Source organism: Acidovorax sp. NN32 (assembly GCF_057597245.1).
Map to the genome: position 1 here is coordinate 3496361 of NZ_CP199679.1, position 57671 is coordinate 3554031.

Genomic DNA, 57671 nt, shown 5'->3' on the forward strand with positions numbered 1-57671 from the left:
GCGGCAAAACCCCGGCGTTGCATTTGCGGGCCACCGATGCCGCAGGTCTGCAGGTCTGGCCAATGGGCCTGCATGCCGTCGATCAACAGACCGGCCAGCAGGTCGCCCGATGTCTCGCCCGCCACCATGGCGACGCGGGGGGAAGCAGCCATCACCCAGCCCTCAGCGCGCTATGCCGCGCGTGGCGTCGGCCAGGAACCGCTCCATCATCGCGGCATCCTCGCTGGCCTGCGGTGCGGACTGCACCAGCTCAGCAATGGCGGCACGTGCAGCCTCCAGCGTGAGGCCCTGGCGGTAGATCAGCTTGTGCATCTGCTTGACCGCAGCAATGCGCTCGGGCGAGAAGCCGCGGCGGCGCAGCCCCACCACGTTATAGCCCCGCACGGCCAGCGGGTTGCCATCCACCAGCATGAAGGGGGGCACGTCCTGCGACACTGCGCTGGCAAAGCCCACCATGGCATGCGCCCCGACCTTGACGAACTGGTGGATGCCGGTAAGCCCGCCCACCGTCACCCAATCGCCCAGGTGGACATGGCCTGCCAGGGTGGTGTTGTTGGCCAGCGTGGTGTGGTTGCCCACATGGCAATCATGGGCGATGTGGGTGTACGCCATGATCCAGTTGTCGTCCCCCACCGTGGTGATGCCACCGGCCTGGGGCACACCGAGGTTCAGGGTGCAGAACTCGCGGATGGTGTTGCGGTCGCCGATGACCAGTTCGGTAGGCTCGCCCGCATATTTCTTGTCCTGCGGGATGGCGCCGATGGAGTTGAACTGAAAGATGCGGTTGTCGGCGCCAATCGTCGTGCGCCCGTCAATGACGCAATGTGCGCCGACCGTCGTGCCCGCACCGATCGACACATGCTCACCAATAACCGCATACGGTCCCACCGTGACCGAAGGGTCCAGGCGTGCGCCGTCCGCAACAATGGCAGTGGGATGAATATTGCTCACGATCCAACAGGCCCGGGTCGGTCAACCCACGCTGCGCATGGTGCACATGAGTTCGGCCTCGCAGGCCACCTCTTCGCCCACGCTGGCCACGCCCTTGAACTTCCAGATGCCGCCACGAACGCGATCGATGGTGATGCTCAGGATCAACTGGTCGCCGGGCTCCACCGGGCGCTTGAAACGCGCGCCATCAATGCCCACAAAGTAGTAGATATTGTTCTCATCGGGCACCTTGCCCATGGCATCAAACGCCAGCAAGCCCGCAGCCTGGGCCAGCGCCTCCAGGATCAACACACCCGGCATCACGGGACGTCCGGGGAAATGCCCCATGAAATAGGGCTCATTGAACGTCACGTTCTTGATGGCCTTGATGCGGGTGTTGCTCTCAAGCTCGATCACTTTGTCCACCAGCAGGAACGGGTAGCGGTGGGGCAGTTGCTTGAGAATTGCGTGAATATCCATCATCGAGTTGTTCTTCCGTTCATGCTGCCTTGAGAGCCTGCTCAAGCGCCTTGATGCGCTCCCGCAAGCTGTGCAGTTGTTTGAGTGTTGCAGCGTTTTTTTCCCAGCGCGCATTGTCGTCGATGGGAAACATGCCCGTGTATTGCCCAGGCCGCGTGAGCGAGCGTGTGACCACGGTAGCTGCCGAGATATGCACGTTGTCGGCCAGCTCCAGATGGCCCAGCACAATCGCCCCGCCGCCCACAGTGCAGTGCGCGCCAATGGTCGCGCTGCCAGCCACCCCCACACACCCAGCCATGGCCGAGTGCTTGCCGATGCGCACGTTGTGGCCGATCTGGATCAGGTTGTCGAGCTTGACGCCATCTTCGATGACGGTGTCCTGAAGCGCGCCCCGGTCGATGCAGGTGTTGGCGCCGATCTCGACGTCGTCTCCGATGCGCACGGCACCGAGCTGTTCGATCTTGACCCACTGCCCTTGTTCGGGCGCAAAGCCAAAACCATCCGCGCCGATCACCACACCGGCGTGCACGATGCAACGCGCGCCGATGGTGCAGCCTTCGCCCACGGTTACACGCGACTTGAGGATGGTCCCCGCGCCCACCTGCGCTCCACGCTCCACCACACACAGCGGCCCAATGGTCGCAGTGGGGTGCACCAGTGCCGTGGGATCCACCACGGCACTGGCGTGTACCCCCGCGCACTGCGCTGGCGCATTGCGTTGCCGCCACAATTGGGTGGCACGCGCGAAATACACGTAGGGGTTGTCCGCCACGATGCAGGCACCGCGCGCCAGAGCGGCATCGCGCATGGCAGGTGCCACAATGACACAGGCCGCCCGGGAGGCGGCCAGTTGCTGTTGGTAGCGGGGGTTGCTCAGGAAACTGAGATCTCCCGGCCCGGCAACCTCCAGGGGCGCGATGCGGGAGATGACGACATCCCGTGTCGCACCTCCTTCCAGCGAGCCACCGAGCGCATCAACTATGTGCCCAAGAAGCAAGCTCACGCGCCACCTGTCCAGGGCTGTGGCTTACTTGCCAGCAGAGGCATTCAGCGCCTTGATCACCTTGTCGGTGATGTCATGCTTGGGGTTGATGTAGACGGCCTCCTGGAGGATCACGTCGTACTTCTCGGCTTCAGCCACTTGCTTGACGACCTTGTTCGCACGTTCGAGCACCTGGGACAGTTCCTCGTTCTTGCGGGCGCTCAGGTCTTCCTGGAACTCGCGGCGCTTGCGCTGGAATTCACGGTCCTGGTCCACCAGCTGGCGCTGGCGGGTCGTGCGCTGGCTTTCAGCCATCGTGGGGGCTTCGCGTTCGAATTTCTCTGTGGCGGTCTTCAGGGTACTGCCCATGTCCACCAGTTCTTTCTCGCGACGGGAGAATTCCTGCTCCAGCTTGGCCTGTGCAGCCTTTGCAGTGCTGGCCTCACGGAAGATGCGGTCTGTATTGACAAAACCGGCTTTGAACGACTCTTGAGCTTGCGCAGGGGCTGCCACGGCCAGGGAGCCAAGCAGCAGAGCCAAAGAGATATGGCGAGAAATGGATTTCATTAGAAAGACGTTCCAATCTGGAATTGCAGTTTCTGGATTCTATCGCCGGCGAACTTGCGCACCGGTTGCGCAAAAGCCAGACGCAAAGGACCGAGCGGGGAAATCCAGCTCAAGCCCAGGCCCACGGAAGAACGCATGTCACTGAAGGTAACTTTTTCGTTTTCTCCGTACACATTACCCACGTCAAAGAAGGTGAATACACGCAGCGTCCGGTCGTTCCCTGCACCCGGGAACGGCGCGATCAGCTCCGCGTTCAGCGTCACCTTCTTTGGCCCCCCCAAAGAGGCCCCCGTCACGTCGCGCGGACCCAGGGTACCCTGGTCAAAGCCACGCACCGAGCCCAACCCGCCCGAATAGAAATTCTTGAACACCGGGAACGGCCGGCCATTCATGCCCTTGCCGATACCCACCTCGCCATTGAAGGCGATGGTGAAACGTTTGTTCAGCGGTACGTACTGCTGGTACTGGTAGTTGGCCCGCACATAGCGAGCATCCCCAGCCACCGACCATTCTGAATTGAGGCGCTGATAGCGGCCGGAATTCGGTGCCAGAGCGCTGTCGCGGTCGTCCCGCGACCAACCGATCGTCAGAGGAATGGAGGTGCTGCTGTAGCCAAACTGGTCGGCATAAGCCAGGTAGGTGGCGGGAATGTTCGTACCCGCCTTGATCTTGGTCTGCTCCAGCCCACCGCCAAAGAACACGGTATCGGTTTCACTGAACGGAACACCGAATCGCACCGACGTGCCGGTGGTCACCAACTCGTAGTTACCGCCCTGGTCTTCGTATGGCTTGTCCGTGCGGTAGTACACGTCCAGCGTGCGAGAAATGCCGTCGGGCGTGAAGTACGGATTGGTGGTGCTGAACACGAGCGTGCGGCGGTACTTGCTGGTGTTGACATCAATGCCCAGGTAGTTGCCAGAGCCAAAAATGTTCTCTTGCTTGATACCAAACGACAGCGACACCTTTTCGGCGCTGGAAAAACCCACCCCCATCTGCAGCGACCCGGTGGGTTTTTCTGCCACGTTGATCACCAGGTCCACCTGGTCTGGAGAGCCCGGGACCTCCTGGGTCTCCACATTGACCTCGGTGAAGAAGCCCAGGCGGTCCACGCGATCACGCGACAGGCGGATTTTTTCACCGTCGTACCAGGAGGCTTCGTACTGGCGGAACTCGCGGCGGATCACTTCGTCGCGTGTGCGGTTGTTACCGCTCACATTGATGCGGCGCACATAGGCACGGCGCGAGGGCTCCGCCTGCAGAACAAAAGCAACGCGGTTGTTTTCGCGGTCAATCTCTGGCACGGCTTCTACCCGCGCGAACGCAAAGCCAAACCGGGAGAAATACTCGGAAAACGCCTTGGTCGTTTCAGTGACCTGGTCCGCGTTATAGGGTTCACCAGGGCGAATGGTGACCAGGGACTTGAACTCATCTTCACGGTCCAGGTAGTTGCCTTCCAGCTTCACGCCAGACACCACATAACGCTCACCTTCGGTCACATTGACCGTGATGGAAATGTCCTGCTTGTCGGGCGAAATAGCGACCTGGGTGGAATCGACACGGAATTCGAGATAGCCGCGCTGCAGGTAGTAGGAGCGCAGGGTTTCCAGATCGGCGTTGAGCTTGGCACGTGAATAGCGGTCCGACTTGGTGTACCAGCTGAGCCAGCCACCGGTGTCCTGATCAAACAGGCCTTTGAGCGTGGATTCGCTGAAGGCCTTGTTGCCAACAATGCGTACTTCCTTGATGCGGGCGGGATCGCCTTCGACCACGGTGAAAGTCAGGTTGACACGATTGCGCTCGATCGGGGTCACGGTCGTGACGACCTCGGCGCCATAGAGGCTCTTGTTGATGTACTGGCGCTTGAGCTCCTGCTCGGCCCGGTCGGTCAGCGCCTTGTCATAGGGACGACCTTCGGTCAGCCCGACATCGCGCATGGCCTTCTTCAGCGCGTCCTTGTCAAACTCGCGGGTACCGGCGAAATCCACGTCTGCCACAGTGGGGCGCTCCTCCACCACAACCACCAGCACATTGCCAGTCGCCTCCAGGCGCACGTCTTTGAACAGGCCCAGACCGAAAAGTGCGCGAATGGCAGCTGCGCCCTTCTCGTCGTTGTAGTCGTCACCAACCCGCAGTGGCATGGAGGCAAACACGGTGCCGGGCTCGACGCGCTGCAGCCCCTCGACGCGGATGTCCTGCACCTTGAAAGGCTCCAGAGCCCATGCCGCATTGGCGGCAAAAATCATGGCTGCAACGGCCGATGCGGTACGCACGCCCAGGCGATTGATGTGTTTTTTCATGAATGAAGCTGGCGCCGCAGTTGCAGGGCAAGCGCGGCAAAAGTGTTAGCCAAAGAGCCGAGTGATATCGTTGAACAGGGCAATGGACATCATGAGAAGCAAGACCGCAACGCCTCCACGCTGCAGGCGCTCCATCCACGCGTCTGACACCCCCCTGCCCGTGACACCCTCCCAAAGATAATACATCAGGTGCCCTCCGTCCAAGACGGGCAGCGGCAGCAGGTTGAGCACGCCCAGGCTCACGCTGATCAGGGCGAGGAAAACGAGGTACTGCGTCAGGCCCAGGCTGGCAGAACGCCCAGCATAGTCGGCGATGGTCAAGGGCCCGCTGATATTCTTGAGAGATGCCTCACCAATCACCATGCGGCCCATCATGCGCAGCGTCAATACCGACACATCCCAGGTCTTGACCACACCGGCCCAAGCGCCTTCCAACACGCCATATTCAACGGTCACGAAATCAGGTGGAGCGCCAACGTAGGCCCCAATGCGGCCTATGGTCGCGCCCAGTTCCGGCTTGGCCTCCGGCAAAACATCCAAGGTCAGCACCTGCCCCGCGCGATCCACGCGCCAAGGCTGGGCCAGTGGCTCGCTGCCACGCACGGACTGCCGGATCAACTCGCGCAGCTGCTGGCCATCCACCACATCGATGGCGCCAATCTTGAGCACCACATCTCCCTGGCGCAATCCGGCGCGCGCAGCGGCTCCGTCAGGCATGACCTCGCCCAGCACCGGACGTGTCCATGGCCCCAGAATGCCTATTTTGCGAAACAGCTGGGCGTCTGCTTCGCGGCTGTCGATCTTCGACATGTCCAGCAAAATTTCCCGGTGTGCAGCCCCCGACTGTGGCTGCACATCCAGGCGCACGTTCACCCCCTCCAGGGCACCGCGAGTAAGCAGCCAGCGCAAATCTTCAAACGACCGCACGGGTTCCAGGTCGTCAGAACCCAACGCTGCCTGCGCGACCAGTTCACCGCCACGCAGGCCCGCGCTCTGCGCCACGGAACCAGCCACCGGGCTGGCCAGAACCGCCTTGGGCTCCTCCACCCCGTTCCAGTTGACGATGGAATACAGCAGCACGGCCAGCAGCAGATTCGCAACAGGGCCTGCGGCCACGATGGCAGCGCGAGACCGCAGAGGTTGGGTGTTGAAGGCCAGATGCCGCTCTTCGGGGGGCACAGGCGCTTCCCGCTCGTCCAGCATGCGCACGTATCCACCCAGCGGAAACGCCCCCAGGACAAACTCCGTGGGCGAGCCCTTGGGTTGCCAGCGCAGCAGCGGGTTGCCAAAGCCCACCGAGAAGCGCAGCACCTTCACTCCGCACGCCACGGCCACCCGGTAGTGGCCGTATTCGTGTACGGCAATCAGAAGGCCGAGGGCCACGATGAAGGCAACGATGGTGAGGAGCATGTGCGAGTCCGTGTTGCGGTGGATACTCAGGCCGCCAGGCGGTCTGCAGCTTGCTCTGCGGCATTGCGTGCTTGGCTATCCAGGTCCAGCAACGCTTCGAGCGAATTGGGCTTGGAGGGGGAAACCGCCTCCAAAGTTGCAAGATTCACGGCATGAATATGGTCAAAACGAAGCCGCCCCGACAAGAACGCTCCCACAGCCACCTCATTGGCAGCATTCAATACGGCCGTCGTCCCCTCGGCGGCTTTCAGCGCTTGCCAGGACAGGTGCAAACCCGGGAAGCGGTGGGCATCAGCATCTTCAAACGCCAGCGCGGACAGGGTCGAAAAGTCCAGTTTGCTCGCACCACTCGCAATGCGCTCCGGCCAGGCCAGGCCGCAGGCAATGGGCACGCGCATGTCGGGCGTTCCCAATTGAGCCAGGATCGATGCATCCTTGAACTGAACCATGGAATGGATGATCTGCTGCGGATGGATCACCACCTTGATCTGGTCCGGGTGCAGATCGAACAGCCAGCGGGCCTCGATCACTTCGAGCGCCTTGTTCATCATCGTGGCCGAATCCACCGAAATCTTGCGCCCCATCGAGAAATTGGGGTGCGCGCAGGCCTGGGCAGGTGTGATCTCAGCCAGCGTGGACGGGTCTCGTTGCCGAAACGGCCCCCCGGAAGCCGTAAGCAAAATGCTGTCCACCCGTTGTGCCCAAGTGGCAGGGTCTTCGGGCAGGCATTGAAAGATGGCGGAGTGTTCGCTATCGATGGGCAACAGCGTCGCCCGTCCCTCGCGCACCGTCTGCATGAACAACCCACCGCCAACCACCAGCGCTTCCTTGTTGGCCAGCAGCAACCTCTTGCCCGCGCGCGCAGCCGCCAGACACGGTGCGAGACCCGCAGCGCCCACAATGGCCGCCATCACCGCATCCACTTCATCGTGTGACGCTATCAATTCAAGAGCATCTTGCGCTTGAAGGACCTGCGTTGGAAGGCTATTTGCCACTAATTTTTCACTCAGAAGCGCCGCATGGGGCGCGCTCGCCATCACCGCGAAGCGAGGACGGAACTGTGCACACTGCGCCAGCATGAGATCCACCTGGGTGGCAGCACTGAGCGCAAACACCTCGAAGCGATCGGGATGACGGGCCACCACATCCAGCGTGCTGGTGCCAATGGAGCCGGTGGAACCGAGGACGGTGATTTGTTGTTTCTTCATGGAGTCGTCAGGCTCGTGAGCATCATGGCCAGGGGGAGCGTGGGCAGCAGAGCATCCACGCGGTCGAGCACACCACCGTGTCCGGGCAACAGGCCGCTGCTGTCCTTAACACCGGCGCTGCGCTTGATGAGGGACTCCACGAGATCTCCCGACACACTCATGGCCACCATGAACAGCGCGGCAAGCACCAGCATCCACCAGCCTTGTAGCGCCATTCGGCTGTAAAAACTGGGCACAGCCGCCTGCCAGTGCGCATCGGCCGCTACCCAGACGAAGGCCATGACCACCACGCCCGCCAAACCGCCCCACACGCCCTCCCAACTTTTGCCAGGACTGATCGAAGGGGCCAGCTTGCCTTTTGTGAAGCGCAGGCCAAAAGCACGGCCAGCGAAATAAGCAAAGATGTCTGCGACCCACACCAGGAGCAGCACCGACAGCAGAAAATTGATACCCACATTGCGCGCCTGCACTACGGCGAGCCAAGCGAGCCACAGCGCCAATACCCCGGCCACCAGGCGCACTCCACCAGGAATGCGGGGCCAACCAGGCACCCCTGCCTTGAGCAGCCAGGCAGCCGCCAAGACCCACAGCCCCCCGCCCACCACCCACAGGGCGGCCAACGGACGATCGACCCAGCCCAGGGCCCACGAACCCGCACACAGTGCGACACAAGCAACGCCCACGGTGAGAGAGCCGGCCTGGCCAAAACCGCTCAGACGCCCCCACTCCCAGGCACCCGCCGCCATGAGCACCAACACGACCACGGTGAAGGGCACCGTGGATGGGTAAAAAAGCGCCGGCAGCAAAATGGCCAGCAGGACAAGGGCTGTGATAACGCGCTGCTTGAGCATGGGGCCTTTCAGAACCTGTTCAGGTTCTTAGCCCGGCATCGGCTGGGGATGCGCGGACAGGATTTGTTCGGAGGTTTTGCCAAAACGGCGCTCGCGGCCACCGAAGGCAGCAATCGCCTCGTCCAGCGCCGACTCATCGAAATCCGGCCACAACCGGTCGCTGAAAAAAAACTCGGAGTATGCGGCCTGCCACAGCAAAAAGTTGCTGATCCGCATTTCCCCGCCGGTGCGAATCACCAGGTCGGGATCGGGCACATGGGCCATGCCCATCGCACCCTGCAGGCTGGCCTCGGTGATAGGCTCACCCCGTGCCGCCAGCGACGCTGCTGCCTGGGCAATGTCCCAGCGGCCACCGTAGTTGAAACACACGTTGAGCACCAGGCGGGTATTTTCAGCCGTAGCGGCTTCTGCCTGCGCCAGGCCATCGCGGACCTTCTGCGAAAGACCCGCACGCTCACCCACGAAATACAGGCGCACGCCATCCTTCTTGAGTTGCGGCACTTCGCGCGCCAGCGCCATCGCCAACAGTTCCATGAGGCCAGAGACCTCGTCGGCGGGGCGGTTCCAGTTTTCGGAGGAGAACGCAAACACCGTGAGTACAGCCACACCGCGCTGCACGCAGGCGCGTGCACAGCGGCGCAGTGAATCCACGCCTTGCTTGTGGCCCGCCAGGCGCGGCAAAAAACGGCGCGTGGCCCAGCGGCCGTTGCCATCCATGACGATGGCAATGTGGTGTGGCACCAACGAAGAGTCAGCCATGTGAATGTTCAAGCCCTGGGGCCTAGAGCGTGTGAAGCACTTTTACGTGCCCGCGAAAGTCGGGGAAAGGCCCGGCAACTAGGCGCAGGACGCGCCGCGGTATGAATACCGCCAGCGGCTTGCAACGACGTAGCCGGGCCTTTCCCCGACTTTCCCAAAGGGTTGGCCCCACACGCAGGCACTCGCGGCGCTGCAGCGCTCGCCAAGGCCGGGGCCTTGCCTGCGCACTGCGCCTTGCGATCACCTGCGTGTGGGGCCAACGCGGGTACGTAAAAGCGCATAACACGCTCTAGACCGCCATGATTTCCTGCTCTTTGGCGGCCACCAGCGCATCGATCTCGGCGATATGCCTATCGGTGAACTTCTGCACGTCGGTTTCGGCGCGCTTCTGGTCGTCCTCGGAGGCCAGCTTGTCCTTGACGAGCTTCTTGACGGACTCGTTGGCATCGCGGCGCAGGTTGCGCACGGCAATCTTGGCGCTCTCGCCCTCGTTGCGGGCGAGCTTGGTCATTTCCTTGCGGCGCTCTTCGCTCATGGGCGGCATGGGTACGCGAATCAAGTCGCCCATGGAGGCAGGGTTCAGGCCCAGGTCGCTTTCGCGGATGGCCTTTTCAATCTTGGCGCCCATGCCTTTTTCCCAAGGCTGCACGCTGATGGTGCGCGAATCGATCAGGGCCACATTGGCCACCTGGCTCAAGGGAACCATGGAGCCGTAGTACTCGACCTGTACCGTATCAAGCAGCGCGGGGTTGGCGCGGCCGGTGCGGATCTTCTGCAGGTTGTTCTTGAAAGCCGAGATGGACTGGTCCATCTTGGTTTCTGCATTTTTCTTGATATCGGCAATCGTCATGTTTTCTCCTGGGCGCCCGCCTGCATCGTGGGCAGGCCTCGGCCATTGTCGTCAAGCGTAAACCAGCGTACCTTCGTCTTCACCCATCACCACACGCTTCAGGGCGCCGTGCTTGATGATGGAGAACACCCGCACGGGCAGCTTCTGGTCGCGGCACAGGGCAAACGCGGTCGCATCCATGATGCCCAGATTGCGGGACATGGCCTCGTCAAAGCTGAGCTTCGTATAACGCGTGGCCGTGGGGTCCTTCTGGGGGTCGGCAGTATAAACGCCGTCCACCTTGGTGGCCTTGAGCACCAGTTCAGCACCGATTTCGGCACCGCGCAACGCTGCGGCGGTGTCGGTGGTGAAGAAAGGATTGCCCGTGCCGGCCGCAAACACGACGACCTTGCCCTCTTCAAGATACTGCAGCGCCTTGGGGCGCACATAGGGCTCAACCACCTGCTCGATGGCAATGGCGGACATCACGCGGGCCACCAGGCCCTGCTTGTCCATGGCATCGGCCAGGGCCAGCGCATTCATCACGGTGGCCAGCATGCCCATGTAGTCGGCGGTGGCACGGTCCATCCCGACCGAGCCCCCGGCGACACCACGGAAGATGTTGCCCCCACCGATCACCACGGCCACCTGGACACCCAGGCGGGTCACTTCGGCGATCTCCTCGACCATGCGCACGATGGTGGCGCGGTTGATACCGAAGGCGTCATCCCCCATCAGCGCCTCACCAGACAGCTTGAGCAAAATGCGCTTGTGGGCTGGTGCAGCGTTGGACATGGAAAATTTCTCCGGTAAGTGGTACGAGGCTTTGGTGGGGTGGTTACAGGGAACGATCAGGCAGCAGCCTTGGCAGCAGCCACCTGGGCAGCCACTTCGGCAGCAAAGTCGTCCACCTTCTTCTCGATGCCTTCGCCCACCACGTACAGCGTGAAACCCTTCACGTTGGTGTTGGCAGCCTTGAGCATCTGGGCCACGGTTTGCTTGCCGTCGGCAGCCTTCACGAAGACCTGGTCGGCCAGCGAGACTTCCTTGAGGTACTTCTGCACAGCGCCGTCGATGCGCTTGGCCGTGATTTCAGCGCTTTGTGCAGGCTTGCCGGCAGCCACGAGCTCCTTGTTGGCTTCGTCGGCCTTGCCTTCTGCGACCGAGCGCTCCTTGGCGATCAGGTCGGCAGGCACGTCGGCGCTGGTCAGCGCAACGGGCTTCATGGCGGCCACGTGCATGGCAACGTCCTTGGCGGCGGTGGCGTCACCGTCGAACTCGACGACCACACCGATGCGCGAGCCGTGCAAGTAGGCTGCCAGGTTGGAGCCGCTGAAGCGCTTGAAGCGGCGGAAGGACATGTTCTCGCCGATCTTGCCGATCAGGCCCTTGCGCACGTCTTCCAGCGTGGGGCCGAAGCTGTCTTGGCTATAGGGCAGCGCGCCCAGGGCTTCGACGGTGGCGGGGTTGTGTTCAGCCACCAGCTTGGCAGCAGCGTTGGCCATGGCGATGAAGCTGTCGTTCTTGGAGACGAAGTCGGTTTCGCTGTTGACTTCCACCAGGGCACCGGTGGTGCCGTCGATGTAGCTGGCGACCACGCCTTCAGCCGTGATACGCGATGCAGCCTTGCCAGCCTTGGTGCCCAGCTTGACGCGCAGCAGCTCTTCAGCCTTGGCCATGTCGCCGTCGGCTTCCGTCAGCGCCTTCTTGCATTCCATCATCGGAGCGTCGGTCTTGCCACGCAGTTCAGCAACCATGCTTGCGGTAATTGCAGCCATCTTTGTTCCTTCAGTGTTCAGTTCAGTCAGTTCAGATTCGGGCTAAAAAAAAGGGGGCTCACCAGGGGCCCCGCTTTTGTTCGCGACGGATCGCGCAGCCGGGCTATCAGGCAGCGGCTTCTTGCACTTCCACGAATTCGTCCGTGCTCTCTGCAGTAGCAGCCTTCACGACTTCATTCACGGCGTTGGCACGGCCTTCGATGATCGCGTCAGCGATGCCACGGGCGTACAGCGTCACAGCCTTGGCCGAGTCGTCGTTGCCAGGGATCACGTAGTCGATGCCTTCAGGCGAGTGGTTGGTATCGACCACACCGATCAGCGGGATGCCCAGCTTCTTGGCTTCGGCAACGGCGATCTTGTGGAAGCCCACGTCGATGATGAAGATGGCATCGGGCAGAGCAGCCATGTCCTGAATGCCGCCGATATCCTTTTCGAGCTTCTCGATTTCGCGGGAGAACGTCAGTTGCTCCTTCTTGCTCAGGCTGTCGAGGCCAGCTTCTTGCTGGGCCTTCATGTCCTTGAGGCGCTTGATCGAGGTCTTCACGGTCTTGAAGTTCGTCAGCATGCCGCCCAGCCAGCGCTGGTCCACGAAAGGCACGCCAGCGCGTTGCGCTTCGGTGGCCAGGATTTCACGGGCTTGGCGTTTCGTGCCGACCATCAGGATCGTGCCGCGGTTGGCAGCCAGTTGCTTGGCGAACTTTTGGGCTTCCTGGAAAAGTGGCAGCGACTTTTCCAGGTTGATGATGTGAATCTTGTTGCGATGGCCGAAGATGTAGGGGGCCATCTTGGGGTTCCAGAAGCGGGTTTGGTGACCGAAGTGGACACCGGCTTCCAGCATTTCGCGCATGGTAACGGACATAAAAATACTCCAAAGGTTAGGTCTAAAATCAACCCCAATATTTGCAGTGCCGTGATCTTCACGAACACCGCAACACCTTGACAGGGCTGCTTTGCGATTGGTCTTGCCGCAGCGGCCACGCTGGTTGTGCAAACCTTGCACCACTGCGCTACTGCTCCCAGCAAAACCCAAAGATTCTAGCACACCCATGCTCTCTGACCTGATCGCTACCCGTGAGCAACTGCGGGACGGCGCCACTACCGCGCCCGCCGAGCTGGAACGCTGCATCGACGCTGCCCAGGCCACCTCCAACACCCACAGCTTTGTGCGAACCCTGTTCGACGAGGCTCGCACCACAGCGGTGCAACCGGGCGTAGCCCAGTTGCCTCTGGCCGGGCTGTCGGTGTCGGTGAAGGACCTGTTTGACGTGGCCGGCCAACCCACCCCGGCGGGCTCCACCGCGCTGGCGGGGGCTCCCGCAGCAGCTCAAGACTGCCCGGCCGTGGCCCGACTGCGCGCAGCGGGTGCCAGCCTGATTGGCCGCACCAACATGGTGGAGTTCGCTTTCTCGGGCGTGGGCATCAACCCCCACTACGGCACGCCTGCTGCCTGGGACGCCCGTTTTGGCGCCGTGCCCGGCGCACCCCGGGTGCCCGGCGGGTCTTCGTCCGGCGCCGGGGTGTCGGTCGCCACTGGCGCCGCGTTCATCGGGCTGGGGTCGGACACCGGTGGCTCCATCCGCATTCCTGCAGCGCTCAACGGCATCGTGGGCTTCAAGAACACCGCCCGGCTGGTGCCTACCGCTGGCGCCGTGCCGCTGTCCACCACCCTGGACACTGCCTGCGCCATGACGCGCACCGTGCGCGACGCCATCGTGGCGCACGAGGTGCTGACCGCCCGGCGCGTGACGCGCAGCCTGGCGCCGCTGTCCCAGTACCGGCTGGCGGTGCCGTCCACCCTCTTCCTCGACGGGCTGGATGCCACCGTGGCGCGCGCCTTTGAGCGCAGCGTGGAAGCCTTGCGCCAGGCGGGCGCCCAGATCGACACCATCGACCTGCCCGCCGTGCTGGAACAGCCCGCCTATGGTTTTGCCGCCCCCGAAGCCTACGCCTGGCACCGCGAGCTGCTGCAGCGCGCAGGCGACCGCTACGACCCCCGGGTGCGCATGCGCATTGAAAAAGGCGCCACGCTGATGGCCTGGGAATACATCGACCTGGTGCAGGCGCGCCAGCAATGGATTGCACGCATGCTCTCCGACATGGAGCGCTATGACGCCCTGCTGTCCCCCACCGTTCCCATCGTGGCACCGCTCATTGCCGATGTCGCACCGGCCGATGGACTGGACAAAGCCCAGGACGCAGCCCGCGACGCCGAGTTCTTCCGCGTCAACAACCTGCTGCTGCGCAACACCAGCGTGGTCAATTTGCTGGATGGCTGTGCGCTGTCGCTGCCTTGCCACGTACCAGGGGAACTCCCGGTCGGGCTGATGGTCTGGCACGGAGCGCTCAGGGACGACACGGTGCTCAACGTGAGCCTGCAGATCGAACAAATACTACAAAAATAATAGCTACTCGCGCTTTACCAACAAGCGCTAGAAGCCAAAAACACCCATATTCATGAAGATTGCTATCGTGGGCGCCGGCATCATCGGCGTCACCACCGCATACGAGCTGGCCAGCGACGGCCACGAAGTCACGGTGTTCGAACAACGCAGCGCAGCCGCCGAGGAAGCCAGCTTTGCCATTGCAGGACTGCTCGCACCCTACCTGCTGAGCCCCTGGGCAGTGCCGGGCTTTGGCCAGCCGCTGCGACTGATGGGTGCACAGGCCACCCTGCGGATGGCGGGCGGCCTGACCCTCGCCAACTGGGCCTGGTTGCGCCGCTGGCGCAGCATGGCCCGCAGCCACAGCGCCCCGGCTACAGCCGTCGAGCGCCTGGCGCAGTACAGCCAGACGCGCCTGCAATCCATCGCCAGCCAGCACGAGCTGGATTTCGAAGCCAGCGATGGCCGCCTGGTGCTGCTGCGCACTGAGGAAGACCGCACGCGCCTGCAGCCCGCACTGCAGGTGCTGCGCGACAGCGGCGTGACCTTGCGCGAGATCGACGCCGATGTGGCCCGCCAGATCGAGCCCGGCCTGTCGCCCGAGGCGCCGCTGGCAGGCGCCATCCACTTGCCCGACGCGCGCGCGGGCAACTGCCGCCTGTTTGCCCAGCTGCTGCGCCAGGGTATTCAGGGCGGTGGCGTGCAGTTTGTGTTCAACACCCGCGTGGACCGACTGGGCAGCAGCCCCACCGGCGTGGTGCTGCAAGGTGAAGCGGACCTGCGTCGATTTGATGCCGTGGTGCTGTGCGCGGGCATGGCATCAGCCACGCTGCTGCCCGCGCTGGGCCTGGGCCTGCCCATGGCGGCCGTGTATGGCTACTCCGTCAGTGCCCCGCTGCGCGAATCCACCCACGCCCCGCGCGCCAGCGTGGTGGATGCGGGTCAGCAGATATCCATCACCCGCCTGGGCCAGCGTGTGCGCATTGCCGGTGGCGCCGAACTGGCCGGGGCCGATGCCGAGCACCACACCCCCACACTGCAGCGCCTGTACCGCACGTTGAACGACTGGTTCCCCGGTGGCGTGCAGCTGTCATCCAACCTGCAGATCTGGCGCGGCGCCCGCACCATGCTGCCCGACGGAGCACCGGTGGTGGGCGCCAGCGGCGTGCCGGGCTTGTGGATCAACACCGGCCACGGCGCAAGTGGCTGGGCTCTGGCCTGCGGCAGCGCCCGGGCGCTGGCCGACTTGATCGCGCAGCGCGAGCCCGAGGTGTCGCTGGACGGGCTGGGCATGCGTCGGTTCTAGGAGCCTGCGCTTTGCCCCCACGGGGTGTCGGCGCACAATGGCAGGCGCGCTGCCACTGGCAGCAGCCCTTGCCCCCTGCAGCCCATGCACCGCATCACCGCCCACCAGCCTTATCCCCTGTTCAACACAGCCGCCACCCGCCGCCTGGAAAATGCGGCGGCGGTCGCCCTGCCCCCGCACACCCTCATGCAACGCGCCGGCCTGGCCGTGGCGCAATTGGCCCAGGCGCTGGCCCCCCACGCACGCACCGTGTGGATTGCCTGCGGGCCCGGGAACAACGGAGGTGACGGACTGGAGGCTGCCATGCACCTGCAGCGCAGTGGCCGCAGAGTGGTCGTGACCTGGCTGGGCCAGCCCGATACGGCCCCGGCCGATGCCAGGGCCTCGTGGCAGCGGGCGCGGGATGCGGGCGTGGTCTGGGCAGACACCGCACCCGGCGATCTGGGGGCCAACGACCTGTGCATTGATGCGCTGCTGGGCATTGGCGTCTCTTCTTCACCCCACAGCCCCGCACGCACGCCCGACGCAAGGCTCCAGGCCTGTCTGCAAGCCCTGCACCGCAGCCCGGCCCCTGTGCTGGCCGTGGACCTGCCCAGCGGGCTGGACGCAGACACCGGCCAGTTTGCTGCAGGCCTTGCGCCCGACACCCAAACCCACCAGCACTACCACCTGCACCACCAAGCGCCCCCGCCACGCCACACACTGAGTCTGCTCACTCTCAAGCCCGGCCTGTTCACCGCCGCCGGGCGGGACGCAGCAGGCCAGGTCTGGCTGGATGATCTGGGCGTAGAACCCGGGCATGAGCCGCCCAACGCCTGGCTCTCCGGCCCCGCCCTGCCCGCCCCCCGCGCCCATGCCAGCCACAAGGGCAGCTATGGCGACGTGGCCGTGGTGGGCGGCGAAGGACTGGCGGCGCGGGGCATGGGCATGGCGGGCGCCGCTCTGCTGGCCGCTTCGGCCGCTCTGCACAGCGGCGCGGGCCGGGTGCTGGTGGCTTTGCTCGACAACGGCCAGCAGCAACTCGACCCACAGCAGCCCGAGTTGATGTTCCGCCGCTTTGAAGCGCTGGCACTGGAACAGCTCACCGTGGTCTGCGGCTGTGGCGGCGGGCAGGCCATCGCACGCGTTCTGCCCGAGGTCATCACCCGCGCGGCCCGACTGGTGCTGGATGCCGACGCGCTCAACACCATCGCAACCCAGGCCGCACTGCACGCGCTGGTGGTGGCACGCGGACAGCACGGGCAAGCCACGGTGCTCACACCGCACCCGCTGGAGGCCGCCCGCCTGCTGGGCCTGACCACCGCCGAGGTCCAGGCCAACCGGCTTGGGGCCGCGCAGCAGCTGGCCAACCAGTTCAACTGCGTGGCCGTGCTCAAGGGCTCGGGCACCGTGGTTGCCGCACCCGACCGCGTGCCCGCCATCAACCCCACGGGCAACGCGCGCCTGGCCACGGCGGGCACGGGCGATGTGCTGGCGGGCATGGTGGGCGCCCACCTGGCCGCCGGCGCCAGCGCCTTGCGCGCTGCGAGTGAAGCGGTGTACCAGCATGGCCAGGCGGCTGATGATTGGCCAGCGCGCCAGGCGCTGACGGCCAGTATGCTGGCGCGGCGCGTGGGCGGACGCTGAACCTCAGGCCAGCAAGGTCACCGTCTTGAGCGGCTTGAGCACGCTCGACGGTGTCATGCCAAAGGTCTGCCGGAACATGCGGCTGAAGTGGGCCGAATCAGAAAACTCGCCATGTAGCGCCGCGTCGGTCAGGCGCGGGCTGAGCGCCAGCCCCGCCATCGCCAGCCGCACCTGGGACCAGACGCGGTAGCTGCGCAAGCTCACGCCCATCTCGGCGCGAAACAGGTGGTTGAAACGCGATGCCGAAAGCTGGACGCCCGAGGCCAGGTCACCCCGTGCCACCCGCCCCGCCTGCGGATGGCGCAGCACATGCAGGCTGCGCGCCACGCGTGGGTCCAGCGGCGCCACCTCGTTATCGAGCGGGCACCGCAGCAAGGCGGGCAGGTCGAAGTGATTTAGATAGCCCTCCATGGCACTGCGCGCCCCCACGGAAACTGCGACATCCAGCACCACGCCACCCTCTTGCTGGAACAGACCGCGCAACCCCCGTGCTTCGCGCGAATCGGGCTCCAAGTACACCAGGGCAACCGTCTCGCCGCAAGGGTCGAACAGGTGCTCCACGCCCGCGTCCACCAGCGCGCTGTGGCAGGTCTCCACACGCCCTGCCCCCCAGTGCACCGCGAACCGACCCGAGAGCCCCATCAGAAGCACCGGCGACGCATGGCAGTGCCAGCCCGTGGCCGGGATTTCTCCGACGTAGAGCGCCCGGTCAGTGCCCAGGGTCAGTGTGTTGCGTGCTGGCATAGCCCAAACCTACAAGTTTTTTTACCGCGTTCTCCGTAGCCTTGCCTCTCCCGCCAGGGGCCGAGCAGGTGTTGACACTTGAAGCAGCAGTCCATGGCATGCACGCAGCCATACCCCTGGAGAACGCTTCTTGAAACGCATCGTTATTTCTGTCGCAACGGCTCTGGTACTGGGCACGGTCGGCCTCTACTACGGGGCACCTTCGCTGTTCAAAGAGCCGCTGCTCAGCGCCAATCGCCATCTGTCCGGCCTGGAAGAAAAAACCGCCGATGCGGCCATGCACACCATCCACTACCTGGACAACGGCACGCCCCCAAACCCCGCGCCGGGCCACGGCAGTGGCACGCCCATCGTTCTGCTGCACGGCATTTTTGCGGAGAAAGATCATTGGGTGGATTTTGCGCGACCGCTCACCGGCCAGTACCGGGTGATTGCCCCTGATATCCCGGGTTTTGGCGAGAGCACGCGGCGGGGCGACCAGCCCTACGACTACGCCGCCCACGTCACGCGGCTGGCCGCGTTTCTGGACGCGCTCGGCCTTGCGAAAGTGCATCTGGCGGGCAACTCAATGGGCGGCACCATCGCCGCTCTCTTTGCTTTGCAGCATCCCGAGCGCGTGGCCAGCGTGGCGTTCATCGGCGCACCCCACGGCATTCGCTCGCCCCAGCCCAGCACCATGGACCGCCTCATCGACACCGGACAACGCCCGCTGGTAGCCCACGATGCCGCAGCCTTCGGCGCCATGATGGATCTGGTGTTTGAAAAGCGCCCCTTTTTGCCCTACCCCATCCTGCATGCGTCTGAACAAGAAGCGCTGCGCAACGCCACCTCCAACACGCGCCTGTGGGACGCGCAGCTCAAAGACCGCTACCTGCTGGAGCAACGACTGAGCACGTTGCAGCACCACCCCATCCTCGCCCTGTGGGGCGAGAGCGACCGCGTGTTCGACCACTCTGGACTGCAGACTTTGCAGAAGCTGTTGCCCTACGCCCATGCCGAAGCACTGCCCGGCATTGGCCACCTGCCCATGATGGAGGCGCCCAAAGAGACGGCGCAGCGGTACGCCCGCTTCCTGGGCGTTGTGGCCACGACCCCGCGCGAGACCACGCCGAAAATCCAATAAAAACAGCTGCTAGCGCTTATCTATAAAGCGCCAGCAGCTATCAATTAGTGAGCAATAGCTTGAGCGTGATTTTGTACGCCGTCCCCGCTTGTGTCAGCCCCGGCGGGGCTTGCGCGCCTTGCTCTTGCTGGATTTTCCCGCAACCGCCTTCTTGACAGATGCTTTCAGAGACTGGATCGGTGAACGCGCGGCCCGCTCACGCGAAAGGCCCGCTTGCTCCGTGGCAGATGGGGTTGGGCCCTTGTCGGACTTGCGTCCACCGGACCGGCCACCCGCCTTGCGGGCGCCACCAGCGCCTTCTGTGCCCAGGCCCTTGTCTTTCAACGCGCGGCCCAGCAACTCTTCGCCCTCGCGCACCAGGCGGAAGTCGATCTTGCGTCCGTCCAAGTCCACACGGCTGACCTGCACCCGGACCCGCGCGCCGATGGCGTAGCGGATGCCTGTTCGCTCACCACGCAGCTCCTGGCGCGCCTCGTCGAACTTGAAGTACTCGCCGCCCAGTTCGGTGATGTGTACCAGGCCTTCGACATACATCGCGTCCAGCGTGACGAAGATGCCGAAGCTCGTTGCTGCGCTGACCACGCCGCTGTATTCCTCGCCCAGGTGTTCGCGCATGTACTTGCACTTGAGCCAGGCTTCTACATCGCGGCTGGCCTCGTCGGCACGGCGTTCGTTGGCACTGCAGTGCAAGCCTGCGGCCTCCCAGGCCTGGGTGTCGCGGCTCGGGGGTGCCACATCCTTGCGGGGCTTGGTGCCGGGCGCCGCCACGCGGGCCGCCAATCGCTTGGCCAGCTTGGCATGGGCTTCGCCGGGTGTAGGCAAGGACGGCAGCGCGTACTTCGTCTTGCTCAGAATGGCCTTGATGACCCGGTGCACCAGCAGGTCGGGGTAGCGCCGGATCGGGCTGGTGAAATGCGTGTAGGCATCGAACGCCAGGCCAAAGTGCCCACTGTTGACGGGCGTGTAGATGGCCTGCTGCATGGAGCGCAGCAGCATGGTGTGGATCTGCTGAGCGTCGGGTCGGTCCTTGGTTGCCGTGGCGATGGCCTGGAAGTCACCGGGTTTCGGGTCGTCGCCGATCGTCATGCCCACGGCCATGGCCTTGAGGTAGTTGCGCAGGATTTCCTGCTTCTCGGGCGTGGGGCCTTCGTGCACACGGAACAGGCCGGGCTGTCCGCCCTGGGCGATAAAGTCAGCGCTGCACACGTTGGCGGCCAGCATGGCCTCTTCGATGAGCTTGTGCGCATCGTTACGGGTGCGAGGCACGATCTTCTCGATCCGACCGTTTTCGTCGCAGACGATCTGTGTTTCGGTGGTCTCGAAGTCCACCGCGCCGCGCGCCTGACGCGCGATGAGCAGCGCGCGGTACACGTCGTGCAGGTTGAGCAGGTCCTTGACGCGGTCCTTGCGCTTGCTGGCCTCGGGGCCGCGCGTGTTGGCCAGGATGGCCGCCACTTCGGTGTACGTGAAGCGCGCATGGCTGAACATCACGGCCGGGTAGAACTGGTAGGCATGCACCTCGCCCTTGGCGGTGACCAGCATGTCGCAGACCATGCACAGGCGCTCTACCTCGGGGTTCAGAGAACAGAGCCCATTGCTGAGCTTCTCGGGCAGCATGGGGATCACGCGGCGCGGGAAGTACACGCTGGTGGCGCGGTCGTAGGCATCGATGTCGATGGCACTGCCCGTCTCCACATAGTGGCTCACGTCGGCAATCGCCACCAGCAGGCGCCAGCCCTTGCTGCGGCCGACCTTGGCGGGCTCGCAGTACACGGCATCGTCGAAGTCGCGCGCATCTTCGCCGTCGATGGTGACCAGGGGCACGTCGGTCAGGTCCACGCGGCGCTTCTTGTCTTGTGCGCGCACCTTGTCGGGCAGCTCCTTGGCCTGGGCGAGACACTCTGCCGAGAACTCGTGTGGCACGCCGTACTTGCGCACCGCGATCTCGATCTCCATGCCAGGATCATCCACTTCACCGAGCACTTCGGTGATACGCCCCACAGGCTGGCCGAACAAGGCTGGAGGTTCTGTCAGCTCAACCACCACGACCTGCCCGGGCTTCGCGGCGCCCGTGGCGCCTTTGGGGATCAGTACATCCTGACCGTAGCGCTTGTCTTCGGGGGCCACGAGCCACACGCCGCTTTCCTGCAGCAGTCGGCCGATGATGGGGTGGGGCGGACGCTCAATGATTTCAACGACACGCCCTTCGGGGCGGCCACGGCGGTCCTGGCGGACGATGCGCACGCGCACACGGTCCTTGTGCAAGACTGCGCGCATTTCGTTCGGGGGGATATAGATGTCGCCTTCGCCATCGTCACGGATGACAAAACCGTGTCCATCACGGTGCCCTTGCACGCTGCCTTCAATCTCGTCCGACAAATGCGTGGACTGCGTGCCGGGGGTGGTTTTTTTGATATACAATCTTAGACTTTCCTGAAATGCCCAGGTGGCGGAATTGGTAGACGCACTAGTTTCAGGTACTAGCGAGTAACATCGTGGAGGTTCGAGTCCTCTCCTGGGCACCAAGTTTAACGAGAACCAGCGATGGTTTTCAAAATATCGAAGCCGCTGTACACACAGCGGCTTTTTTATTTGCCGATACGTTTTGCCCTCCCTGTTGCGGCCAAAGAATTTTGAACCGACGGTACATTTTTTTGAAAACTCTCCAGAAGCCTGAATTTCTTGTCCTATAATTCGAGGCTGATCTGAAAGCCCAGGTGGCGGAATTGGTAGACGCACTAGTTTCAGGTACTAGCGAGTAACATCGTGGAGGTTCGAGTCCTCTCCTGGGCACCAAACACATAAAAAGCCGTTGCAGTTGCAACGGCTTTTTTGTTTTCTGGCCGCCAAAGAAAAACGAGACCACCAGCGATCTCGTCTTGCGTGTTGCGGTAAGCGCTGTGGGCACACACACCGCAGTGCACATGCCCACCCGTCACATCACATCACTTGCGCAGCAGTGTTTTCAGCACATTCTGCAAACGGCGTGCGCTGCCTGCATCGCTGGAGCTGGCCAGCACGCGCGCCACATCCTGCCCCCAGGTCTGTGCAGGCGCAGGATCATTGCGGCGCGTCAGCAGCTGCAACTGCAGCATGCGACGGGCAGCGATGTGCTCCGCCGGAGTGGGCGCCTCAGCCGCCATCTCCAGGCGCAGCAGCGCTTCTGCCGCATCACCCTTGGGGGCAGCCGTCAGCGCTTGCGTCCAGGCGCTGCGCACCGATGCCGCCACACCCGAACCCAGATCTTGTGTGCTGGGCACCAGCGCTGCATCGCGCTTCTCCCAGGCCGTCAACAACTGGGTCAGCGCCTCGCCGTGGGCCTGAGCCGCCAGCTTCTTCAAGGCCAGCTGGGCATGCTCCATGGCTTCGCGCTGGGCGCGGAACGCGGTGTCACCGAGGCGGGGGCCGCGGTCCTCGAACGCTGGGCGCTCGCCAAAACGGCCGCCACGGTCAGCACGGTCGCCCATGCGGCCATCGCCACGCGGGCCACGGGCGCCATCGCGATCACCCGGACGACCATCGCGGCGGTCGCCTGGACGCGCACCACGGCCAGGGGCCGCAGGCGCATCCTTCTTCATGCCGGGGCGGTCGTCACCGCGCACTGCCACCACAGGCCGGGCAGCAGGCTTAGGTGCTGCGGGCGCTGGCGTGGCAACCTCGGCAACTTCACCACCATCGGGGGTTTCGGCAGATTCGCCGGCGCTACCCTCGGTAGCAACCGGGAGAACGCCTGCCTGCGCCTCTGAATGCGCCTGAGCATCCTTTTGCGCCGTGGCCACAGCTTCTGCCGCCTGGGCCTGACCGCGCAGTGCAGCTTCCAGCGCCTGCATGGCCGCGCGAATCTGCTGCGCATCACCGCTGGCATTGGCAGCCTCCAGGGCCTTCGAAGCCTCCAGCACCACGCGATCGCGTGCGCTCAATTCGGTCACCGCGCGCTCGCGGTCTGCCGACTTGCGGTTGAAGGCTTCATCGATGGGTTTGCGAAACGCATCCCACAGCTTCTGCTCGTGCTTGCGGTCCAAGGGCACGGTTTGCGCCTCAGCCTGCCAGCGCTGCTGCAGCGCCTTGACCGCATCGATGCGCAAAGTGGGGGCCGCACCAAGGGCCACGGCCTCATCAATCATTGCATGACGGCGGGCCAGGCTTTCCTTCTGTGCAGCTTCCAAGGGAGCAGCTGCCATGGAAATCGCCTGCTTCCAAAGGGGTTGCAGTTCCGCAAACAGCTTCTCGCCCACATGGCCGCCTTCGCGCCAGCGATCACCAAACTGGTGGAGGGCACGGTTGATGGCTTTCCAGTCGCCAGAGTTGGCATGTTCCTGCGCCCACGCCTTGACCTCTTCGATCAGCGCCAGGCGTTGGGCTTTGTGCTCAGCGGCTTCGGTGCGGATCTTGTCAAGCCACGCCTCCACCACCTTGTGCGCGGCGTTGCAAGCTTCGTCGAATTTCTTCCACAGGCTGTGGTTCGGAGCCCCGCCCTGGTCTGCCTGTTTCCACTGCTCGCGCAGGTTGCGCAGGGTTTCCTGCATCTTGCGGCCGCCCAGGGCCTGGCCCTCAGGGCGGTTGAGCAAGGCCTCAGCCTTGGCCACCAGGTCTTCGCGCACCTGGTCTGCGCTCCAGCGTTGCCAGCCTTCCAGCTCACCAGCCGCCACCAGGGCCGTATGCACCTGCTGCTCCAGGGCGCTATCGATGTGTTTGCCATGCACCTTGAGCACGGCGCGCAGCGCGGCTGCAGCCCCGGCACTGGCCTTCCCATGACCCTCGGCAGTTTCCTTTTCGAGGACCGCCAAGGCCTCCCGCACACTATGCGCAGCCTTTTCAATCACTTCCGGCGCGACTTTGGGCTTGGCAACACGCGCAGGCTTGGCGGCCGCAGCGGCAGCAGCAGCCTCCGTGGGCAGGCCGCGCGCGGTACGCAGCTCATCCGCCCAGACGGGCACTGGCGGCAGCGGTGCATTGACATCTTCGGCGGCCGCCACAGCCTGGGCCAGTGCGGGCTGGAATGCCTCCCACACCACCAGGAGCTGGGTGCGCGACGCATCGAGCAAGGGGGGGAAACGTGCCTCCACACTGGCCCAGCTGGCATCGCCAGTCAATTCCTGCGCCTGTTCTTGCCAGCGGGCCACATCGGCACGCAACAGCTCCAGCGCCGCCTGAGCGTCACGCCAGGACTTGGTGGAAAGCACTTCGATGCGCTGGGCCAGCAGCACAGCCGCCTCACGCTGCACCTGAACGCGGTGCTGCAGATCCTCGATCACCTTCACGCGATCCGCGACCTGTACCTTGAGCACAGACAAGGGCTCGCGGGACAGCGGTGCGCCCGCCTTGGCGGCATCACGCTGCCATGCCAGGGCATCGGCAATGTTGAGCTTAGGGGCTGCAAGCAGCAACTGCGCTTTTTCAGCCCACTCGGCGGCAATGACCTCCTGGCCCTTGGCGCGGCGGATTTCATCGAGGCGCTCACGCACCGCGCGCGCGGCGCCCTTGTCGCGCCCGCTCAACTCTTTGAAAACCTCCTGCAACTGCTCGTGGTCTGGCTGGGTAGCCAGCCAGTCACGAATGCGGGAGGCGCGCTCGCCAGAGGTAGCGGCAGAAAAAGCGCCACCGGTCAGCGCATCAAGCGGATGCGGCTCATGGGTTTTGGCCGGGGCCGGATTCACTTCAGGTGCGTCGGACATTTTGCTGCGGGAAAAAAATGGAAACATGGATCCAATGGATAACAAAGGCGGCCCCGGGCGCACTGCCTGAAGGCCTGCCCCGGCAACTGCGCTGCACGCGCGCCAGGGCAACAAAGCGGCTATTTTCACCGGGTTTGGCAAACAGGCCGCAGCATGGCGGTGTGCCAAGCCCTGGGGGGTGATCTGGCACAAGGCTTTGCCAGACGGGCTGACATGCTGCGGCCCTGCAAGGGTGCCGCCGCTCTAGGGAACAGCCCCCATTATCTATATATAAGGGCCAAGAGCCCAAAAGCACGCCACGCCACAAACAAGAAAGCCCGGCAGACAGGGCCTCAAGGCCTGCCTGCCGGGCTTGACGGCTGACACAACGGTCTTTGCCATCGGTCGCGATGCGGAGATGAAGGTCCACATGGCGAGGAGGCAAGGTATTGCCTCCAGGGGTTTGCCGTAGAAGCCGCATCTGCTGCACCAGGACACTGAATGCCCTCGGAGGGAGACTTGGCTTCGTCTGGCGATGCCTGAAATCTACAGGCAACGCAACCTTACCAAAGGCGCCGCCGCAACTCAAACTGGATTCTCAATGGCAAAAAGACCAGCGATTGAATTTGACATACGCACGTAACAACAGCTCGCAAAGTCCCAAGCGCCAGGTCGGCGCACACCCCCTAAAACCTGTGATTTTTTACATACTTTTCATAACTTAATGATCTTAAAAATCAAGATGTTAGTATTGACTAAGCATTTAGTGAACTTCTAGAATCCGCCAGCCCCAAAACGGGCTAGTAAAAACCCCAACCTCGCTGCCGAACCCGGCTAAGTCAAAGCAGGCCCCAAGCACACCAAAGACGTGCGGCCTCACTTGATGGCGTACCAATCCAGGCGATCCGCCGAGACGAGACAGTCCCCGACGACTGCCCGGCTCACTGTGGCGCCTCAGAAAGGAAGAGCTATGACAGCGTCAGGAAAAATAGTCTCCGGCGTGCGGACCTTCGTGGCCGACGTGACCGAAGGTTTTCTTGAAATCACCCACAACAGCTTTGCCCTCATCGGTCTTGCTGTCGCCTTCGTCGTGATCACCCTCACGGCCCGCCCGGACTTGCGCCAGGCTGGTGAAGCACAGTTGATGAACTGGCTGCAGGCCCGCCAAGTGGAAGTGCTTGGCATGCCCATCGAACCAGAAGCCAGTGAGCGCGCCACGGCGGGCAACCCCAAGGACCTGCCCAAAGAGCAGGCTGCCGTCGCCTTCTGGCTCAGCAAGAAGTACCGTGTGGCCCCCGAGCCGCTGAGCGTGCTGGTGGCCGAGGCCTATGAAATTGGCGCAAAGTCCAAGATCGACCCGACGCTGATCCTTGCCATCATGGCCATCGAATCGAGCTTCAACCCGTTTGCACAAAGCGCCGTTGGCGCCCAGGGGCTGATGCAGGTGATGACCAATGTGCACACCGACAAGTACCAAAACTTTGGCGGGCACTTTGCTGCCTTTGACCCCGTGAGCAATCTGCGTGTGGGCGTGAAGGTTCTGCAGGAGTGCATTGCGCGCGCCGGTTCGGTGGAGGGCGGGCTGCGCTTTTATGTCGGCGCAGGCAACCTTGCCGACGATGGCGGCTATGCGGCCAAGGTGATGGCCGAGCATTTCCGGCTGCGCCAGGTCGCCGGTGGCCGTGCCATGCCCACCACGCCACCACCCAACCTCTCCACCCAGGCTCCCGCACAGGTCATCCCGGTGGCCGCACCGCCCGCAACGCCTGCCGCCAGCGGTGACAAAGTGGCCCTGCTCTCCGGGCTCTGACAAGGTTCGCGAGCCCCTGGGGGCAGAAACATCCCCCGGACACACCGCCTCCCATTTCCCTGGCACCTTTGCGCGCGTCACGTCAGCTACACTAGCGAGGTACGCGACTGGCGATAGGCGCGGCATCCAACACAGGGTGCTGCCGCTGACGTGGAAACCGACAAGGGCCTGCCCCTTGTGAACCACTGGGAAGCGTGCCGCACGGGGTTTATCCCTTCTGCGTTCAGCCGTTCGCCTGGGCAGCCCTTGTTTCAAGGGACACAAGTTCATAGGACTGCCAATCATGTACGACCGCAATATTCTTGTCGAACAAACCGACCCCGAACTGTTTGCCGCCATCCAGGCTGAAAACGCCCGGCAAGAGCACCACATCGAGCTGATCGCCAGCGAGAACTATGCCTCCCCCGCCGTGATGTGGGCGCAGGGCACGCAGCTGACCAACAAATACGCCGAAGGCTACCCCGGCAAGCGCTACTACGGTGGCTGCGAGCATGTGGACGTGGCCGAGCAACTGGCCATCGACCGCGTCAAGCAGATCTTCGGCGCCGAAGCCGCCAACGTGCAGCCCCACTGCGGCGCCTCTGCCAACGAGGCGGTGTTCCTGGCCTTCCTCAAGCCCGGCGACACCATCATGGGCATGAGCCTGGCCGAAGGCGGCCACCTGACACATGGCATGCCGCTGAACATGTCGGGCAAGTGGTTCAACGTGGTCTCTTACGGCCTGGACGCCAACGAAGCCATCGACTATGAAGCGATGGAAAAGAAGGCCCACGAGACCAAGCCCAAGCTCATCATCGCCGGTGCATCGGCCTACAGCCTGCACATCGACTTTGCGCGCTTTGCCAAGGTGGCCAAGGACGTGGGTGCGATCTTCATGGTGGACATGGCCCACTACGCTGGCTTGATCGCAGCTGGCGTGTACCCCAACCCCGTGCCCCACGCCGACGTGGTCACCTCCACCACCCACAAGAGCCTGCGCGGCCCCCGTGGCGGCATCATCCTGATGAAGGCCCTGCACGAAAAGGCTATCAACAGCGCCATCTTCCCCGGCCTGCAAGGCGGCCCGCTGATGCACGTGATCGCCGCCAAGGCCGTGGCCTTCAAGGAAGCTCTGCAGCCAGAGTTCAAGGCCTACCAGGAGCAAGTAGCGAAGAACGCCAAGGTGGTGGCCGAGACGCTGACCGCACGCGGCCTGCGCATCGTGAGCGGCGGCACGCAAAGCCACGTGATGCTGGTGGACCTGCGCGCCAAGGGCATTACCGGCAAGGAAGCCGAGGCCGTGCTGGGCGCCGCCCACATGACCATCAACAAGAACGCGATCCCCAACGACCCTGAAAAGCCGATGGTGACCAGCGGCGTGCGCATTGGCACCCCCGCCATGACCACGCGTGGCTTCAAGGAAGAAGAAGCCCGCATCACGGCCAATCTGATCGCCGACGTGCTGGACAACCCGCGCGACGAAGCCAACATCGCTGCGGTGCGCGCCAAGGTCAATGCCCTGACCGCCCGCTTCCCCGTCTACGGCTAAATCCACAGCCGAAAACCATGAAGTGCCCCTTCTGCAGCCACCTCGAGACGCAAGTCGTTGAAACGCGGGTGTCTGAGGATGGGGTCTTCATCCGCCGCCGCCGCCAGTGCGGCGCGTGCGACAAGCGCTTTACCACCTACGAGCGGCCGGAAGTAAACTTCCCGGCCATCGTCAAGAAGGACGGGCGCCGCATTGAATACGACCGGGGCAAGCTGCTCGCCTCGTTCAACCTGGCTTTGCGCAAGCGCCCCGTGAGCACCGACCAGATCGACAGCGCCATCGAGCGCATCGAGGAAAAGCTGCTCAACCTGGGCCAGCGCGAGGTGATCTCCAGCCGCATTGGTGAGCTGGTGATGCGCGAGCTCAAGAAGCTCGACAAGGTGGCATACATCCGCTTTGCCAGCGTGTACCGCAGCTTTGAAGACATCGACGACTTCCGCGCCATGGTCGACGAAGTGCGCAAGTAAAAGCCTTCGTATTGCTGTCTGCACCGGTGCCGGCTACAGGGCCGGACGATCTCAGGCGATTTTGGCCTCCAGCGGTTATCACACAAGCGCTAACAGCTATAAATAGAGTAGCACCCACATCCACGGGCGACGCATGTGGACCTGTGCGGGCGGGCGCTGTCGCGCGTGCTACACCGCAAAATGCTCCAAAATTAATAGCTGCCCGCGCTTTCTGGACAAACGCTAGGTGCCAATTTGGCTTGAAAATTGGCTTGGTGCGAGCCAGCCCGCGACTCGCCTGTACTCCACAATGCGCCCGGTGAAAACCCGCCACTTCCTGCAGCTGGTGCTGCTGTCCGCCCTGTGGGGCGCCTCCTTTCTTTTCATCCGCATTGCCAGCCCCGTGCTCGGGCCCAACGTGATGGCTGCGCTGCGCATTGGCCTAGCCACGTTGACGCTGATGGGCATCATGCGGGTCGCCAACGAACCCTGGCCATGGCGCCATTGGCGCGAGCTGTTCGGGCTGGGCACGCTCACCGTCGCACTGCCTTTTCTGCTGTATGCCTGGGCGGCCTTGCACCTGCCCGCCGGCTACAGCTCACTGCTCAACACCATGGCCGTGCCCTTTGGTGTGATTGCCACCGCGTGGATGAAGGAGGACACACTGAGCACGCGCAAGTGGCTGGGTTGCGTCTGCGGCTTTGCGGGGGTGGCGCTGATCGTGCAGCTGGGGCCCGTGGAGCCCACGCCTGCCTTGCTGATGGCAGCGGCGGCCTGTGTGGCAGCGTCTGCCTGCTATGGCATCTCTACGACGTGGATGAAGCGCGCCACGACGAGAATGTCCCCGTTGTCGATTGCCGCAGGCATCCACGCCGCCGCACTGGTATTGCTGATGCCGGGCGCCGCGTGGAGCCTGCCCGAGGCCCGTTTCACACAGGGGGCACTGGCTGCAGTGGCCGTGATGGGCATCGTGACCTCGGGCCTGGCCTACTGGCTCAACCTGCGGGTGCTCAAACATGTCTCGCCCGTGGCAGCGATGAGTTCGGCCTTCATGATCCCGCTGTTCGGTGTGGCCTGGGGCCACGTCTTTCTGGGCGAGGCCTTGGGCCCCGGGATGGTGTGGGGCGGAGCGCTGGTGCTGGTGGCCACCGGGCTGGTGACAGGATTCAACCCGCTGCGCTGGCTGGCGGCAATGCGCCCGGGGCGCAGCTAAGAACAGCACGCGCCTCAGCGGGCCCCGCGCGTAATGCGGTCAGTGGCGGGCACCGGCACCGGGCTGTGGGCGCGGAAGTAAGCCTCCAGCGCATCCAGGTCCAGCCCGCCCACCAGGCGGTCGCGGCCTTCGGCCAGCACGGTGAAGTTGTCCCCGCCGCTGTCCAGGTAGCTGCTCATCACCACGCGCACCTGCGCATCGTCGCGCAGCGGGGTACCGTTCAGCACCATGTGGCTAATACGCGCACCCACTGGCTGGGTGAGGTCATAGCGGTACGAAAATCCTGCGGACACCAGCAGCACCCGGGGCCGCTGCATGGTGTTGCTGCCGCTGGCGAACTGCTGCTCCAGCGCCGCCTTGATCTGCGCGCCCGTGAAGGTCTTGACGACCAACTGGTTGCCGAAGGGCTGCACCGCGTAGAGCTGGCCATAGCGCACCAGCCCTTGTTCGTCGGGCACGAGATCAGCGCGCAGGCCGCCCGGATTCATCAAAGATAGCTGCGCCCCACCCTGCTCCGGTGCACGCGTGGCGTGGAGCTGGGCATCGGCCACCAGATTGCCCAGCGCGCTTTCGAGCGACGGGGCCGGTGTGCGCCGCAGGGCGCCAGCGGCCTGCCCCACGGGGCGCTGGGCCAGCGGCACGGCGGCGGCACGGTAAGTGTCGATGACCTTCTGCACCTGCGGATCGGCCGCAAAGGACGGCACGGCCGAGGTCAGGGGCACGTGCCCCTGGCTGCCCGTGAACGCCTTTCCCTGCACGATGACATTGCGCGCAGCTTTGTGCACCACGCGGCGGGTGCGCGTGTCCACCCGCAACTGGATGTCCGTGAGCAGCGTGCCGTACTGCCCGGCGCTGGTCAGCAGAAAGGGCTTGGCCGGGTTCACGCGGCTGTAGTCGCAGACATAGGCCTGGTGCGTGTGGCCCGAGACCACCACGTCCACGGCCGGGTCCAGCCGCTCCAGGATGGGCACGATGTCGCCCGAGAGGCCCGCGCAGCTGGTCTCCTGCACGCCAGCCGTGGTGCCGCCGCCCTCGTGGATGACCACGGCGATCACATCGGCGCCCTGGGCACGCAGCTGCGGAATCAGCGCGTTGGCCGTGGCCGCTTCGTCCTCAAAGCGCAGGCCCGCCACACCCGAAGGGCTGACCATGGTGGGCGTGGCCTGCAGCGTGAGGCCGATCACGCCCAGGGTGACGGTCACTCCACCCTCGGTAAATCGTTTGATGCCGGTGGCAGGCAGCAGCGTGCGCCCATCCTCGGTGCGCACGGTGTTGGCGGCCAGGAAGCCGAACCGCGCCCCAACGAAGGGCTGGCTGATCTGGCAGGGCTGGCGCGCAGTGAACTTCTCGCAGCCGCCGTGCTGCAGGCGCAGCAGTTCGCGCCAGCCCCGGTCGAACTCATGGTTGCCCACGGCATTGAAGTCGATCTGCATGGCGTTGACCGCCTCGATGGTGGGCTCATCCAGGAACAGTGACGACAGCAGCGGCGATGCACCCACCATGTCCCCCGCCGAAACCACGGCGTGGTGCGGCCCCCGGGCCTTGAGCGCCGCCATGGCGCTGGCGAAATAAGCCATGCCCCCGGCAGGCACCGAGACCGGCCCCGCCGCAGTCTGGACGGTATGCGCCATGCGCGGCGGCTCCAGATTGCCGTGCAGGTCGTTGAAGCCAATGAGCGTGATGTCGATGTGCTGAGGGGTTCGCCCATCGCCAGTTGGCAAAGCCGTGCCGCAGCCCGCCAGCAGCGCCCCCAGTGTGGCCACCATCGCGAGTGCGACCTTGCGGCGACCTCGCTGCGATCCCATGAAACCCTGTGCCAACAAGCTGCGCATGGACTACCTCATTCCATCCAAGAAAAAAGGGCGCGCATCGCTGCACGCCCTCTGCGTCACCAGCACCGAAAGCCCGTGCTCTACCCGCAGCGCAGCGCGCCCGTTACAGGAACGATGCCTGGATAGGCGGCACCGGGGGCACCACGTCGCCACACTGCGCGCGATGGCGCAGGGCGTGGTCCATGACGACCAGTGCCAGCAGTGCCTCGGCAATCGGGGCGGCGCGGATGCCCACGCAGGGGTCGTGGCGGCCCTTGGTGATGACCTCGGTGCTGTTGCCATGCACATCGATCGATTCACGCGGGCTGATGATGGAACTGGTGGGCTTGATCGCAATGCTCACCTCTAGGTCCTGCCCGGTGCTGATGCCGCCCAGCACGCCACCGGCGTTGTTGGTGCGAAAGCCCTGGGGCGTCATCGAATCACCGTGCATGGTGCCCCGATGGGCCACGCTGGCAAACCCAGCGCCGATTTCCACGCCCTTGACAGCATTGAGGCCCATCATGGCGTGGGCAATGTCGGCATCGAGCTTGTCGTACAGCGGCTCACCCAGGCCCACCGGCACGCCGGTGGCCTGCACGCGGATGCGGGCACCGCACGAATCACCGGCCTTGCGCAGGGCATCCATGTAGTCCTCGTACTGCTGCACATCGGCCACGGGGGCGAAGAAGGGGTTGCTGCGCACATGCTCCCAGCTCTCGAACGGGATGACCAGCTCGCCCAGCTGCGTCATGCAGGCGCGAAACTGCGCACCGTACTGCTGGGCCAGCCACTTCTTGGCCACCGCGCCCGCAGCCACCGTGGGGGCCGTCAGCCGGGCCGATGACCTGCCACCGCCACGCGGGTCGCGGATGCCGTACTTGTGCCAGTAGGTGTAGTCGGCATGGCCGGGGCGAAAGCTCTCGGCGATGTTGCTGTAATCCTTGCTGCGCTGGTCGGTGTTGCGGATCAGCAGGGCGATGGGCGTGCCTGTGGTCTTGCCCTCGTACACGCCGGAGAGGATTTCCACCGCATCGGGCTCGTTGCGCTGCGTGACGTGGCGGCTGGTGCCAGGGCGGCGCCGGTCCAGGTCGGCCTGGATGTCGGCCTCGGACAGCGGCATGCCGGGCGGACAACCGTCGATCACGCAGCCAATGGCCGGGCCGTGGGATTCACCAAAATTGGTGACTGCGAATAGGGTTCCGAAGGTGTTGCCGCTCATGGGGCGGGATTATCCCAGAGCGGCGTGCGCCGCCGTCGCTGGGCCCCACCACAGAGCACGCCCCACCCAAGAATGACAGGCACAACATGGGGTTCAGATGAATACTTGCCACAAACGCGCTTGGCAGTGTGGCGCGCACTTGCTAGCATCCATGGACGATCTTTGGGACATCCATGCCCGTTTCAGCCCCGCACACTTCCGGCCCTCCTCCCCACCACGGCATCCTGCCGCCAGCCCCTTTGGCCGATGCCCCGTTGCGCAGGGCACTGGATGCCAGCGACAACGCCATCGTGATGAGCAACAGCACCCGGCACGTGGTGTATGTGAATGAAGGATTCACCCGCCTGTTTGGGTTCAGCCCTGCGGAGGTGCTGGGCAAATACCTTAGCGACGTGCTGCTGGGCCCACACTCCGACCCCGGGCTGCTGAGTGAAATCCGTGATGGCATCGACCAGCAAGGGGGCTTTCATATAGAGACGCTGCTGTACAGCAAGGCTGGCCAGCCACGCTGGGTGTCGATGATGATCAATGCCTCGAACGAGGCCTCCGGCGGACCGGGTGGCAGCATCACGGTGCTGACCGACATCACACTCACCAAGATGCACGAGGTGCTGCAAAAGCGCGTGCTGGAGGGCATGGTCAACGAATTGCCGCTCGCCGACCTGATGGCTCTGGTGTGCCGCGAAGTCGAACGCATCGCCCCCGAAGTCACGGCCTCCATCCTGTCCGTGGACGAGCTGGGCCTGCTGCACCCGCTGGCAGCGCCCGGGCTGCCCCCCGCCATCTGCCAGGCGCTGGACGGGGTTCCCATCGGCCCTTGTGTCGGTTCGTGTGGCACTGCGGCCTTCCGGCGGGCGCCTGTTGTGGTCACCGACATCACCACCGACCCCTTGTGGGCCGACTACCGCACCCTGTTTGAGCCCAGCGGCATGCGAGCCTGCTGGTCCAGCCCGATCTGTGACCACGCAGGCAAGGTGATTGGCACCTTTGCCTTTTATTTTCGGGAGCCGCGCGCGCCCGACGCGCTGCACCATCGGCTGGTGGACGTGTGCCTGCACTTGTGTGCGCTGGCCATTGAACGCAACGCCACACGCCAGCGCATTCACCAGCTCGCCTTTTTTGATGAACTCACGGGCCTGCCCAACCGCGCCATGTTCCGCAGCAGTGCGGAGCGTGCGCTGGCCAGCCTGCGGCAGGAAGACCACCCTGGTGCGGTGCTCTTCATCGACCTGGACCGCTTTAAGCAGGTCAATGACACCCTGGGCCATGCCGCAGGCGACGCGCTGTTGTGCGAAGTGGCCAAGCGACTCACGCAGTGCCTGCGCGCGCGCGATCTGATCGGCCGGCTGGCGGGTGATGAATTCGTGCTGCTGTTGTCCGAGTGCAGCACCGGGCAAGTCGTGCAGATGGCCCAGAGCATCCTGCAAGAGATGGCCCGCCCCATGGACCTCCACGGGCAAGCCCATGTCTGCCACGCCAGCATTGGCATTGCGATGTTTCCGGACGATGGCGATGCGATCGACACGCTGCTGCGCCACGCTGACCAAGCCATGGTCCAGGCCAAAAGCGACCACCGGCACAGCCTGCAATTGTTCAGCGCCGAAATGAACCGCCGCGCACAGGAGCGCGCCGCCCTGGAACGCGCCTTGCGCCAGGCGCTGGCCGACCGCAGCCTGAGCCTGCACTACCAACCCCAGGTGCTCAGCAGTGCGCCTGGCACCCTGCACGGTGTGGAAGCGCTGGCGCGCTGGCAACATCCCGAATGGGGCATGGTGCCCCCCAGCCGGTTCATCCCAGTGGCCGAAGAGGCCGGCCTCATTCACGAACTGACCTTGTGGCTGCTGGACGAAGCCTGTGCGCAGCTGTCGGCCTGGCGTGCAGCTGGCCACAGCGTGCCCTGCGTGGCCGTGAACCTGTCAGGACGCAGTTTTCACCAGGCAGAGTTTGCGCAGCAGGTCTGCGACGCGCTGGAGCGCCACGGCCTGCGCACCAACGATGTGCTGCTGGAGATCACCGAAAGCGTGATGATGGATGCACGGCCGGTAACGCTGGCCAACATCGAGGCGCTGCACCACAAGGGCTTTAAGCTGTCGCTCGATGACTTTGGCACTGGCTACTCCAGCCTGAGCTACCTGCACCGCCTGCCCATCAGCGAACTCAAGCTGGACATGGCGTTTGTGCAAGACCTCACCACCAGCCCCACCGCACGCGCGCTCACGGTATCGGTGCTCAGCATTGCCCACAGCCTGGGCATGGTGGTGGTGGCCGAAGGGGTGGAAACTACAGGCCAGCAGCAATGGCTACAGGCCCACGGTTGCCCTGTGATGCAGGGCTATCTGTTCGGCAGGCCCATGCCACCAGATGAACTGGAAGCCTGGCTTTGCGCGCCTGCGCGGGGCGTGAGTTGAGAACCTGTTCAAAGTCTTTTTGGAGACCGCATTGGAGTGCAATCGGGATGAGTGGATGCTTCGGATGTGCCGCATGGGCTGGTGCCCATGCAAGCAGTCGGGGCGTCCAGTCGCCCGATTTCACTCCAACCCTTCGGGCAAACGCCTTGCCGGGCGGTCTGCGGCGTTGCGGCGCTTGCCAATAGCACGGGCTATTGGCTGCACCCCGCGCCTTGCATCCCATCCCGGCAAGGAGCTTGTGCGGTTCTAAAAAGACTTTGAACAGGTTCTGAGAGCCGCGCTCGGTGTCGCAGACGTCGCAGCGTTCAGCCGCTGCGGGACTCGTCTTCCGGCCAGTCGCGGATGTAGGCCTTGAGCATCTTGTTCTCGAAGTTCTGGCTATCCACGACGGCCTTGGCCACGTCGTAAAAGCTGATCACGCCCATCAGCATGCGGCGGTCCATCACGGGCATGTAGCGCGCATGGCGGTCCAGCATCATGCGGCGCACTTCGTCCATGTCGGTTTCGAGCGTGCAGGTCAGGGGCGCGTCGTCCATGGCCGAGCGCACCAGCATCGTGCCCACGCTGCCCCCGTTTTTGACCAGGGCCTGGATCACCTCGCGGAAGGTGAGCATGCCCACCAGGTCGCCATGCTCCATCACCACGAGCGAGCCAATGTCGCGCTCGGCCATCAGGCTCACGGCACCCGCCAGCGGCTCGTCCGGCAATGCGGTGTAGAGGGTGTTGCCTTTGACGCGAAGGATGTCGCTGACTTTCATGGTGCAGAGTCTCCGGGGGATCGGGAAGAGTATGTGTGGACCCACAGGCACCAGCACATCCGCTGGGGTTGCCCAGGTGCTGCAGGCCGTTTGTCGGCAAATATAGCCCACAATGCCCGCCTGCATTGACAACATGGGAGACACAAGATGCCCGGTTACTCCGACCCCGGCTTTGACACGCTGGCGCTGCACGCAGGCGCGAGCCCCGACCCCGCCACCGGCGCGCGCGCCACGCCCATCCACCTGACCACGTCGTTCGTCTTCGAGTCGAGCGACCACGCGGCTTCGCTGTTCAACCTGGAGCGCGGCGGCCATGTGTACAGCCGCATCAGCAACCCCACCAACGCGGTGCTGGAACAGCGCGTGGCAGCACTGGAAGGCGGCGTAGGCGCGATTGCCACCGCCAGCGGCCAGGCCGCGCTGCACCTGGCGATTGCCACACTCATGGGCGCGGGCAGCCACATCGTGGCCAGCACGGCGCTGTATGGCGGCTCGCAGAACCTGCTGCACTACACGCTCTCGCGCTTCGGCATTGAGACCACGTTTGTGAAGCCCGGCGACATCGACGGCTGGCGCGCTGCCGTACGCCCCAACACCAAGCTGTTTTTTGGCGAAACCGTGGGCAACCCAGGCCTGGATGTGCTGGACATTCCCACCGTATCCTCCATCGCGCACGAGGCCGGTGTGCCGCTGCTGGTGGACTCCACGCTCACCTCGCCCTGGCTCATCAAGCCCTTCGAGCATGGCGCCGACCTGGTCTACCACTCGGCCACCAAGTTCCTTTCAGGCCATGGCACCGTGGTGGGTGGCATCGTGGTCGACGGCGGCAGCTTCGACTGGGACGGCCCAAAATCCGCCGGCAAGTTTGCCGAGCTGACCCAGCCCTACGACGGCTTTCACAACATGGTGTTCACCGAGGAGAGCACCGTGGGCGCCTTTCTGCTGCGCGCGCGCCGCGAGGGCTTGCGCGACTTTGGCGCCTGCATGAGCCCGCACACGGCCTGGCTCATCCTGCAAGGCATTGAAACCCTGCCGCTGCGCATGGCGCAGCACATGCGCAACACCGAGAAGGTGGTCGAATTTCTGGCCACACAGCCCTTTGTGTCGCGCGTGGGCCACCCCATGCTGGAGTCGCACGGGAGCCACGCCCTCGCGCAAAAGCTGCTGCCGCGTGGCGCGGGCTCGGTGTTCAGCTTTGACCTCAAGGGCAACCGCGAGCAGGGCAAGAAGTTCATCGAAACCCTCAAGGTCTTCAGCCACCTGGCCAATGTGGGCGACTGCCGCAGCTTGGTGATCCACCCGGCCAGCACCACGCATTTCCGCATGAGCGACGAAGCGCTGGCGGGCGCAGGCATCAGCCAGGGCACGATCCGCCTGTCCATCGGCCTCGAAGATGCCGACGACCTCATTGACGACCTGAAACGCGCGCTCAAAGCCGCAGAAAAGGCGGGGGCCTGACCATGCACATCCAAGTCAACGGCGCCGCCATCTACTGCTACACCGGCGGCAAGGCATTTGATGCCGCCAAACCGACCGTGGTGTTCATCCATGGCGTGCTCAACGACCACAGCGTGTGGGCCCTGCAAAGCCGCTACATGGCCAACCACGGCTGGAACGTGCTGGCCATCGACCTGCCGGGCCACTGCCGCAGCAGTGGTGAGGCGCCCGCCACGGTGGAGCAAGGCGCGGACTTCATCGGTGCGCTACTGGATGCTGCGGGCGCGCAGCGCGCAGCGCTGGTGGGCCACAGCTGGGGTTCACTCATTGCCATGGATGCGGCCGCGCGCCTGAAGGACCGCATCAGTCACCTGGTGCTGGTGGGCACGGCGTTCCCGATGAAGGTCTCGCCCGCACTCATCGAAGCGTCACAGACCGACCCCGAGAAGGCGATGCGCATGGTCAACGTGTTCTCGCGCAGCACCTTGTCTGCGCCCCCATCGGCCCTGGGCCCTGGCACCTGGGTGTTTGGCGCAGGCATGGCGCTGGGGCGCAAGGTGCTGCGCAGCAATACGGCGGTCAACGTGTTCCACCGGGGGTTTGTGGCCTGCGACAGCTACACCGGCGGCGAAGCCGCCATGGCGCAGCTCACCTGCCCGGTGCTGTTTGCGCTAGGCAGCCAGGACCAGATGACACCGCCCAGAGCCGCGCAGGGCCTGGTGAATGCGGCACGCGCAGCAGGCAAATCCGTGTCGATGGCCAACCTGCCGGTGGGCCACAACCAGATGACCGAGGCGCCGGAAGAAACGCTGTTCGCGCTGCGCGACTTTCTGGCCCGCTGAGCAGCGCTCCGCACGCGTCCCGGCCTGCAGTCAGGCCGGGACGCGCCGCCATGCGGGCCACTGCCACTGCGTGAAAGCACGCAGCAGCCATTCCACCGGACCATAGGCATGCGTGGCCATCCAGCGGTGGCTCCACGCCAGCTGGCTGGCGTACAGCACCAGCACGCCCAGCACCACCCATCCCGGCGACACCTGGCCCACCAGCGCCAGGCCGTAGGCCGTAAAGACCAGCGCCCCCACCAGCGACTGCAGCAGGTAGTTCGTCAGTGCCATGCGCCCCGCTGGTTGCAGCGCAGCGCCCAGCCGGCGGCCGGCAGGGCCGCGCTGCAGCAACCACAGCAGCAGCGCGACATAGCCGAAAGTGAGAAACGGTGCGGTGGCCAAATCCACTGCCAGTGCAGCCAGACCCACATGCTCGGGCGAGTGAGCGCTGCCGCCTCCCTGCGTAGAGGCATAGAACAACGCACCCGCCACACCGACCGGCAGGCAGCACACCATCCAGCGGCGCAGTCGCGCGGGGTGCTGCGCCACAGTGGCAAGATAGCCGGTGCGGTGCGCCGCCAGCCCCAACAGGAACATGGCCAGCGCACACGGGCCCTGCACGAACACCAGCACAAACCACACGCCCTCGGCCATGTCCCGCCCGCGCTGCGCAATGGCCTCCAGGGCACTGGCGCGATACGCTTGCGCGGCTTGCTGCGCCTTGGCGTGCAGCTCTGCCAGGGGCAAGTCCATCGGCGGCACCTGCGCCACCAGCCAGGCCAACAGGCCCCAGCCAGCGGCAGTGGCCCCCAGCAGCACCAGTGCCAGCACCACTGCCGTGCCCGGACGCACGTCCCGCCATGCGAGCAGCAGCACACCCAGCAGCGCATAGGTAACCAGGATGTCACCCGCAAACAGCAGCCACGCGTGCGCCACCCCCAGCAATGCGAGCCCCAGCAAGCGCCGCAAAAAACGCGGTACAAAAACGCTGCCAGTGCGCCGGGCAGCGTCCATCTGCAGCGCAAAACTATAGCCAAACAGCATCGAGAACAGCAGATAGAACTTGGTCTCGAAGAAGAAGCTCACCAGCCAGCGCACGGCGTGGTCCACCGGCCGCGAGAAGGCTGGGTCAGACACTCCCACGCCAAAGTAGGTGGAGGCAAAGCTGCCCGCATTGACCATGAGGATGCCCAGCAGCGCAAAGCCGCGCAGCGCGTCGATGGCGTGTTCGCGGCCCACTGACGGGGCACTGCCAGGTGGGGTGGTGGTGGATTCAATGGAAGTCATCATGGCCATAGTGGCAGAACCTGTTCAAGGACAGCCCGCAACAACCCCTGTCCATCACGGCACAGCATTTTTTGGGGCCTGGGCGTATAAAGCGATTGGCACCGGGGCAGTCCCGCCCACAAGGAGACAACGATGGACATCAGTGCACCCCACACCCCCACCGACCCGCGCACCTTCAAGCGCTTTGCCGACTTCTACCCTTTCTACCTGAGCGAGCACAGCAACCGCATCTGCCGCCGGCTGCATTTCGTGGGCTCCACGCTCACCCTGGTCTGCATGGCCATGCTGCTGGCCACGGGCAAGCCGCAGTACCTGCTGTACGGGCTGCTGTGCGGCTACGGCTTTGCCTGGGTGGGTCACTTCGGCTTTGAGAAGAACAAGCCCGCCAGCTTCAAGCGGCCGCTCTACAGCTTCATGGGCGACTGGGTGATGTACAAGGACATCTGGACGGGGAAGGTGCCGTTCTGAAGCGGTGATTCGCCACAGCTGCCACGGCGATAAATTCAAGTAAAAACAGGCCCTAGCGCTTATCCAACAAGCGCAAGCAGCTATATTTTCGATAGCTTACACCGACCCTGCCCGCAGCGCGCCCTGGGCGGGGTCAGCACCAGCACCTGGCTGCAGCACATCCTCCAGCAGCAACCCGTCCAGCCGGGCCTGTGACCACAGCGGCTGCAGGCTCTCGGCGCGCTCCAGCAGCAGGCGCTGCACCAGCGGCGCCAGGGGTGTCGCACCCGGGTTGGCCAGCAGCACAAAGCGCGGCTCGGGCACGTCCGCAGCGTCCACCGCCGCATCGTTGACCTGGCCCACCCAGTCCAGCGCGGTCAGCGCCTCCAGCACCGGGGCCAGCTGCAGCACGTCCACCCGCAGCAACTGGGCGAGCTGGCCGGGGCGCAGGCCTTTGAGGGGCTGGTGGCGCACGCGGTGCAGCTGCTGCAGCACCTCCACTGCCAGTTGAAACGTCCAGCCCGCCACGGTGCCGCGCCGCGCCACACCTGCCAGCAAGCTGGGCAGGTAGGCCGTAACCACCGCGCCCAGCAGCACGATGACCCAGGCCACATAGATCCACACCAGCAAAATGGGCAGCGTGGCGAATGCACCGTACACCACCGAATACGTTGGCACCTTGCCGAGGTACAGCGCCAGCACCTTCTTGGCCAGCTCGATGCACACGGCCACGAACAGCCCTCCCGTCCAGGCGTGCCGCCACTTCACCGGCGTGTTGGGTACATAGTGGTACAGCGACGCCATGCCCCCCGCCAGCACCACAAACTGGATCGAATCGAACAGCAGCTGCACACCATCGGGCAGGCGCTTGACCAGCCCGCCCGAGGCCGACATCACATACGACGTGAGCGCCAGGCTCGCCCCCATGAGCAGCGGGCCGAGTGTGATGGCGGCCCAGTAGATCAGCACCCGCTGGCCCAGCGGCCGCAGCCGCTGCACGCGCCAGATGTCGTTGAGGGTGCGGTCGATGGTGAGGATCAGCGCCAGCGCCGTGGCCAACAAAATGCTGAAACCCGCCACCCCCAGGCTGCTGGCCTTGGCCGCAAACTGCGTGAGGTAGCCCAGCACCTGGCGCGAGATGCTGTCGGGCACCAGGCTGTTCACCAGCCAGCCCTGCAGCGCATCCTGCAGCTTGCCGAAGATGGGGAAGGCCGTGAACACTGCCAGCGCCACGGTGAAGAAGGGCACCAGCGCCAGGATGGTGGTGAAGGTCAGGCTGCTGGCCGTGAGCCCCAGATGGTCCTCACGAAATCGCTCACGCAGCGTCTGGGCCGTGGTTTTCCAGGGGAAGTGCGACAGCTCGGTCACCAGCGCCTCCGCGCGCTGGGCCACTGCCTGTAAGGACAAGGACATGGCCGATATGATGCCACCCCAATGACTGCATCACCTTCTGCCCCGCCCGCCCTCCCCGTTCCCGCCGACAGCGCTGTGGAATCCACGCGCTGGCTGGCCACCGGCAGCCTGCTGGCGCTGATTGTTCTGTGCCTGGCCTGGGAGCTGGTGCTGGCCCCGTTGCGTCCCGGTGGCTCATGGCTCGCACTCAAGGCGCTTCCGCTGTGCATCCCGCTGGCGGGCATTCTCAAGAACCGCATGTACACCTACCGCTGGGTCAGCCTGGTGATCTGGCTGTATTTCACCGAAGGCGTGGTGCGCGGCTGGAGCGACAAGCCCCCGTCGCAGTGGCTGGCCTGGGCCGAGGTGGCCCTGTGCCTCGTGTTGTTCACCGCCTGCACGCTGCATGTGCGGCTGCGCCAGCGCAATGCCAAGGCGGCTGCAGCCGCCTCTGCTGCATCCTGATGCTGGCCTCCTCTTTTCATCGCCTTGAAGAAGAAACTCCTTGACCATGACCACTCTGCTTGACACCCTGCGCGCTATCGTCGGCCCCGCCCATGTGATCACCGAAGGCGACCTCTCTGCCTGGGAGCAGGACTGGCGCCGTCGCGTGCGCGGCAAGGCCCTGGCCGTGGTGCGTCCCGCCAGCACGCAGGAAGTGGCGGCAGTGGTCAAGGCCTGCGCAGCAGCAGGCACCGCCATCGTGCCCCAGGGCGGCAACACTGGCCTGGCCGTGGGCTCCACGCCCGATGACTCGGGCACGCAGATCGTGCTGAGCCTCACCCGCATGAACGCGGTGCGCAGCGTGGACACCGACAACCTCACCATGACGGTGGAAGCTGGCTGCATCCTGCAGAACCTGCAGGATGTGGCGCAGAACGCGGGCGTGCTGTTCCCACTGAGCCTCGCGGCCGAGGGCAGCTGCACCATTGGCGGCAATCTGGGCACCAACGCAGGCGGTACACAGGTGGTGCGCTATGGCAATGCACGCGACCTGTGCCTGGGCCTCGAAGTGGTCACCGCCCAGGGCGAGGTGTGGGACGGCCTCAAGGGCCTGCGCAAGGACAACACGGGCTACGACCTGCGCGACCTGTTCATCGGTAGCGAAGGCACGCTGGGCATCATCACCGCCGCGACGATGAAGCTCTACCCCCAGCCCGCCGCCAACCTCACGGCCTGGGCCGCCGTGCCGTCGATGGAACATGCCGTGGCCTTGCTGGGCCTGGCGCACAAGCAGCTGGGTGCGGGCCTCACGGGCTTTGAGGTGATGGGCCAGTTTGCGCTGAGCCTGGTGGGCAAACACATGCCGCAGCTGCGCGTGCCCTTCCTGGGCGACGACAACGCGCCCTGGTGCGTGCTGCTCGAAAACTCCGACAGCGAATCCGAAGAACACGCGCGTGCACGGTTTGAGTCGCTGCTGGAGACCGCGTTTGAAATGGGCTGCGTGACCGACGCCGTGGTGGCAGAGAACCTCACGCAGGCCCACCAGCTCTGGCACATCCGCGAGAGCATTCCGCTCGCGCAGGCAGAAGAGGGCCTGAACATCAAGCACGACATCTCGGTGCAGATCTCGCGCATCCCCGCCTTCGTGGCCCACACCGACGCGGTGCTGCAGCGCGAGATCCCCGGCGTGCGCCTGGTCAATTTCGGCCACCTGGGCGATGGCAATCTGCACTACAACGTGCAGGCGCCAGCCGAGGGCGACCCCAAGGCCTTTCTGCGCGAGCACGAAGCCCATGTGAACCATCTCGTCTATGAGGCCGTGGCCGAGTTCGGCGGCTCATTCTCGGCCGAGCACGGCATTGGCGAACTCAAGGCCGACAAGTTGGAGAAGTACCAGTCGCCTGTGGCCATGGGCATGATGCGCGCCATCAAGCAGGCGCTGGACCCGCAGGGAATCATGAACCCGGGGCGGGTGCTCCAATAAATCCACTGGAGGTCACCCCATGACCGCTGCGGTTACCGTACGCCCCGTTCAGCCCGAAGACTATGCCGCATGGCGCCCGCTCTGGGACGGCTACAACGCGTTTTACGGCCGCTTTGGCGCCACCGCGCTGCCCGAACACATCAACGCAACCACTTGGCAGCGCTTGCTAGACCCGGCAGAGCCCGTCTTCTGCCTCGTGGCGCACGACGCTGCGGCCGGCAAGATCTTCGGGCTTGCGCACTACCTTTTTCACCGCAGCACAACACGCATCGATCCCATCTGCTACCTGAGCGACCTGTACACCTACGAAGCCGCGCGGGGCCGGGGCGTGGGGCGTGCGCTCATCGACGCCGTGTACAGCGCAGCGCGGGCAGCCAAGGCATCGCGCGTGTATTGGCAAACCTACGAAACCAATACCACCGCGCGACTGCTGTACGACAAGATGGCCAAGCACCATGGGTCCATCGTCTACTCGCAGGAACTCTGATCAACGCCTGCCGGCCACGCCGAGATTTACTATGAAAACAATAGCTGATTGCGCTTACACATCAAGCGCCAGGGCCATTTTTTATTAACATTCTCGCTTCCAACAACTGCCATAACCCTGATGGACAGGGCACTCGGCGAGGTCGTGGCTCTGGGCGTCGCGTTCCACGCGGCCCAGAGCCCCCTTCAGAACACCTTGCGCATCGGCTGTGCCTGCAGCCCTGCCCAGGACTGCACTGCACCTGCGGGTTCATAGCCATTGCGACGGTAAAAAGCCTCCGCCGTTCGCGTGCTCTCCAGCCCCAGTGCCGCCAGCCGCGACTGTCGCGCGTGAGCCTCGGCCTCACGCAGTAGGGCGTGGCCTACGCCCTGGTGCAAGGCCTCTGGCACCACATAGCACAACGCCAACGTGGCCCTCGCCAGCAGCGCAAAGCCCACCATCATTCCGCCCCGGTATGCGCCCCACACCGCAGCGCCCGGCGCGGACATCCACGCAGCAAGGTTCTCGGGCGTCTTGTTGGCCAGCCAGGCCGTCAGGATAGCGGGGTCATTGGCATGGTCGAGCACGCAGCAGTGGGTGATGGACCGACGGATGACCGTGCAGGCGGCTTCTGCCGCCTCGGGGCCCACCGGGATGATCTGTGTGCCCTGAGGCACCGCGCTAACCGCAATCACGCCGAAACCAGCCCTGCAAGCGCGACTGCCAGCACAGCGAGCACCCCATAGAACAACAAGCCCACGAATATCAGGCCATTGGTCGTCACCACACGTTGTCCTTCATGCCGGAACGACAGTGCGCCCGCTGCACTCCAGGTCCGCGCTTCGTTGCTGCCCCAGCGCTCAGAGCGCCAGCGGCCCAGGCCGACCACCCGCACCACCTGAGCACCCGTGAAGACGATCAGCACTTCAACCACTGACCACAGCATCGCAACCAGAAACTCCGTCATCGGCATCCTCCGCAAATCTGCGACAGGAAATGATAGACGGACAGCCTTGACGAGGGCGATACCCTTCCTCGGACGTCAGCGCGGGTCTTGGGCTGCCGGATTCTGCTGGCCCCAAGCGCGGGCGGCCTCCCAGCCCGGTGGCACGCAGCCTTGCTCCATCACGCACAAACTGGCGCTGGCCAGCGCATGGCGCAGCGCCTGCTGGCAGGCATCGGCCGCCAGCGTTTCGACAAACCGCACAAAGCTCGCACCACCCGCGGCCTGCGCCTGCCGCAGCAAATGCGCCAGCAGCCCTGCCAGAAAGCTGTCGCCCGCGCCCACGGTGTCCACCACTGGCAGCGGCTGGGCCTCTTTGGCAAAACACTGCACGCCGTTGCGGTGCAGCAGCCAGGCGCCTTCCGCGCCCAGCGTGAGCGCCAGCAGGTGGGCCTGCGGGTTGGCAGCCAGCAGGTGCTGTGCGCGGGCCAGGGCATCCACACCAGGCACGGCCAGATGCTCCAGGTCTTCGTCGCTGGCCTTGATGATGTGGGCGTGGGCCAGCGCGGCGTGCACCGCGGTGCGGTAGGCGGCCAGGTCGGGCATGACGGAGGGGCGCAGATTGGCATCGACCACCACACAGCGGCCTGCGGTGCGCTGAGCGGCCAGCCACGGCAGGTAGATGGCAGTGTCACGCGCGTCGAGCGCCAGCGCGCCGGTGCACACCAACTGCAGCGCGGGCAGCACGGCGCAGCTATCGCCCAGACCTGCGGCGGACACGGCGCGGTCGGCCACGCCTTCGCGGTAGAAGGCGTAGTCGGGGTGGCCATGTGCGTCGAGGTTCACCACGGCCAGTGATGTGACCTGCTGCACAGGCTCGGTCTGGGCCAGCACCACGCCGTCAGCCACCAGTTGCGCAGCCAGTTCACGCCCAAAACGGTCGCGCGACAGGGGGTTGAGGTACTGGGTGCCCACACCCTGTCGCGCCAGCGCGCGGCACAGGTTGTAGAGCGCGCCGCCCAGGCACGGCAGGTAGCTGCCATCGGGGCGGCGGATCAGGTCGATGAGGGCCTCGCCGGCAATGGCGGCGTGGATGGGCGCTGTGCCGTTGGAAATCGTGGATGCGGAAGTCATGGACGTTTGAAAGGAAGCAGACAGTGCGTCAGAACTGCGATTGCAGCGCGGGGTACAGCGCGACAAAGCGGGCATAACGTTCGGCCAGCTGGGTTTGTTGTGCGGGCTGTGGCATGAAGGTGGCGTCAGCGGGCAGGGGCTCGCACCAATGGGCTTCGTCACCACCGCAGGCCATGGCGGCCAGGCGCGCGGCGCCTAGGGCTGCGGCAGCGTGTGCGCCCTGCGGGCGCTGCAGTGGGGTGCCCAGCGCGCTGGCCAGCAGCTGCGCCCAAGGGTTGCTGCGTGCGCCACCCCCGACGAGCGCCAGGGGCGCATCACTCCGACCTGTGTCACTACCCTTCCCCGGCCCTGCGGCGCGCATGGCGTTGAGGCCATCGAGCAGGCCAAAGCCCACGCCTTCCATCACGGCATAGGCCAGGTCCGCCGCTTCATGCTCGGCCCGCAGGCCCATGAACACGCCGGTGGCAGCCGCGTTGTTGTGCGGCGTGCGCTCGCCACTCAGGTAGGGCAGAAACAGCGGCGCCTGCATTTGGCGGCTGGTGCTCAAGGTACCCACGGCGTCCGACAGTTGCGCCTCGTCACCGCGCCCTGTGAGCCGGGTGACCCAGCCAAACGCACTCGCTGCACTGAGCATGACCGACATGTGGTGCCAGCGCTGCGGCAGCGCATGGGCAAATGCGTGCACGGCGCGCTCGGTGGCAGGCGCAAAAGCGTCCGTCACGCGAAAGACCACGCCCGAGGTGCCCAGCGACACAAAGCCCTGCCCCGCAGTACGGGCGCCCACGCCCACGGCACTGGCGGCGTTGTCGCCCGCGCCAGCAGCCACGACGATGCTGTCACCGAGCCCCCAGCGGCGTGCCACATCGCTGCGCAGTGTGCCGGTGGGCGCACTGCCCTCGGCCAGCGCAGGCATGTGCGAAACATCGAGCCCACAGGCTTGCAACATGGCCGGGCTCCAGGCGCGCGCCTGCACGTCCAGCCACAGCGTGCCCGATGCGTCGGACATGTCGCTCGCCATATCGCCAGTGAGTTGCAGGCGCAGCCAGTCCTTGGGCAGCAGCACGGTGCGGATCTGGTCAAACACGGCGGGCTCGTGCTTGCGCAGCCACAGCAGCTTGGGCGCGGTGAAGCCGGGCATGGCGAGATTGCCGGTGATCTGGCGCGAGGTGGGCACAGCCGATTCCAGCTGCGCACATTCGGCGCTGGCGCGGCCGTCGTTCCACAAGATGGCCAGGCGCAGCACCTGGCCCTGCGCGCCCAGTACCACCGCGCCGTGCATGTGGCCCGAGAGGCCAATGCCCCGCACCTGCGCCCACGCTGCGGGAGCCTGCGCGTGCAACTGCGCCACGGCAGTCTCCACGGCGGCCCACCAGTCGGCGGGGTGCTGCTCGCTCCAGGTGGGCTGGGGGCGCAGCTGGGGCACGGCGGCATCTGCCGTAGCGACCACAGTGTGCGCATCGTCCAGCAGCAGGAGCTTGACACCCGAGGTGCCTAAATCGATTCCGAGGTACATGGGTGATGGACAGATGTCAGTGATTCACAGTGAAAGCCATGGCCCGGCCTTTGCCTTTGGTGGGTTACGTGCAGGGGTCACGCAACAAGGGCCTCCCCCCTCTCAAGGTGCAGATCCGGCCGGGGATCAGGAAGTCTTTCCAAACCTTCCCGCGCCCTGCTTGCGGTACTCGCTGGGCGTCATGCCCTTGATGTCCAGAAAGCGGCGGTTGAAGTTGGCCATGTTGTTGAAGCCCACGTCATAAGCAATGTGCGTGATGTAGCGCTCGGTCTCCATCAGCAGCTGGCACGCGCGGTTCACGCGCACCAGATTCACAAAGTCGGTGAAGGTATTGCCCGTGGCACGGCGGAAGAAGCGCGAAAAGCGGCTCTCCGTCATGCCCAGCTCTTGCGCCAGGTCGGCCGCCGACAGCGGGTCGGCCAGGTGGTCGGTGATGCGGCTCACGATGGCGTTGATCTGGTCGAGCTGGGTGTCGTTGTCCTCGCTTTGCAGCTGCGTGCTCGACAGCAGGCGAAAGTCGGTGCAGCGCGCCAGGTCGCTCATGAATTCGCAGAACGCGCCGAACCGGGCCAACCCCTGGCGCGCCTTGATGCGGTGCCAATGCTCTTGCGCCTGCGCTTCCATGCCAAAGAACTCCACGCCGTGGCGCGCGCGCTCCAGCAGAGGCAGCACCTCCCGCAGCTCGGGGATGGTCTCGCTGCTGGCCACCAGCGGCGCGTGCGAGAACTGGATCACCAGGTCGCGCAGCGGCACGCCCCCTTCGGGCAGGTCCATACTGATCCAGTTGTGCGGCAGGCGCGGCCCGGTCAGCACCAGGTGGCCGGGCTGGAACTGACCGATCCAGTCCCCCACAAAGACCTTGCCCGAGGTCGCGGTGATCAGGTGCAACTCGTACTCATCGTGGTAGTGCCAGCGCGCCAGCGGCGTGGGAAACCCGTGCGACAGGCAACGGATGAAGCCCGCCGTCTCGGGCGACTCGTAGCCCAACGCGGGCGAGCGCACATAGTCGTGCTCCAGCTCGGGCTTGGTCTGGCGCGGGGCGATGGGCATCTTCACGGTCATGGCGGTAGTGGGCTCAAATTACACCAGCATCAGGCGCCTGTCCGCTCTGCCACAAAAGCCAACACGCGGGCATAGGCTTTGCGCAATGCGTCTACGAGTCGGGGGTGGCCGGCCATCTCGCCCCACAAGGTCGTGTCGGCCGCAAAGGCCGCCACGGGGTCAGCGGCATCGCAGATGGCATGGGCCACGGCGGGATCCATGGCCTGGTCCTGGTAGCTGTAGGGGATCTGCCCCGCGTGCCAGCGCTGCAGGTAGGCCAGGAACAGGGCTGGCAGCATGGCCACGCTGTCGAACGAAGCGTTGCGCGCCAGTCGGTCGCGGATAGTGGGCGCAATCATGCCGGGGATCTTGGAGAACGCATCCATGGCCACGCGCTGGTTGGTGTCGGCAATGGCGGGGTTGCCGAAGCGGTCCAGCACCACGTCGCGGTACTGCTCCAGGTTGATGGGGCATGGTTGCTCGGGCGTGTGGAGCACAGGGATCGCGTCGTCGGTGACGTAGTCGTAGGCCATCTGGCGAATGGCCGCGTCGTGTGTGCCTTCGTGGATGTACTGGTAGCCCGCCAGCGTGCCCGCCCACGCAATGCAGCTGTGGGTTGCGTTGAGCAGGCGGATCTTGGCCTCTTCATGGGCCTGCACCGACTGCACCATCTCGACACCGACCGTTTCCCACGCGGGGCGGCCTGCAATGAAGTCGTCTTCAATGACCCACTGGATAAAGCTTTCACCCATGAGTGCTGCCTTGTCGTCCCAGCCGGTGGCAGCCTTCACGCGCTCGGCCACATCGGGCGTGGGGCGCGGCGTGATGCGGTCCACCATGGCGTTGGGACTCGTGGTGTTCTGCTCTACCCACTCTTTGAGTGGCGCATCGCCCAGCGCCTCGATGAACTGCAGCAGCCCGCCGCGCGAGCGGTCGCCGTTGTGGCGCAGGTTATCGCAGTTCATCAGCGTCACGGCGCCCGCACCGGCTGCCCTGCGCGCGCGCAGGATGCTGACCAGGCCGCCGTAGATGGTGTGGCCTGCCTGGCCCGCCTTCACGGCCGCCAGGTCGGCGCGCAGGTCGGCAAACGTGGGCCAATCGAGCTGGTTCTGGGCATCCAGGTAGTAGCCCGCTTCGGTCACCGTGAAGCTGATGATGCGCGTGGCGGGGTCGGCACCCATGGCAATCAGCGGGGCCAGGTCATCCTGGTAGGGGATCACCCGCTGGATCGACTCGATGACGGTGTAGTTGCGCTCGCCTTGGGGGGTGACGGTTTCGAGCGTGTAGCGCCCATCCTGCGCTTGCAGCGCCGCGATGGTGTCGGCCATGTCCGGGCGCAGGTTGCCGCCTGCGATGGCCCAGCCAGTGTCGCCCTGCTGGCGCAATGCGTGAACGTAAACGGCCTGGTGGGCGCGGTGGAACGAGCCCAGGCCCAGGTGCAGGATGAAATTCATGGTGCGTGACTGCGGGTTTCTAGAGATCAAAGTTCGTGGGCATCATCACGACGTCGCGGATGGTCATGCCGCGCGGGCGGGTGAGCATGAAGAGCACCACGTCGGCCACTTCGGAGGCCTCGATGAGGCTGCCGCTGGCCTTGGCCTCGGCCAGCTTTTCCGCAGGCCAGTCGGCCAGCAGCGAGGTGATGACGGGCCCGGGCGAGATGGAGCCCACGCGGATGCCGTGCTTGAAGACCTGGCGGCGCACGGTCTGTACGAAGCAGTTGACGGCCCACTTGGACGATGCGTAGACGGGCTCCCACGGCGTAGGGAAATGCGCGGCCAGCGAGCTGGTGACGATGATGTCGCCCGTGCCGCGCTCGATCATGTGGGGCAGCACGTTGTGCACGTTCTTCATCACCACGTTGACGTTCAGGTTGAGCATGCGGTCGATGGCGTCGGGGTCGGCATCCACCAGGTCGCCGCCCACATACAGCCCGGCGTTGGCGTGGAAGATGTCGAGTTGTCCCGCAATGGCCAGCGTGCGCGCAAGCAGGCTCGCACACTGCTTTGTGTCCAGCAAATCCAGCACCAGCGGCGACGCTTGGGCGCCGATGGCAGCGCAAGTCTTGTCCAGCGCTTTTTCATCGCGGTCGATAAGTACCACGTGCGCTCCAGCGTCGGCCATGGCCTTTGCACTGGCAAACCCGATGCCCGATGCAGCGCCGGTGACGGCGGCCACCTTGCCGTGCAATTCCCGGCCTGCGGTCACGGCGGTCATGCAGCTGCACCCGCGACAACACGGCCCGCAGGGTCGAACCAATGGGCGTGCGACGCGTCGATGTCCAGGCTCACCGCATCGCCGGCGCGCAGGCCTGTGCGGTCGTTCTGGCGCGCCACAAACTGCGCGCCGCTGGGCGTGCTCACGTAGATCAGCGTCTCTGCGCCCAATGCTTCCACCAGGTCCACCTGGCCCGGCACCGGCGTCGCGCCGGTGTTGCGTACCGTGATGTTCTCGGGGCGCAGGCCGATGGCGCCGCCCTCCGCCCCGGCGGGTGCCTGCTGCTGCACGGGCGATGGCAGCTGCTGCAAGGGCACCACATTCATCTGCGGCGTACCGATGAACTGGGCCACGAACTGGTTGGCAGGCCGGTCGTACAGCTCCAGCGGCGTGCCCACCTGCTCGATGACGCCATCGCGCAGCACCACCACGCGGTCGGCCAGCGTCATGGCCTCGACCTGGTCGTGCGTGACGTAGATGGTGGTGGCCCCAAGGTCGCGGTGCAGCTTGGCGATCTCCACACGGGTCTGGCCGCGCAGCGCCGCGTCAAGGTTGGACAGTGGCTCGTCAAACAGGAACACCTTGGGCGCGCGCACGATGGCGCGGCCGATGGCCACGCGCTGGCGCTGCCCGCCCGACAGCTCCTTGGGCGTGCGCTGCAGGTACTGCGTGAGGTTGAGGATGCGCGCGGCGTTCTGCACCTTCTCGTCGATCACCTGCTTGTCCACCTTGGCGAGCTTGAGCGCAAAGCTCATGTTCTCGTACACACTCATGTGCGGGTACAGCGCGTAGCTCTGGAACACCATGGCCAAGTCGCGCTTGCTCGAGGGCTGGTCGGTGATGTCGCGGCCGTCCAGCATCAGGGTGCCGCCGTCGATATTTTCGAGCCCCGCAATCAGCCGCAGCAGCGTGGACTTGCCACAGCCCGAGGGGCCGACGAAGACGATGAACTCGCCTTGCTGGATGGTGAGGTCGATGCCCTTGATGGCGCGGTGCTCACCAAAGAATTTCTCGATGCCGCGCAGTTGAAGGTAGGCCATGGAATCGGGTTCCTGAAATCTTGAAAACTGAGAGGAAAACTGCGGCTTACTTGACCGCACCAAACGTCAGGCCCTGCACCAGCTGCTTCTGGCTGAACCAGCCAAAGACCACGATGGGTGCAATGGCCATCAGCGAGGCGGCGGACAACTTGGCCCAGAACAGGCCCTCGGGGCTGGAGTACGACGCGATCAGCGTAGCCAGCGTGCCGGCCTTGGCGGCGCTGAGGTTCAGGCTCCAGAAGGCCTCGTTCCATGACAGCACCAAGCACAAGAGGCCGGTGGACGCGAGGCCGCCCATGCCCAGCGGCAGCAGCACCAGGCGCACCTCCTGCCACAGCGTGGCGCCGTCCATGCGCGCGGCTTCCAGGATCTCGCGCGGGATGTCCTTGAAGTGCGAATACAGCATCCAGACCATGATGGGCAGGTTGGACAGCGCGAACACGATGATGAGCGCAAGCTGCGTATCGAGCAGGTGGCTCTTTTGCGCCAGCACATAGATGGGTACCAGCGCGCCCACGGCGGGCATCATCTTGGTCGAGAGCATCCACATGAGGATGTCCTTGGTGTACTTGCCCTTGAAGAAGGCCATGGCGTAGGCCGCAGGCGCGGCCAGCATCAGGCCCACCAGGGTAGAGACCACGCTGGTGATGACCGAATTCTTGGCGTACAGCAGGTAGTCGCTGCGCTCCTGCACCTCGTGAAAGTTCTCGAGCGTGGGGATGAAGAACAGCTGCGGCGGCACGGCGATGGCCTGCAACTCGGTCTTGAACGCCGTGAGGAACAGCCAACCCAGCGGAAAGAACAGCAGCAGGGCCACGCCCCAGGCAGCGGCAGTGCGCAGGGCCAGCAAGCCCAGCGGGAAGTTGGAGCGGCGTCGTTGTGTCGTTGTCATGAGCGTTGCCCCGTCTTACTTGTCAAGGTTCTTGCCGACCATGCGGATCAGAAACACCGCCGCGATATTGGCCAGCAACACTGCGAACAGCGCCCCGGCCGAGGCCACGCCCGCGTCGAAGTTGAGCAGTGCCTGCTTGAAGATCAGGAAGGTGACGTTGGTGCTCGCATCGCCCGGCCCGCCACCCGTGGTGGTGTAGATCTCGGCAAAGATGCTGAGCAAAAAGATGAGTTCGATCATCACCACCACCGCCACCGAGCGCGCCAGGTGTGGCACATACAGGTAGCGCAGCTGCTGCAGGTAGTTGGCGCCGTCCATGCGCGATGCTTCGAGCTGCTCGTGGTTCATGCTCTGCAATGCGGTCATGAAGATCAGCGTGGCAAACGGCAGCCACTGCCATGACACCATGACGATCACCGAGAACAGCGGGTGGTCGGTAAGCCAGTCCACCGGCTGTGCGCCAAAGAACATCCACACCTGGGCGAGCACGCCGTAGATGGGGTTCATCATCATGTTCTTCCACATCAGCGCGTTCACCGTGGGCATGACGAAGAACGGCGAAATCAACAGCACCCGCACGATGCCCCGGCCCGCAAACGGCTCGTTGATGAGCAGCGCAATCGCAATGCCGAACACCACCGTGATGAGGATCACACTACCCAGCAGCAAGATGGTGTTGACCACCGCCGTGCCGAACGAGGGGTCGGTGACGAAATACTCAAAGTTCTCCAGCCCGGCAAAGCCGGTCTGGTCCGGCTGCATGAGGTTGTAGCGGATGAGCGAGAAGTAGATCGTCATCACCAGCGGCACGATCATCCACAGGAAGAGCGTGGCCATGGCTGGCGTGAGCAGCAGACGGGGTAGCAGGCGGCGGTTCATGGGAATTCCGATACAGACTTACACAGCGCAGTGAGGCAAGCGCCCTGTGGGCGTAGCGAGCGGCCCGAGGTGGGGGTGCTGTACCGCAGTCGTACTCCCGTACGGCGAGGAACACCGCCCCCAGATCGGGCCGCGCAGTAGCCCAATGGGTGCTTGCCTATTTGTAGTAGCCGGCCTTCTTCATTTCGCGGTCTGCCGCCACCTGGCTGGCCTTGAGCGCGGCGTCCACCGTCGTCTTGCCCGCCAGTGCCGCGCTCATCTGCTGACCCACCGCGATGCCGATGGCCTGGAACTCAGGAATGGCCGCGAACTGCACGCCCACATACGGGCTCTTGGGCAAGGTCGAATCCGTGGGGTTGGCCGAGTCGATGGCGGTCTTCTCTGCGGCGGCAAAACGCGCGGCCTTCTGGAATTCCGGCGAGGCGTAGGTGCTCTTGCGCGTGCCGGTGGGCACGTTGGCCCAGCCGTTGGTCTTGGCCACCAGCTGGATGTAGTCCTTGCTGGTGGACCAGGTGATGAACTTCTGCGCAGCATCCACCTTCTTCGAACCTGCGGGAATGGCCAGATTCCACGACCACAACCAGTTGGCGCCCTTGGGCGTGTTCATGGTGGGCGCCTGGGCAAAGGCCATCTGGTCGGCCACCTTGGACTGCTTGGGGTCCGCCACGAACGATGCCGCAATGGTCGCGTCCACCCACATGCCGCACTTGCCCGAGTTGGTCAGCGCCAGGATCTCGTTGAAGCTGTTGGCGGCAGAGCCGGGCGGGCCGTAGTTCTTGAGCAGGTCCACGTAGAAGTTGATCGCGTCCTTCCAGGGCTTGGACTCGAGCTGCGGCTTCCACTGCATGTCGAACCACTGGCCGCCGAAGGTGTTGACCAGCGTGGTCAGGAAGGCCATGTTGTCACCCCAGCCCGGCTTGCCGCGCAGGCAGATGCCGTACACCCCGTTCTTGGGGTCGTGCATCTTGGCGGCCAGGTCCTTGATCTGCGGCCAGGTGGGACGCTCGGGAACCTGCACGCCCGCCTTGTCGGCCAGGTCCTTGCGGTACATGAGCATCGAGCTTTCGCCGTAGAACGGCGCAGCGAACAGCTTGCCGTCGATGGACAGGCCGTTTCGCACGGCGGGCAGCAGGTCGTCCACGTCGTACGCAGCGTCGGTTTTCAGCTCCTGCAGCCAGCCCTTCTTGCCCCAGATGGGCGCCTCGTACATGCCGATCGTCATCACGTCGAACTGGCCGCCCTTGGTGGCGATGTCGGTGGTCACGCGCTGGCGCAGCACGCCTTCTTCCAGCGTGACCCACTTGAGCTTGATGTCGGGGTTGGCCTGCTCGAAGTTTTTGCTGAGCTTTTGCATCTCGATCATGTGGCCGTTGTTCACGGTGGCAATGACCAGCTCGGTCTGCGCGCTGGCGGCGCCGCACAGCGACAGGGCCAATGCAGCGGCCAGGGCGAGGCGCTGAGGAGCAAAAACACGGGGGGAATGTGGCATCGGAATGTCTCCTTCGTAATTGGTATGGGATCGACCGTTCAACGCCAGTGCAGGCATACGGCATTGACGAACTGAACGATACCGATGCTGCAATGCTCGATTGGTACTCCAGATGCCTCCACAAATACTAATTTGCACCAGATACTCAGGATTTATACCTAGAGGTGTCAACAGGGTATCTAACCGACCAGGAAGAGAGGGGCCGGACCCCCAGCACGGTTAGTCGCGGATGCCCCAAATCACTATCAAATCAATAGCTTTTGGCGCTTATCTATCAAGCGGTAGAGGCCAATTTAATCCATATTTCGTGCACCAAGGCCCACCGGGGAAGACACCACTACCCCCTCCTCCATCCATTTGTCCGTCCGCCCACGGCAGCACTGCTCCCCGTCAGAAATCCACCGTGGCAGAGAGAGTCACCGTGCGAGGACTTCCCACATACAGCCAGTTGCCGGAGCCGCTGGACCAGTAGTTGCGGTTGAACAGGTTGTCCACGCCCGCGCGCAGCACCAGCGGCCGGCTCCACGCCTGGGTCTTGTAGCGGGCACCGATGTCCCAGCGCGTCCAGCCCGGAATGCGCCGCAGGTTGGCGGCGTCCACATGCTGCGCGCTGCTGGAGATCATGCGGGCCGACAGCGTCAGTCCTGGAACGGCAGCCACATCGTGGTCGCTGCCCAGGTTGAGCTGCCAGCGCGACACATTGGGTGCGGCGTTGCCGTTGTAGGTGCCGCCTTCGGTTTTGGTCAGCCGGGCATCGTTGAAGGTCACGCCGCCCAAAAGGCGCGTGCCCCGGGCCACCTCGCCGAAGACATTGAGTTCAACGCCGCGGTTGCGCTGCTCTGCACCGACCTGGTAGGTGAACGTGCCATCGCCGTTGGACGCCACCAGCCCGCTCGGCTTCTGGATGTGGAACAGGCTCGCCGTGGTGCTGAAGCGGCCCCAATCGGCCTTCACTCCCACCTCGCGTTGTTTCGTCCGGACCGGCGGAAACACCTGTCCGGCATTGGTGGTGCCCAGTGGCGCTGAATCGCCCTGGACCAGCCCTTCGATGTAATTGCCGTAGAGCGATACGTGCGGCTGTAGCTTGAACACCGCCGCCAGCGCCGGCGTTACCGCGTGCTCGTCGTACGCGGTGCTGCCTGCCCCGGTGGTGGTGTCGTACTTGACGACCTTAACGCGCTGGAAGCGGGCACCCAGGGTGACGGACAGGCGGTCTTGCCACAGCGAGACGGTGTCGGCCAGCGCCACAGACGGCAACTGCAAGGAATCGGTCTGTGGCGGCCGCGATGAGAAACCGTCGATGGACGGACGCGCTGTGGCCGCGGGTGCATACATGTTCGTGGCGAAGCTGTCGAAGCCGTAGTACTGCGCCGTGAAGCCGCTGTCCTTCTTCAGGTACGACGCATGCAGGTGGATGCGGTGCGTGAGCTCGCCGGCGCGCACCGTGCCCTGCAGGCCGCCTTGCACGGTGCGGTAGTTCGTCCAGTTGGGCCAGAAGTACGTGGTGGCCTGCGCATCACCCTGCACGCTGGTCACGAACACGTCGGTGGCGAGGTAGCGAGACCGCGTGTGGCTACCACCGGCCGCCGCAGAGAGCGTCCAGTCCGGGGTGAGGTCATACTCGGTTTTGGCCAACAGGTAGTTGCTCTGCGACCTGGCGAACTCCCAGTCCTGCGCGATGCGATGGCTGGCACGGGGCGGCCTGGGGATGGCGATGGCGTCGTCGATGCCAAAGCCCGCGGCGCCTTGCGGCGCTTCGTTGTTCATCGTCTGGTGGCCGGCATCTACCGAGGCCCGCAACTGGCTGCCCCGGTAGTCCACGGCCAGCGCCGCAGCCCCCAGCTCGACGGACTGGCCCTGGGTGGCGGTCTTCCCGTCACGGTAGACGCCGTTGAAGCGCACACCCCACTGGTGGTCGTCACCAAACCGGCGGCCCACGTCCAGGTGGCCGCCCAGGTTGCCCTTGGACAGGTAAGTGGTAGTCAGGCGGGTCAGCGGCACGTCGCCCGCCCGCTTGGGCACCAGGTTGATGGCGCCGCCCACCGCGCCGCCCGCCCCAGGCGCCATGCCGTTGAGCAGCGCGTTGGGGCCCTTGAGCACCTCGACGCGCTCGGCCGCTTCGACCGTGACGGCACGGTTGGTGGCGATGCCGCCGATGCCGTCGAACAGCACGGAGTCCTGCACCGAGAAGCCGCGGATCAGAAAGATGTCGCCCCCCGCAGCAGCGTTCGTCAGGCTGTAGGACACCGTGCGCACGGACGGGTCGTTGGCCAGCACATCGGCCACGGTGATCGCCTGCTGGTCCTGCATGAGTTCGGCCGTGTAGCTGGTGATGTGAAACGGCGTGTCCATCAGGCTCTGCTGACCCAGCAGGCCGACCCGGCTGCCCATGGCGACCTGGCCGCCGGCATAGGCGGGCAGCAAATCGCCGGGCGCTGACTCGGCGCTGGCCGTCACGGTGACGGCGCCCAGGGTGGCGGCATCGCTGAGCCGGGGTGCCTGCGCTGCGGGGCGCGATGCCTCACGCAGCGTGAAGACGCCGCCCGTGGCCTGCCGCAGCTCCAGCCCCGAACCCGCCAGCGCGCGGCGCAGTGCCTCGGGTGCATCGAAGCGGCCCCGCAC

General features: G+C 64.7%; 49 protein-coding genes, 2 tRNA genes and 1 riboswitch (2 of these 52 running past the window's edge). Of the genes, 17 read left to right on the top strand and 34 right to left on the bottom strand.

What is annotated here, in order from left to right; all coding sequences use genetic code 11:
* The 14 genes from lpxB to rpsB form a co-directional block, all read right to left on the bottom strand.
* Positions 1-152, bottom strand: the beginning of a protein-coding gene (gene lpxB, locus ACT89O_RS16160) for a lipid-A-disaccharide synthase (protein ID WP_487260574.1). It extends 1012 nt beyond the left edge of the window; the window shows 152 of its 1164 coding nt (coding positions 1-152); its start codon is at positions 150-152; the stop codon falls past the left edge of the window.
* A gap of 10 nt (positions 153-162) precedes the next feature.
* Positions 163-951, bottom strand: a complete 789-nt coding sequence (gene lpxA, locus ACT89O_RS16165) for an acyl-ACP--UDP-N-acetylglucosamine O-acyltransferase (protein ID WP_121505969.1) — start codon at positions 949-951, stop codon at positions 163-165.
* Between the two features lie 21 nt (positions 952-972).
* On the bottom strand, positions 973-1413 hold the full coding sequence (fabZ, locus tag ACT89O_RS16170) for a 3-hydroxyacyl-ACP dehydratase FabZ (RefSeq protein WP_010457855.1): 441 nt from the start codon (positions 1411-1413) through the stop codon (positions 973-975).
* A gap of 16 nt (positions 1414-1429) precedes the next feature.
* Positions 1430-2413, bottom strand: coding sequence for a UDP-3-O-(3-hydroxymyristoyl)glucosamine N-acyltransferase (gene lpxD / locus ACT89O_RS16175; protein ID WP_487260575.1), 984 nt, complete (start codon positions 2411-2413; stop codon positions 1430-1432).
* A gap of 24 nt (positions 2414-2437) precedes the next feature.
* Entirely contained in the window at positions 2438-2959 is a 522-nt protein-coding gene (locus tag ACT89O_RS16180; RefSeq protein WP_121505967.1) for an OmpH/Skp family outer membrane protein, read from the bottom strand.
* Positions 2959-5256 (bottom strand): outer membrane protein assembly factor BamA, encoded by a 2298-nt coding sequence (bamA, locus tag ACT89O_RS16185; protein ID WP_121420548.1) that lies wholly within the window; start codon positions 5254-5256, stop codon positions 2959-2961. The genes ACT89O_RS16180 and bamA overlap by 1 nt, the downstream gene beginning before the upstream one ends.
* Positions 5257-5301: 45 nt before the next feature.
* On the bottom strand, positions 5302-6666 hold the full coding sequence (rseP, locus tag ACT89O_RS16190; RefSeq protein WP_176886405.1) for an RIP metalloprotease RseP: 1365 nt from the start codon (positions 6664-6666) through the stop codon (positions 5302-5304).
* A 26-nt stretch (positions 6667-6692) separates the two neighbouring features.
* Positions 6693-7874 carry a 1-deoxy-D-xylulose-5-phosphate reductoisomerase gene (gene ispC / locus ACT89O_RS16195; protein ID WP_487260576.1) on the bottom strand — a complete coding sequence of 394 codons (1182 nt, stop codon included), beginning with the start codon at positions 7872-7874 and terminating at the stop codon, positions 6693-6695.
* Positions 7871-8725, bottom strand: coding sequence for a phosphatidate cytidylyltransferase (locus ACT89O_RS16200; RefSeq protein WP_487260577.1), 855 nt, complete (start codon positions 8723-8725; stop codon positions 7871-7873). The genes ispC and ACT89O_RS16200 overlap by 4 nt, the downstream gene beginning before the upstream one ends.
* A 27-nt stretch (positions 8726-8752) precedes the next feature.
* The gene (gene uppS / locus ACT89O_RS16205) at positions 8753-9484 is read right to left on the bottom strand and encodes a polyprenyl diphosphate synthase (RefSeq protein ID WP_121420552.1); all 732 of its coding nucleotides are present in this window, start codon (positions 9482-9484) and stop codon (positions 8753-8755) included.
* Between the two features lie 289 nt (positions 9485-9773).
* Positions 9774-10334, bottom strand: coding sequence for a ribosome recycling factor (gene frr, locus ACT89O_RS16210; protein ID WP_487260578.1), 561 nt, complete (start codon positions 10332-10334; stop codon positions 9774-9776).
* Positions 10335-10385: 51 nt separating this feature from the next.
* Positions 10386-11108 (bottom strand): UMP kinase, encoded by a 723-nt coding sequence (gene pyrH, locus ACT89O_RS16215; protein WP_010457839.1) that lies wholly within the window; start codon positions 11106-11108, stop codon positions 10386-10388.
* Positions 11109-11164: 56 nt separating this feature from the next.
* The gene (gene tsf / locus ACT89O_RS16220; RefSeq protein ID WP_055398247.1) at positions 11165-12091 is read right to left on the bottom strand and encodes a translation elongation factor Ts; all 927 of its coding nucleotides are present in this window, start codon (positions 12089-12091) and stop codon (positions 11165-11167) included.
* A gap of 106 nt (positions 12092-12197) precedes the next feature.
* Entirely contained in the window at positions 12198-12950 is a 753-nt protein-coding gene (rpsB, locus tag ACT89O_RS16225; protein WP_055398248.1) for a 30S ribosomal protein S2, read from the bottom strand.
* A gap of 187 nt (positions 12951-13137) precedes the next feature.
* Here rpsB and ACT89O_RS16230 point away from each other — a divergent pair, with 187 nt between their 5' ends.
* From ACT89O_RS16230 to ACT89O_RS16240, 3 genes are all read left to right on the top strand, one after another.
* Complete coding sequence (locus tag ACT89O_RS16230; RefSeq protein ID WP_487260579.1) at positions 13138-14493, top strand: amidase; 1356 nt, start codon at positions 13138-13140, stop codon at positions 14491-14493.
* Positions 14494-14545: 52 nt separating this feature from the next.
* Positions 14546-15778, top strand: coding sequence for an FAD-dependent oxidoreductase (locus tag ACT89O_RS16235; protein ID WP_487260580.1), 1233 nt, complete (start codon positions 14546-14548; stop codon positions 15776-15778).
* 84 nt (positions 15779-15862) lie between these two features.
* Complete coding sequence (locus tag ACT89O_RS16240) at positions 15863-17404, top strand: NAD(P)H-hydrate dehydratase (protein ID WP_487260581.1); 1542 nt, start codon at positions 15863-15865, stop codon at positions 17402-17404.
* Between the two features lie 3 nt (positions 17405-17407).
* On the opposite strand, the gene ACT89O_RS16245 is transcribed toward ACT89O_RS16240, so the two are convergent.
* Positions 17408-18148 (bottom strand): helix-turn-helix transcriptional regulator, encoded by a 741-nt coding sequence (locus ACT89O_RS16245; protein WP_436131251.1) that lies wholly within the window; start codon positions 18146-18148, stop codon positions 17408-17410.
* 130 nt (positions 18149-18278) lie between these two features.
* Between ACT89O_RS16245 and ACT89O_RS16250 the strand changes: the two genes are divergently transcribed.
* Positions 18279-19271 carry an alpha/beta fold hydrolase gene (locus tag ACT89O_RS16250; protein WP_487260582.1) on the top strand — a complete coding sequence of 331 codons (993 nt, stop codon included), beginning with the start codon at positions 18279-18281 and terminating at the stop codon, positions 19269-19271.
* A 93-nt stretch (positions 19272-19364) separates the two neighbouring features.
* On the opposite strand, the gene rnr is transcribed toward ACT89O_RS16250, so the two are convergent.
* Positions 19365-21692 carry a ribonuclease R gene (gene rnr / locus ACT89O_RS16255; protein ID WP_487260583.1) on the bottom strand — a complete coding sequence of 776 codons (2328 nt, stop codon included), beginning with the start codon at positions 21690-21692 and terminating at the stop codon, positions 19365-19367.
* A 19-nt stretch (positions 21693-21711) separates the two neighbouring features.
* Between rnr and ACT89O_RS16260 the strand changes: the two genes are divergently transcribed.
* Positions 21712-21796, top strand: a tRNA-Leu gene (locus tag ACT89O_RS16260).
* Positions 21797-21982: 186 nt separating this feature from the next.
* A tRNA-Leu gene (locus tag ACT89O_RS16265) sits at positions 21983-22067 on the top strand.
* A 149-nt stretch (positions 22068-22216) separates the two neighbouring features.
* On the opposite strand, the gene ACT89O_RS16270 is transcribed toward ACT89O_RS16265, so the two are convergent.
* Complete coding sequence (locus ACT89O_RS16270; RefSeq protein ID WP_487260584.1) at positions 22217-24973, bottom strand: DUF349 domain-containing protein; 2757 nt, start codon at positions 24971-24973, stop codon at positions 22217-22219.
* Between the two features lie 922 nt (positions 24974-25895).
* Between ACT89O_RS16270 and ACT89O_RS16275 the strand changes: the two genes are divergently transcribed.
* The 4 genes from ACT89O_RS16275 to ACT89O_RS16290 all read left to right on the top strand — a co-directional run bounded on the left by ACT89O_RS16275 (position 25896) and on the right by ACT89O_RS16290 (position 29922).
* Entirely contained in the window at positions 25896-26735 is an 840-nt protein-coding gene (locus ACT89O_RS16275) for a lytic transglycosylase domain-containing protein (RefSeq protein WP_055394774.1), read from the top strand.
* A 93-nt stretch (positions 26736-26828) separates the two neighbouring features.
* Positions 26829-26983, top strand: a riboswitch (ZMP/ZTP riboswitch).
* A 35-nt stretch (positions 26984-27018) separates the two neighbouring features.
* The gene (gene glyA, locus ACT89O_RS16280; protein WP_487260585.1) at positions 27019-28263 is read left to right on the top strand and encodes a serine hydroxymethyltransferase; all 1245 of its coding nucleotides are present in this window, start codon (positions 27019-27021) and stop codon (positions 28261-28263) included.
* A gap of 17 nt (positions 28264-28280) precedes the next feature.
* Positions 28281-28730 (top strand): transcriptional regulator NrdR, encoded by a 450-nt coding sequence (gene nrdR / locus ACT89O_RS16285; RefSeq protein WP_055394770.1) that lies wholly within the window; start codon positions 28281-28283, stop codon positions 28728-28730.
* A 289-nt stretch (positions 28731-29019) separates the two neighbouring features.
* On the top strand, positions 29020-29922 hold the full coding sequence (locus tag ACT89O_RS16290; RefSeq protein ID WP_487260586.1) for a DMT family transporter: 903 nt from the start codon (positions 29020-29022) through the stop codon (positions 29920-29922).
* A 14-nt stretch (positions 29923-29936) separates the two neighbouring features.
* Here ACT89O_RS16290 and ACT89O_RS16295 read toward each other — a convergent pair whose 3' ends face one another.
* Entirely contained in the window at positions 29937-31688 is a 1752-nt protein-coding gene (locus tag ACT89O_RS16295) for a bifunctional metallophosphatase/5'-nucleotidase (protein WP_487262871.1), read from the bottom strand.
* 169 nt (positions 31689-31857) lie between these two features.
* Positions 31858-32955 (bottom strand): chorismate synthase, encoded by a 1098-nt coding sequence (aroC, locus tag ACT89O_RS16300; RefSeq protein ID WP_218300329.1) that lies wholly within the window; start codon positions 32953-32955, stop codon positions 31858-31860.
* 173 nt (positions 32956-33128) lie between these two features.
* Here aroC and ACT89O_RS16305 point away from each other — a divergent pair, with 173 nt between their 5' ends.
* A complete protein-coding gene (locus ACT89O_RS16305; RefSeq protein ID WP_487260587.1) occupies positions 33129-35363 on the top strand; it encodes a sensor domain-containing protein in 2235 nt (744 codons plus the stop codon).
* 305 nt (positions 35364-35668) lie between these two features.
* On the opposite strand, the gene ACT89O_RS16310 is transcribed toward ACT89O_RS16305, so the two are convergent.
* Positions 35669-36121 carry a CBS domain-containing protein gene (locus tag ACT89O_RS16310; RefSeq protein WP_121505952.1) on the bottom strand — a complete coding sequence of 151 codons (453 nt, stop codon included), beginning with the start codon at positions 36119-36121 and terminating at the stop codon, positions 35669-35671.
* Positions 36122-36268: 147 nt separating this feature from the next.
* On the opposite strand from ACT89O_RS16310, the gene ACT89O_RS16315 reads away from it, so the two are divergent.
* Both ACT89O_RS16315 and ACT89O_RS16320 read left to right on the top strand, forming a co-directional pair.
* Positions 36269-37579 (top strand): O-acetylhomoserine aminocarboxypropyltransferase, encoded by a 1311-nt coding sequence (locus ACT89O_RS16315; RefSeq protein ID WP_487260588.1) that lies wholly within the window; start codon positions 36269-36271, stop codon positions 37577-37579.
* 2 nt (positions 37580-37581) lie between these two features.
* Positions 37582-38400, top strand: a complete 819-nt coding sequence (locus ACT89O_RS16320) for an alpha/beta fold hydrolase (protein WP_487260589.1) — start codon at positions 37582-37584, stop codon at positions 38398-38400.
* 30 nt (positions 38401-38430) lie between these two features.
* On the opposite strand, the gene ACT89O_RS16325 is transcribed toward ACT89O_RS16320, so the two are convergent.
* Positions 38431-39678, bottom strand: a complete 1248-nt coding sequence (locus tag ACT89O_RS16325; RefSeq protein WP_487260590.1) for a DUF418 domain-containing protein — start codon at positions 39676-39678, stop codon at positions 38431-38433.
* 123 nt (positions 39679-39801) lie between these two features.
* Here ACT89O_RS16325 and ACT89O_RS16330 point away from each other — a divergent pair, with 123 nt between their 5' ends.
* Positions 39802-40137, top strand: coding sequence for an Mpo1-like protein (locus ACT89O_RS16330; RefSeq protein WP_010457794.1), 336 nt, complete (start codon positions 39802-39804; stop codon positions 40135-40137).
* Between the two features lie 96 nt (positions 40138-40233).
* Here the strand turns inward: ACT89O_RS16330 and ACT89O_RS16335 are convergent, their stop codons facing one another.
* A complete protein-coding gene (locus ACT89O_RS16335; RefSeq protein WP_487260591.1) occupies positions 40234-41529 on the bottom strand; it encodes a YihY family inner membrane protein in 1296 nt (431 codons plus the stop codon).
* 21 nt (positions 41530-41550) lie between these two features.
* On the opposite strand from ACT89O_RS16335, the gene ACT89O_RS16340 reads away from it, so the two are divergent.
* Genes ACT89O_RS16340 through ACT89O_RS16350 form a run of 3 tightly spaced genes read left to right on the top strand, consistent with a single transcriptional unit; the run spans position 41551 to position 43922 of the window.
* A complete protein-coding gene (locus tag ACT89O_RS16340) occupies positions 41551-41973 on the top strand; it encodes a DUF2069 domain-containing protein (RefSeq protein WP_176886420.1) in 423 nt (140 codons plus the stop codon).
* A gap of 46 nt (positions 41974-42019) precedes the next feature.
* A complete protein-coding gene (locus tag ACT89O_RS16345; RefSeq protein ID WP_487260592.1) occupies positions 42020-43435 on the top strand; it encodes an FAD-binding oxidoreductase in 1416 nt (471 codons plus the stop codon).
* Between the two features lie 19 nt (positions 43436-43454).
* Complete coding sequence (locus tag ACT89O_RS16350) at positions 43455-43922, top strand: N-acetyltransferase family protein (protein WP_487260593.1); 468 nt, start codon at positions 43455-43457, stop codon at positions 43920-43922.
* A gap of 185 nt (positions 43923-44107) precedes the next feature.
* On the opposite strand, the gene ACT89O_RS16355 is transcribed toward ACT89O_RS16350, so the two are convergent.
* The 12 genes from ACT89O_RS16355 to ACT89O_RS16410 all read right to left on the bottom strand — a co-directional run.
* A complete protein-coding gene (locus ACT89O_RS16355) occupies positions 44108-44596 on the bottom strand; it encodes a GNAT family N-acetyltransferase (RefSeq protein WP_487260594.1) in 489 nt (162 codons plus the stop codon).
* Entirely contained in the window at positions 44593-44868 is a 276-nt protein-coding gene (locus ACT89O_RS16360; RefSeq protein ID WP_055402739.1) for a hypothetical protein, read from the bottom strand. Before ACT89O_RS16360 ends, ACT89O_RS16355 begins: the two co-directional genes overlap by 4 nt.
* Before the next feature lie 75 nt (positions 44869-44943).
* Positions 44944-45978, bottom strand: a complete 1035-nt coding sequence (locus ACT89O_RS16365) for a PfkB family carbohydrate kinase (RefSeq protein WP_487260595.1) — start codon at positions 45976-45978, stop codon at positions 44944-44946.
* Between the two features lie 28 nt (positions 45979-46006).
* Positions 46007-47491, bottom strand: coding sequence for a xylulokinase (gene xylB / locus ACT89O_RS16370; RefSeq protein ID WP_487260596.1), 1485 nt, complete (start codon positions 47489-47491; stop codon positions 46007-46009).
* Positions 47492-47617: 126 nt separating this feature from the next.
* Positions 47618-48553: an AraC family transcriptional regulator gene (locus ACT89O_RS16375; protein ID WP_056743668.1), complete on the bottom strand. Its 936-nt coding sequence runs from the start codon at positions 48551-48553 to the stop codon at positions 47618-47620.
* A 29-nt stretch (positions 48554-48582) separates the two neighbouring features.
* Complete coding sequence (gene dalD / locus ACT89O_RS16380) at positions 48583-49986, bottom strand: D-arabinitol 4-dehydrogenase (RefSeq protein WP_487260597.1); 1404 nt, start codon at positions 49984-49986, stop codon at positions 48583-48585.
* A gap of 19 nt (positions 49987-50005) precedes the next feature.
* Positions 50006-50749, bottom strand: coding sequence for an SDR family oxidoreductase (locus ACT89O_RS16385; protein ID WP_487260598.1), 744 nt, complete (start codon positions 50747-50749; stop codon positions 50006-50008).
* Positions 50746-51789, bottom strand: a complete 1044-nt coding sequence (locus ACT89O_RS16390) for an ABC transporter ATP-binding protein (RefSeq protein WP_487260599.1) — start codon at positions 51787-51789, stop codon at positions 50746-50748. Before ACT89O_RS16390 ends, ACT89O_RS16385 begins: the two co-directional genes overlap by 4 nt.
* 46 nt (positions 51790-51835) lie before the next feature.
* Positions 51836-52681 carry a carbohydrate ABC transporter permease gene (locus ACT89O_RS16395; protein ID WP_487260600.1) on the bottom strand — a complete coding sequence of 282 codons (846 nt, stop codon included), beginning with the start codon at positions 52679-52681 and terminating at the stop codon, positions 51836-51838.
* A 15-nt stretch (positions 52682-52696) separates the two neighbouring features.
* Complete coding sequence (locus ACT89O_RS16400; protein ID WP_069105336.1) at positions 52697-53560, bottom strand: carbohydrate ABC transporter permease; 864 nt, start codon at positions 53558-53560, stop codon at positions 52697-52699.
* Positions 53561-53717: 157 nt separating this feature from the next.
* On the bottom strand, positions 53718-55049 hold the full coding sequence (locus ACT89O_RS16405) for an ABC transporter substrate-binding protein (RefSeq protein WP_487260601.1): 1332 nt from the start codon (positions 55047-55049) through the stop codon (positions 53718-53720).
* 390 nt (positions 55050-55439) lie between these two features.
* Positions 55440-57671: the 3' portion of a TonB-dependent siderophore receptor gene (locus ACT89O_RS16410; protein ID WP_487260602.1), read on the bottom strand. 252 nt of this gene lie beyond the right edge of the window; 2232 of the gene's 2484 nt are visible here — the last part of the coding sequence; its start codon lies off the right edge, out of view — the gene reads right to left on this strand; its stop codon occupies positions 55440-55442.

Bases quoted from the DNA above. Each gene is read 5' to 3' on its own strand.
- fabZ (WP_010457855.1), bottom strand. From the start codon at position 1,413: ATGATGGATATTCACGCAATTCTCAAGCAACTGCCCCACCGCTACCCG.
- ACT89O_RS16315 (WP_487260588.1), top strand. From the start codon at position 36,269: ATGCCCGGTTACTCCGACCCCGGCTTTGACACGCTGGCGCTGCACGCA.
- ACT89O_RS16400 (WP_069105336.1), bottom strand. From the start codon at position 53,560: ATGAACCGCCGCCTGCTACCCCGTCTGCTGCTCACGCCAGCCATGGCC.
- glyA (WP_487260585.1), top strand. From the start codon at position 27,019: ATGTACGACCGCAATATTCTTGTCGAACAAACCGACCCCGAACTGTTT.
- ACT89O_RS16200 (WP_487260577.1), bottom strand. From the start codon at position 8,725: ATGCTCAAGCAGCGCGTTATCACAGCCCTTGTCCTGCTGGCCATTTTG.
- dalD (WP_487260597.1), bottom strand. From the start codon at position 49,986: ATGAATTTCATCCTGCACCTGGGCCTGGGCTCGTTCCACCGCGCCCAC.
- ACT89O_RS16365 (WP_487260595.1), bottom strand. From the start codon at position 45,978: ATGACTTCCGCATCCACGATTTCCAACGGCACAGCGCCCATCCACGCC.
- ACT89O_RS16295 (WP_487262871.1), bottom strand. From the start codon at position 31,688: ATGGTGGCCACACTGGGGGCGCTGCTGGCGGGCTGCGGCACGGCTTTG.
- rseP (WP_176886405.1), bottom strand. From the start codon at position 6,666: ATGCTCCTCACCATCGTTGCCTTCATCGTGGCCCTCGGCCTTCTGATT.
- ACT89O_RS16405 (WP_487260601.1), bottom strand. From the start codon at position 55,049: ATGCCACATTCCCCCCGTGTTTTTGCTCCTCAGCGCCTCGCCCTGGCC.
- ACT89O_RS16290 (WP_487260586.1), top strand. From the start codon at position 29,020: ATGCGCCCGGTGAAAACCCGCCACTTCCTGCAGCTGGTGCTGCTGTCC.
- ACT89O_RS16340 (WP_176886420.1), top strand. From the start codon at position 41,551: ATGACTGCATCACCTTCTGCCCCGCCCGCCCTCCCCGTTCCCGCCGAC.
- frr (WP_487260578.1), bottom strand. From the start codon at position 10,334: ATGACGATTGCCGATATCAAGAAAAATGCAGAAACCAAGATGGACCAG.
- ACT89O_RS16245 (WP_436131251.1), bottom strand. From the start codon at position 18,148: ATGCCAGCACGCAACACACTGACCCTGGGCACTGACCGGGCGCTCTAC.
- ACT89O_RS16350 (WP_487260593.1), top strand. From the start codon at position 43,455: ATGACCGCTGCGGTTACCGTACGCCCCGTTCAGCCCGAAGACTATGCC.
- ACT89O_RS16230 (WP_487260579.1), top strand. From the start codon at position 13,138: ATGCTCTCTGACCTGATCGCTACCCGTGAGCAACTGCGGGACGGCGCC.
- rpsB (WP_055398248.1), bottom strand. From the start codon at position 12,950: ATGTCCGTTACCATGCGCGAAATGCTGGAAGCCGGTGTCCACTTCGGT.
- ACT89O_RS16305 (WP_487260587.1), top strand. From the start codon at position 33,129: ATGCCCGTTTCAGCCCCGCACACTTCCGGCCCTCCTCCCCACCACGGC.
- bamA (WP_121420548.1), bottom strand. From the start codon at position 5,256: ATGAAAAAACACATCAATCGCCTGGGCGTGCGTACCGCATCGGCCGTT.
- uppS (WP_121420552.1), bottom strand. From the start codon at position 9,484: ATGGCTGACTCTTCGTTGGTGCCACACCACATTGCCATCGTCATGGAT.
- ACT89O_RS16180 (WP_121505967.1), bottom strand. From the start codon at position 2,959: ATGAAATCCATTTCTCGCCATATCTCTTTGGCTCTGCTGCTTGGCTCC.
- ACT89O_RS16240 (WP_487260581.1), top strand. From the start codon at position 15,863: ATGCACCGCATCACCGCCCACCAGCCTTATCCCCTGTTCAACACAGCC.
- ACT89O_RS16325 (WP_487260590.1), bottom strand. From the start codon at position 39,678: ATGGCCATGATGACTTCCATTGAATCCACCACCACCCCACCTGGCAGT.
- ACT89O_RS16270 (WP_487260584.1), bottom strand. From the start codon at position 24,973: ATGTTTCCATTTTTTTCCCGCAGCAAAATGTCCGACGCACCTGAAGTG.
- ACT89O_RS16390 (WP_487260599.1), bottom strand. From the start codon at position 51,789: ATGGCCTACCTTCAACTGCGCGGCATCGAGAAATTCTTTGGTGAGCAC.
- ACT89O_RS16330 (WP_010457794.1), top strand. From the start codon at position 39,802: ATGGACATCAGTGCACCCCACACCCCCACCGACCCGCGCACCTTCAAG.
- nrdR (WP_055394770.1), top strand. From the start codon at position 28,281: ATGAAGTGCCCCTTCTGCAGCCACCTCGAGACGCAAGTCGTTGAAACG.
- ACT89O_RS16360 (WP_055402739.1), bottom strand. From the start codon at position 44,868: ATGACGGAGTTTCTGGTTGCGATGCTGTGGTCAGTGGTTGAAGTGCTG.
- ACT89O_RS16235 (WP_487260580.1), top strand. From the start codon at position 14,546: ATGAAGATTGCTATCGTGGGCGCCGGCATCATCGGCGTCACCACCGCA.
- ACT89O_RS16335 (WP_487260591.1), bottom strand. From the start codon at position 41,529: ATGTCCTTGTCCTTACAGGCAGTGGCCCAGCGCGCGGAGGCGCTGGTG.
- xylB (WP_487260596.1), bottom strand. From the start codon at position 47,491: ATGTACCTCGGAATCGATTTAGGCACCTCGGGTGTCAAGCTCCTGCTG.
- ACT89O_RS16395 (WP_487260600.1), bottom strand. From the start codon at position 52,681: ATGACAACGACACAACGACGCCGCTCCAACTTCCCGCTGGGCTTGCTG.
- ACT89O_RS16385 (WP_487260598.1), bottom strand. From the start codon at position 50,749: ATGACCGCCGTGACCGCAGGCCGGGAATTGCACGGCAAGGTGGCCGCC.
- pyrH (WP_010457839.1), bottom strand. From the start codon at position 11,108: ATGTCCAACGCTGCACCAGCCCACAAGCGCATTTTGCTCAAGCTGTCT.
- ispC (WP_487260576.1), bottom strand. From the start codon at position 7,874: ATGAAGAAACAACAAATCACCGTCCTCGGTTCCACCGGCTCCATTGGC.
- tsf (WP_055398247.1), bottom strand. From the start codon at position 12,091: ATGGCTGCAATTACCGCAAGCATGGTTGCTGAACTGCGTGGCAAGACC.
- ACT89O_RS16320 (WP_487260589.1), top strand. From the start codon at position 37,582: ATGCACATCCAAGTCAACGGCGCCGCCATCTACTGCTACACCGGCGGC.
- ACT89O_RS16375 (WP_056743668.1), bottom strand. From the start codon at position 48,553: ATGACCGTGAAGATGCCCATCGCCCCGCGCCAGACCAAGCCCGAGCTG.
- ACT89O_RS16345 (WP_487260592.1), top strand. From the start codon at position 42,020: ATGACCACTCTGCTTGACACCCTGCGCGCTATCGTCGGCCCCGCCCAT.
- aroC (WP_218300329.1), bottom strand. From the start codon at position 32,955: ATGAGCGGCAACACCTTCGGAACCCTATTCGCAGTCACCAATTTTGGT.
- ACT89O_RS16310 (WP_121505952.1), bottom strand. From the start codon at position 36,121: ATGAAAGTCAGCGACATCCTTCGCGTCAAAGGCAACACCCTCTACACC.
- ACT89O_RS16275 (WP_055394774.1), top strand. From the start codon at position 25,896: ATGACAGCGTCAGGAAAAATAGTCTCCGGCGTGCGGACCTTCGTGGCC.